General features: G+C 64.7%; 51 protein-coding genes and 3 pseudogenes (2 of these 54 only partly in view). 27 read left to right on the top strand and 27 right to left on the bottom strand.

From position 1 onward, the window contains the following. The 4 genes in view from ACVW1B_RS37955 to ACVW1B_RS37940 are tightly spaced (at most 16 nt apart) and all read right to left on the bottom strand, a layout consistent with a single transcriptional unit that may run on beyond the window. Positions 1 to 894, bottom strand: partial view of a 2-hydroxyacid dehydrogenase gene (locus ACVW1B_RS37955; protein ID WP_253605033.1) — the 5' portion only. 90 nt of this gene lie to the left of the window's left edge; 894 of the gene's 984 nt are visible here — the first part of the coding sequence; it begins with the start codon at positions 892 to 894; the stop codon falls past the left edge of the window. Next, positions 894 to 1,682 carry an ABC transporter permease gene (locus ACVW1B_RS37950; protein ID WP_253605035.1) on the bottom strand — a complete coding sequence of 263 codons (789 nt, stop codon included), beginning with the start codon at positions 1,680 to 1,682 and terminating at the stop codon, positions 894 to 896. Before ACVW1B_RS37950 ends, ACVW1B_RS37955 begins: the two co-directional genes overlap by 1 nt. Next, positions 1,679 to 2,482 (bottom strand): ABC transporter ATP-binding protein, encoded by an 804-nt coding sequence (locus tag ACVW1B_RS37945; protein ID WP_375166708.1) that lies wholly within the window; start codon positions 2,480 to 2,482, stop codon positions 1,679 to 1,681. The genes ACVW1B_RS37950 and ACVW1B_RS37945 overlap by 4 nt, the downstream gene beginning before the upstream one ends. Before the next feature lie 16 nt (positions 2,483 to 2,498). Continuing rightward, a complete protein-coding gene (locus ACVW1B_RS37940; RefSeq protein ID WP_253605039.1) occupies positions 2,499 to 3,530 on the bottom strand; it encodes an ABC transporter substrate-binding protein in 1,032 nt (343 codons plus the stop codon). 144 nt (positions 3,531 to 3,674) lie between these two features. Here ACVW1B_RS37940 and ACVW1B_RS37935 point away from each other — a divergent pair, with 144 nt between their 5' ends. Both ACVW1B_RS37935 and ACVW1B_RS37930 read left to right on the top strand, forming a co-directional pair. Next, positions 3,675 to 4,481: a creatininase family protein gene (locus tag ACVW1B_RS37935; RefSeq protein ID WP_253605047.1), complete on the top strand. Its 807-nt coding sequence runs from the start codon at positions 3,675 to 3,677 to the stop codon at positions 4,479 to 4,481. A gap of 144 nt (positions 4,482 to 4,625) precedes the next feature. Further along, a complete protein-coding gene (locus ACVW1B_RS37930; RefSeq protein WP_057020179.1) occupies positions 4,626 to 4,895 on the top strand; it encodes a hypothetical protein in 270 nt (89 codons plus the stop codon). Positions 4,896 to 5,011: 116 nt separating this feature from the next. On the opposite strand, the gene ACVW1B_RS37925 is transcribed toward ACVW1B_RS37930, so the two are convergent. Further along, positions 5,012 to 5,281, bottom strand: a complete 270-nt coding sequence (locus ACVW1B_RS37925) for a metal-sensing transcriptional repressor (RefSeq protein ID WP_253605054.1) — start codon at positions 5,279 to 5,281, stop codon at positions 5,012 to 5,014. Positions 5,282 to 5,620: 339 nt separating this feature from the next. Between ACVW1B_RS37925 and ACVW1B_RS37920 the strand changes: the two genes are divergently transcribed. The 5 genes from ACVW1B_RS37920 (at position 5,621) to ACVW1B_RS37900 (ending at position 12,157) form a co-directional block, all read left to right on the top strand. Then, positions 5,621 to 5,884, top strand: a complete 264-nt coding sequence (locus ACVW1B_RS37920) for a hypothetical protein (protein WP_253605056.1) — start codon at positions 5,621 to 5,623, stop codon at positions 5,882 to 5,884. A 408-nt stretch (positions 5,885 to 6,292) separates the two neighbouring features. Then, entirely contained in the window at positions 6,293 to 7,948 is a 1,656-nt protein-coding gene (locus ACVW1B_RS37915) for an Nramp family divalent metal transporter (RefSeq protein WP_253605057.1), read from the top strand. Next, the gene (locus ACVW1B_RS37910; RefSeq protein WP_253605058.1) at positions 7,945 to 8,181 is read left to right on the top strand and encodes a hypothetical protein; all 237 of its coding nucleotides are present in this window, start codon (positions 7,945 to 7,947) and stop codon (positions 8,179 to 8,181) included. The genes ACVW1B_RS37915 and ACVW1B_RS37910 overlap by 4 nt, the downstream gene beginning before the upstream one ends. Positions 8,182 to 8,491: 310 nt before the next feature. Continuing rightward, a complete protein-coding gene (locus ACVW1B_RS37905; RefSeq protein WP_253605059.1) occupies positions 8,492 to 10,480 on the top strand; it encodes a carbohydrate porin in 1,989 nt (662 codons plus the stop codon). A gap of 204 nt (positions 10,481 to 10,684) precedes the next feature. Next, positions 10,685 to 12,157, top strand: coding sequence for an FAD-dependent monooxygenase (locus ACVW1B_RS37900; protein WP_456822837.1), 1,473 nt, complete (start codon positions 10,685 to 10,687; stop codon positions 12,155 to 12,157). A 104-nt stretch (positions 12,158 to 12,261) separates the two neighbouring features. Here ACVW1B_RS37900 and ACVW1B_RS37895 read toward each other — a convergent pair whose 3' ends face one another. Then, complete coding sequence (locus ACVW1B_RS37895) at positions 12,262 to 13,887, bottom strand: FMN-binding glutamate synthase family protein (protein WP_253605062.1); 1,626 nt, start codon at positions 13,885 to 13,887, stop codon at positions 12,262 to 12,264. Positions 13,888 to 14,484: 597 nt separating this feature from the next. Beyond that, entirely contained in the window at positions 14,485 to 15,354 is an 870-nt protein-coding gene (locus ACVW1B_RS37890) for a patatin-like phospholipase family protein (protein ID WP_253605064.1), read from the bottom strand. Between the two features lie 281 nt (positions 15,355 to 15,635). Here ACVW1B_RS37890 and ACVW1B_RS37885 point away from each other — a divergent pair, with 281 nt between their 5' ends. Continuing rightward, complete coding sequence (locus ACVW1B_RS37885; protein WP_253605065.1) at positions 15,636 to 16,673, top strand: IS110 family RNA-guided transposase; 1,038 nt, start codon at positions 15,636 to 15,638, stop codon at positions 16,671 to 16,673. A gap of 297 nt (positions 16,674 to 16,970) precedes the next feature. On the opposite strand, the gene ACVW1B_RS37880 is transcribed toward ACVW1B_RS37885, so the two are convergent. Further along, the gene (locus ACVW1B_RS37880; protein WP_076832718.1) at positions 16,971 to 17,744 is read right to left on the bottom strand and encodes a ferredoxin--NADP reductase; all 774 of its coding nucleotides are present in this window, start codon (positions 17,742 to 17,744) and stop codon (positions 16,971 to 16,973) included. A 297-nt stretch (positions 17,745 to 18,041) separates the two neighbouring features. Here ACVW1B_RS37880 and ACVW1B_RS37875 point away from each other — a divergent pair, with 297 nt between their 5' ends. Further along, complete coding sequence (locus ACVW1B_RS37875; protein WP_456822836.1) at positions 18,042 to 18,977, top strand: ATP-grasp domain-containing protein; 936 nt, start codon at positions 18,042 to 18,044, stop codon at positions 18,975 to 18,977. A 58-nt stretch (positions 18,978 to 19,035) separates the two neighbouring features. On the opposite strand, the gene ACVW1B_RS37870 is transcribed toward ACVW1B_RS37875, so the two are convergent. Both ACVW1B_RS37870 and ACVW1B_RS37865 read right to left on the bottom strand, forming a co-directional pair. Continuing rightward, positions 19,036 to 19,236 carry a hypothetical protein gene (locus tag ACVW1B_RS37870; RefSeq protein WP_076832724.1) on the bottom strand — a complete coding sequence of 67 codons (201 nt, stop codon included), beginning with the start codon at positions 19,234 to 19,236 and terminating at the stop codon, positions 19,036 to 19,038. Between the two features lie 20 nt (positions 19,237 to 19,256). Further along, the gene (locus ACVW1B_RS37865) at positions 19,257 to 19,613 is read right to left on the bottom strand and encodes a response regulator (RefSeq protein ID WP_253605067.1); all 357 of its coding nucleotides are present in this window, start codon (positions 19,611 to 19,613) and stop codon (positions 19,257 to 19,259) included. 215 nt (positions 19,614 to 19,828) lie between these two features. Between ACVW1B_RS37865 and ACVW1B_RS37860 the strand changes: the two genes are divergently transcribed. Both ACVW1B_RS37860 and ACVW1B_RS37855 read left to right on the top strand, forming a co-directional pair. After that, a complete protein-coding gene (locus ACVW1B_RS37860; RefSeq protein WP_253605068.1) occupies positions 19,829 to 20,086 on the top strand; it encodes a hypothetical protein in 258 nt (85 codons plus the stop codon). 336 nt (positions 20,087 to 20,422) lie between these two features. Further along, the gene (locus tag ACVW1B_RS37855; protein ID WP_028337614.1) at positions 20,423 to 20,650 is read left to right on the top strand and encodes a hypothetical protein; all 228 of its coding nucleotides are present in this window, start codon (positions 20,423 to 20,425) and stop codon (positions 20,648 to 20,650) included. 57 nt (positions 20,651 to 20,707) lie between these two features. Here the strand turns inward: ACVW1B_RS37855 and ACVW1B_RS37850 are convergent, their stop codons facing one another. Continuing rightward, entirely contained in the window at positions 20,708 to 21,664 is a 957-nt protein-coding gene (locus ACVW1B_RS37850; RefSeq protein ID WP_253605069.1) for an amino acid ABC transporter substrate-binding protein, read from the bottom strand. 12 nt (positions 21,665 to 21,676) lie between these two features. After that, entirely contained in the window at positions 21,677 to 22,966 is a 1,290-nt protein-coding gene (locus tag ACVW1B_RS37845) for a dicarboxylate/amino acid:cation symporter (RefSeq protein ID WP_028336266.1), read from the bottom strand. 229 nt (positions 22,967 to 23,195) lie between these two features. On the opposite strand from ACVW1B_RS37845, the gene ACVW1B_RS37840 reads away from it, so the two are divergent. Continuing rightward, the gene (locus ACVW1B_RS37840) at positions 23,196 to 24,197 is read left to right on the top strand and encodes an NADP-dependent oxidoreductase (RefSeq protein ID WP_253605070.1); all 1,002 of its coding nucleotides are present in this window, start codon (positions 23,196 to 23,198) and stop codon (positions 24,195 to 24,197) included. Positions 24,198 to 24,393: 196 nt separating this feature from the next. On the opposite strand, the pseudogene ACVW1B_RS37835 reads toward ACVW1B_RS37840, so the two are convergent. Beyond that, a pseudogene (locus ACVW1B_RS37835) lies at positions 24,394 to 25,380 on the bottom strand (IS30 family transposase); the annotation flags it as partial. Positions 25,381 to 25,576: 196 nt separating this feature from the next. Here ACVW1B_RS37835 and ACVW1B_RS37830 point away from each other — a divergent pair. Beyond that, on the top strand, positions 25,577 to 26,614 hold the full coding sequence (locus ACVW1B_RS37830; RefSeq protein ID WP_253605065.1) for an IS110 family RNA-guided transposase: 1,038 nt from the start codon (positions 25,577 to 25,579) through the stop codon (positions 26,612 to 26,614). Positions 26,615 to 27,065: 451 nt separating this feature from the next. On the opposite strand, the gene ACVW1B_RS37825 is transcribed toward ACVW1B_RS37830, so the two are convergent. Both ACVW1B_RS37825 and ACVW1B_RS37820 read right to left on the bottom strand, forming a co-directional pair. Next, positions 27,066 to 28,169, bottom strand: coding sequence for an IS4 family transposase (locus tag ACVW1B_RS37825; protein ID WP_076824845.1), 1,104 nt, complete (start codon positions 28,167 to 28,169; stop codon positions 27,066 to 27,068). Positions 28,170 to 28,318: 149 nt separating this feature from the next. After that, positions 28,319 to 29,032, bottom strand: coding sequence for a hypothetical protein (locus ACVW1B_RS37820; protein WP_253605074.1), 714 nt, complete (start codon positions 29,030 to 29,032; stop codon positions 28,319 to 28,321). Between the two features lie 321 nt (positions 29,033 to 29,353). Here ACVW1B_RS37820 and ACVW1B_RS37815 point away from each other — a divergent pair, with 321 nt between their 5' ends. Both ACVW1B_RS37815 and ACVW1B_RS37810 read left to right on the top strand, forming a co-directional pair. Continuing rightward, positions 29,354 to 30,889 (top strand): aspartate ammonia-lyase, encoded by a 1,536-nt coding sequence (locus ACVW1B_RS37815; RefSeq protein ID WP_253605075.1) that lies wholly within the window; start codon positions 29,354 to 29,356, stop codon positions 30,887 to 30,889. A 243-nt stretch (positions 30,890 to 31,132) separates the two neighbouring features. Continuing rightward, positions 31,133 to 31,969 carry an IS5 family transposase gene (locus tag ACVW1B_RS37810; protein ID WP_253605076.1) on the top strand — a complete coding sequence of 279 codons (837 nt, stop codon included), beginning with the start codon at positions 31,133 to 31,135 and terminating at the stop codon, positions 31,967 to 31,969. 129 nt (positions 31,970 to 32,098) lie between these two features. Here the strand turns inward: ACVW1B_RS37810 and ACVW1B_RS37805 are convergent, their stop codons facing one another. Continuing rightward, a complete protein-coding gene (locus tag ACVW1B_RS37805; RefSeq protein WP_168858708.1) occupies positions 32,099 to 33,934 on the bottom strand; it encodes a c-type cytochrome in 1,836 nt (611 codons plus the stop codon). Positions 33,935 to 34,183: 249 nt separating this feature from the next. Here ACVW1B_RS37805 and ACVW1B_RS37800 point away from each other — a divergent pair, with 249 nt between their 5' ends. Further along, positions 34,184 to 34,864, top strand: a complete 681-nt coding sequence (locus ACVW1B_RS37800; RefSeq protein WP_253605077.1) for an alpha/beta hydrolase family protein — start codon at positions 34,184 to 34,186, stop codon at positions 34,862 to 34,864. Positions 34,865 to 35,022: 158 nt separating this feature from the next. After that, a complete protein-coding gene (locus tag ACVW1B_RS37795) occupies positions 35,023 to 35,754 on the top strand; it encodes an aspartate/glutamate racemase family protein (RefSeq protein ID WP_253605078.1) in 732 nt (243 codons plus the stop codon). A 99-nt stretch (positions 35,755 to 35,853) separates the two neighbouring features. On the opposite strand, the gene ACVW1B_RS37790 is transcribed toward ACVW1B_RS37795, so the two are convergent. Beyond that, entirely contained in the window at positions 35,854 to 36,633 is a 780-nt protein-coding gene (locus tag ACVW1B_RS37790; protein ID WP_253605079.1) for an SDR family oxidoreductase, read from the bottom strand. A 40-nt stretch (positions 36,634 to 36,673) separates the two neighbouring features. Next, the gene (locus ACVW1B_RS37785) at positions 36,674 to 37,648 is read right to left on the bottom strand and encodes a ketopantoate reductase family protein (RefSeq protein ID WP_253605081.1); all 975 of its coding nucleotides are present in this window, start codon (positions 37,646 to 37,648) and stop codon (positions 36,674 to 36,676) included. Between the two features lie 178 nt (positions 37,649 to 37,826). Between ACVW1B_RS37785 and ACVW1B_RS37780 the strand changes: the two genes are divergently transcribed. Continuing rightward, positions 37,827 to 38,624, top strand: coding sequence for an enoyl-CoA hydratase-related protein (locus ACVW1B_RS37780; protein ID WP_253605084.1), 798 nt, complete (start codon positions 37,827 to 37,829; stop codon positions 38,622 to 38,624). 2 nt (positions 38,625 to 38,626) lie between these two features. Here ACVW1B_RS37780 and ACVW1B_RS37775 read toward each other — a convergent pair whose 3' ends face one another. Beyond that, positions 38,627 to 38,890: a type VI secretion protein gene (locus ACVW1B_RS37775; RefSeq protein ID WP_233475876.1), complete on the bottom strand. Its 264-nt coding sequence runs from the start codon at positions 38,888 to 38,890 to the stop codon at positions 38,627 to 38,629. Positions 38,891 to 38,952: 62 nt separating this feature from the next. Continuing rightward, positions 38,953 to 39,837: a LysR family transcriptional regulator gene (locus tag ACVW1B_RS37770; protein ID WP_456822835.1), complete on the bottom strand. Its 885-nt coding sequence runs from the start codon at positions 39,835 to 39,837 to the stop codon at positions 38,953 to 38,955. A 114-nt stretch (positions 39,838 to 39,951) separates the two neighbouring features. On the opposite strand from ACVW1B_RS37770, the gene ACVW1B_RS37765 reads away from it, so the two are divergent. The 4 genes from ACVW1B_RS37765 (at position 39,952) to ACVW1B_RS37750 (ending at position 44,117) form a co-directional block, all read left to right on the top strand. Continuing rightward, positions 39,952 to 41,313 carry an FAD-dependent oxidoreductase gene (locus tag ACVW1B_RS37765; protein ID WP_253609823.1) on the top strand — a complete coding sequence of 454 codons (1,362 nt, stop codon included), beginning with the start codon at positions 39,952 to 39,954 and terminating at the stop codon, positions 41,311 to 41,313. A gap of 13 nt (positions 41,314 to 41,326) precedes the next feature. Beyond that, positions 41,327 to 42,331, top strand: a complete 1,005-nt coding sequence (locus ACVW1B_RS37760) for an ABC transporter substrate-binding protein (RefSeq protein ID WP_253605088.1) — start codon at positions 41,327 to 41,329, stop codon at positions 42,329 to 42,331. 192 nt (positions 42,332 to 42,523) lie between these two features. Then, positions 42,524 to 43,297 carry an ABC transporter ATP-binding protein gene (locus ACVW1B_RS37755; protein ID WP_253605090.1) on the top strand — a complete coding sequence of 258 codons (774 nt, stop codon included), beginning with the start codon at positions 42,524 to 42,526 and terminating at the stop codon, positions 43,295 to 43,297. Next, positions 43,290 to 44,117 (top strand): ABC transporter permease, encoded by an 828-nt coding sequence (locus ACVW1B_RS37750; RefSeq protein ID WP_253605092.1) that lies wholly within the window; start codon positions 43,290 to 43,292, stop codon positions 44,115 to 44,117. The genes ACVW1B_RS37755 and ACVW1B_RS37750 overlap by 8 nt, the downstream gene beginning before the upstream one ends. 129 nt (positions 44,118 to 44,246) lie before the next feature. On the opposite strand, the pseudogene ACVW1B_RS37745 reads toward ACVW1B_RS37750, so the two are convergent. Further along, positions 44,247 to 45,098, bottom strand: a pseudogene (locus tag ACVW1B_RS37745) (DDE-type integrase/transposase/recombinase); the annotation flags it as partial. A 225-nt stretch (positions 45,099 to 45,323) separates the two neighbouring features. Then, on the bottom strand, positions 45,324 to 46,364 hold the full coding sequence (gtdA, locus tag ACVW1B_RS37740; protein ID WP_038384747.1) for a gentisate 1,2-dioxygenase: 1,041 nt from the start codon (positions 46,362 to 46,364) through the stop codon (positions 45,324 to 45,326). A gap of 158 nt (positions 46,365 to 46,522) precedes the next feature. Between gtdA and maiA the strand changes: the two genes are divergently transcribed. From maiA to ACVW1B_RS37725, 3 genes are read left to right on the top strand one after another with little or no spacing between them, the layout of a single operon-like run. Continuing rightward, a complete protein-coding gene (maiA, locus tag ACVW1B_RS37735) occupies positions 46,523 to 47,155 on the top strand; it encodes a maleylacetoacetate isomerase (RefSeq protein WP_456822834.1) in 633 nt (210 codons plus the stop codon). Further along, positions 47,145 to 47,657 (top strand): MarR family winged helix-turn-helix transcriptional regulator, encoded by a 513-nt coding sequence (locus ACVW1B_RS37730; RefSeq protein WP_253605095.1) that lies wholly within the window; start codon positions 47,145 to 47,147, stop codon positions 47,655 to 47,657. Before maiA ends, ACVW1B_RS37730 begins: the two co-directional genes overlap by 11 nt. Next, positions 47,657 to 48,841, top strand: a complete 1,185-nt coding sequence (locus ACVW1B_RS37725; RefSeq protein ID WP_253605096.1) for a 3-hydroxybenzoate 6-monooxygenase — start codon at positions 47,657 to 47,659, stop codon at positions 48,839 to 48,841. Before ACVW1B_RS37730 ends, ACVW1B_RS37725 begins: the two co-directional genes overlap by 1 nt. A gap of 686 nt (positions 48,842 to 49,527) precedes the next feature. Here ACVW1B_RS37725 and ACVW1B_RS37720 read toward each other — a convergent pair. From ACVW1B_RS37720 to ACVW1B_RS37700, 5 genes are all read right to left on the bottom strand, one after another. Beyond that, entirely contained in the window at positions 49,528 to 51,138 is a 1,611-nt protein-coding gene (locus ACVW1B_RS37720) for a benzoate-CoA ligase family protein (protein ID WP_253605097.1), read from the bottom strand. Further along, positions 51,135 to 52,265: an FAD-dependent monooxygenase gene (locus ACVW1B_RS37715; RefSeq protein WP_253605098.1), complete on the bottom strand. Its 1,131-nt coding sequence runs from the start codon at positions 52,263 to 52,265 to the stop codon at positions 51,135 to 51,137. The genes ACVW1B_RS37720 and ACVW1B_RS37715 overlap by 4 nt, the downstream gene beginning before the upstream one ends. A gap of 115 nt (positions 52,266 to 52,380) precedes the next feature. Beyond that, a complete protein-coding gene (locus tag ACVW1B_RS37710) occupies positions 52,381 to 52,593 on the bottom strand; it encodes a hypothetical protein (protein ID WP_253588206.1) in 213 nt (70 codons plus the stop codon). Positions 52,594 to 52,702: 109 nt separating this feature from the next. Beyond that, a complete protein-coding gene (locus tag ACVW1B_RS37705; protein WP_028336261.1) occupies positions 52,703 to 52,924 on the bottom strand; it encodes a cysteine rich repeat-containing protein in 222 nt (73 codons plus the stop codon). A gap of 39 nt (positions 52,925 to 52,963) precedes the next feature. Next, the gene (locus ACVW1B_RS37700) at positions 52,964 to 53,746 is read right to left on the bottom strand and encodes a cysteine rich repeat-containing protein (protein ID WP_253605099.1); all 783 of its coding nucleotides are present in this window, start codon (positions 53,744 to 53,746) and stop codon (positions 52,964 to 52,966) included. Positions 53,747 to 53,996: 250 nt separating this feature from the next. Between ACVW1B_RS37700 and ACVW1B_RS37695 the strand changes: the two genes are divergently transcribed. Continuing rightward, positions 53,997 to 55,154, top strand: a complete 1,158-nt coding sequence (locus ACVW1B_RS37695; protein WP_253605100.1) for an efflux RND transporter periplasmic adaptor subunit — start codon at positions 53,997 to 53,999, stop codon at positions 55,152 to 55,154. 12 nt (positions 55,155 to 55,166) lie between these two features. Further along, positions 55,167 to 56,286: pseudogene (locus ACVW1B_RS37690) on the top strand (efflux RND transporter permease subunit); it runs 2,049 nt beyond the window's last position.

Below are 56,286 nucleotides of genomic sequence, written 5' to 3'. Positions count from 1 at the left end.
CATCGCGTTGCGCGTCACCACCGAGGCCGAGCCGATATGCGGCAGCAGCACGACGTTCTGCATCGCCTTCAATTCGTCGGGCACGTTCGGTTCGGCCGCGAACACGTCGAGACCGGCGGCCAGGATGGTGCCGGACTTCAGCGCCGCGACCAGCGCCGGCTCGTCAACCACCGAGCCGCGCGCGACATTGATCAGCACGCCGCGGGGACCGAGCGCCTTCAAGACGTCGGCATTGATCATCTTCGCCGTCGAGGCGCCGCCCGGCACGATGACGATCAAGGTGTCGACCGCCTTCGCCATCTCGATCAGATCGGGATAGTGCTTGTAGGAGACGTCCTTGGACGGATTGCGCGAGTGATAGGACACCGGCACCCGCGAGGCTTCAAGACGGCGTCCGATCGCCTGGCCGATCCGGCCCATGCCGACGATGCCGATCTTGCGGTCGCGCAGCGAGCCGACGCTGAGCGGATAGTTCTGGGTCTGCCACAGCCCGGAGCGCACGTAGCGGTCGGCCTTGACGAATTCGCGCAACGTCGCGATCAACAGGCCCATCGCGACATCGGCGACCTCCTCGGTCAGCACGTCGGGCGTATTGGTGACCACGATATTGTGATCGCGCGCATAGGCGGAATCGACGTGGTCGTAGCCGACGCCGAAGCTGCCGACGATCTCGAGCTTCGGAAACATCGCCAGCGCGGTCTTGTCGGTCGCCATCGTGTGATAGGTGACGGCGATGCCGCGGATCTTCGCCAGCGTATCGGGCGTCAGCCGCTCGAGGTCGCCGCGGCTCTCGGCACGGTGCAGCGCGTATTGATCGGGAAAGCCGTTTTCGAGGATTGGCCGGATCGGTCCATAGATCAACAGATCGATCTTTTCGGAAGAAATCGGGGCCATCAACTGTCCTTTCCTAACGCGCTTTCATGCCAACGCCGCAGCAACAAATGCGAAACTAGCGCCAGCAACCCATAAATGACAATCCCGGCCAGCGATAGCAGCAGAAGTGCCGCGAACATGCGGGGAATATTCAGCCGGTAGCCTGATTCAGCGATCCGGAAGGCGAGGCCCGAGCCGGCGCCGGCGCTGCCCGCCGCGATCTCCGCGACCACGGCGCCGATCAGCGACAGCCCGCCGGCGATGCGCAGACCGCCGAGGATATAGGGCAGCGCCGCGGGCAGCTTCAGGAACAGCAGCGTCTGCAGCTGTGAGGCGCCATAAAGTTGAAACAATCCGGCGAGGTTGCGATCCACCGAATTGAGGCCGAGCGTCGTGTTCGACAGCACCGGAAAGAACGCCACGATCCAGGCGCAGACGATCACCGCGGTCTGCTGCTGCAGATAGATCAGGAGCAGCGGCGCTATCGCGATGACGGGCGTAACCTGCAGCACCACCGCATAGGGAAACAGCGAATACTCCAGCCATTTCGACTGGTTGAACAATAGCGCCAGCACGATGCCGCCGATTGCTGCGGCAACGAAGCCTTCGAGCGTGGTCAGGAGCGTGACGCCGAGCGATTGCGACAGGATGGGCCAGTCCGCAACCAGCGTCTTCAGCACCAACAGCGGGCTCGGCAGCACGTAAGGTTGGATGCCATAGCCGCGGACGATGGCTTCCCAGAGCAGGACGCCAGCGGCGAACACCGCAAGCGGCAGCAGAAAACGGACGAGGTCCTGCGGAGATTTCATGCGCCCGCCTGCCCTGCATACGATGGCGCCAGCGCGCTGGAGACCTCGCGGCAGAACGCGGCGTATTCGGCCGAGGTGCGGAACTCCTCGCCGCGCGGTTCCGGCGAGGTGATGCGAAACTCCGCGCCGATCCGGCCCGGGCGCGCGGTCATCACGATCACGCGCTCGGAAAGATAGACCGACTCGAACACGGAGTGCGTCACGAAGATGACGGTCTTGTGCAGGGTGCGCCACAGCGACAGCAGGTCGTTGTTGAGGCGAAACCGCGTGATCTCGTCGAGCGCCGCGAACGGCTCGTCCATCAAGAGGACATCCGGATCGGTGACCAGCGCGCGCGCCAGCGACACCCGCATCTTCATGCCGCCGGACAGTTCGCGCGGATAGGCGTCGGCGAACTCCACAAGCCCGACCTGATCCAGCGCCGCATCGATGCGCGCATCGGCGTCGGTCGCAGGCAGCCGGGCAAGCTTCAGCGGCAGGCGGACATTGTCGCGCACGGTAGCCCACGGCATCAGGGTCGGCTCCTGAAATACGAAGCCGATGCGGTGGCTGCCGCGCTGCTCCGCGCCATGATGCGAGACCTCGACCGTGCCGGCGCTTGGCGTGGCGAGACCTGCAATGAGCCGCAGCGCGGTGGACTTGCCGCAACCGGAGGGCCCGAGTAGCGAGACGAACTCGCCGCGCCTCACGTCGAGGTCGAGCGGCCCGAGTGCCCTCACGCCGCTGTCATAGGTCTTGCTGACGCCGCGCAGGCGCACAGCCGACGCTGCATCAGATCCAGACAACGCAGGCTCCGCCATCGCCCGTCCGCACCCGTCAGTTCTTCGGCCGGAGCTCGGCGCCGACCGCCTTGTTGACGAAGCGCAGCGTGTAGCCCTGGCGATAGTCGATAGCGCTCTTGACCACGCCGGCGCGCACCATCTTGTCGAAGAAGCTCGCCATCCGCTCATCGGTCATGGCGCCGATGCCGTTCTTGATGGAATCGCCGGAATCGACGATGCCGTGCTCGCGCATCTTGGCGACGCAATAGGAGAGCAGCTCGTCGTTCATGTCGGGATTGAGCTTCTTGATCATCGCATTGCCGGCCGAGTTGTCACCGTAGACGTAGTGGTACCAGCCGACGATCGAGGCATCGACGAAGCGCTGCACGAGGTCAGGCTTCTTGTCGACCAGGTCGCGGCGGGTCTCAATCAGCGTCGAGTAGGAGTTGAAGCCGTAATCGGCGAGCAGCAGCACGTTCGGCTTGAAGCCGGCGGCTTTCTCGACCGCGAAGGGCTCCGAGGTGACGTAGCCCTGCATCGCGGTCTGCTTGTTCACGATGAAGGGCTGCGGGTTGAAGGTGTAGGGCTTCACCTTGTTCTCGTCGAAACCGTATTCGGACTTCAGCCACTGGAAGTAGCTGGTGATGCCCTCCTTCGAAATCAAAAGCGTGAGCGGCTTCAGATCCTCGATCTTTGCGACCTTGACCTCGGGATGGGTCAGGAAGACCTGGGGGTCCTTCTGGAACATGGCGGCGACAGCGACCAGCGGCACGTTGTTGGTGACGGCGTCGAAGGTCTGCAGCGAGTTCGCGCTCATGAAGAAGTCGAGCTTGCCCGCGATCAGCAGCATCCGGTTGTTCTCGTTGGGACCGCCCGGCACGATGGTGACGTCGAGGCCGTATTTCTTGTAGGTGCCGTCGGCGAGCGCCTGGAAGAAACCGCCATGCTCGCCCTCGGCGACCCAATTGGTGCCGAACGAGACTTTGTCGAGGGTCTGCGCCCGCGCCGGGGCAAGCGCCGCGGCGACGCAAAACGCGGCGGTCAGAAGGCTTGTGGTTAACGCTCGCAGCAAAAAGGCCGGGATCATGGTTGGACTCCGTCGATCATTATGGCCCATGATGGAAGGCGGGAAGACGTGGACCGCGCCCGGAGACGCGAACCCGTTATGATGTTAAACAAACTAGCCTGCAAATCCATCCCGTGAAACGCTTGTATTGAAACGACCGGCTTGATGACTTCTCAGCTTCCGCCCCGCGACTGGACCGCCATCCACTGGCCCGATATCGCCAGGGATACGGCCGCGCGCTGGATCGCGGTGCTGCCACTGGCCGCGACCGAGCAGCACGGGCCGCATCTGCCGCTCGGAACCGACGTCATGATCGGCGAGGCCTATCTTTCGCGGGTGCGAGAGTTGCTGCCCGCGACCACTCCCGCCACGTTCCTGCCGTTGCAGCCGGTCGGCATCTCAACCGAGCACATCGATTTTCCGGGTACCTTGACCTTGCCGACCAACGTGGCGCTGAAGAGCTGGATGGCACTCGGCGAGAGCGTGGCGCGCGCAGGCGTCAGGAAGCTCGTGATCGTGACCAGCCATGGCGGCAATTCCGCCGCGATGCAGCTGGTGGCGCAGGATCTGCGCACGCACCATCAGATGCTGGTGGTGACCACGAGCTGGTCGCGCTTCGGCGCGCCCGACGGGCTGTTCGACGCCGGCGAATTACGCCACGGCATCCATGGCGGCGCGGTCGAGACCTCGATCATGCTGGCGAAATATCCGCACGCCGTGCGCAAGGATGCGATCGCGGACTTCAAGCCGGCCAGCGTGCGGATCGAGAAGGATCATCGCTTTCTGTCGACGCAGCGGCCGGCGCCGTTCGCCTGGCAGGCGCAGGACCTCAATCCGAGCGGCGCGATCGGCGATGCGACCAAGGCCTCGGCCGAGAAGGGCGAGAAGCTGATCGAGCACGGCGCGCGCGCGTTCTGCGTGCTGCTCGCCGATGTCGACAGGTTCGATCCCGGCGTATTTCGCGGCAAATGACCGCGATTGCTTCGTCCTGACAAGCGCGACGAAACAATTCGCGAAACCATATTTCCGCCCCGATCTTCGAACCGGAACCGGACAGCCTCCGTCCAACGGGCATGCGGACCACACCGGCGCCGCCCACACAGGATGGAGTATTCCATGTCGATCAAGACCAAGTTCGCCGCCCTCGCCCTCACCGCGCTCGCCGTGACCGGCACCATCGCGTCCACGACGTCGCAGGCTGAAGCGAAGCCCTATGGCTGGGGCTGGGGCGTTGGCGCAGGTCTCGTCGGCGCCGCCGTTGTCGGCAGCGCAATCGCGGCCAGCGACGGCTATTACTACGGCGGTGGCTATCGGCGCTGCGGCTGGGTGCGCCAGTTCGACGCCTACGGCAATTACATCGGCCGCGTGCGCAGCTGCTCCTACTGATCGACGCAATTCCTAAGGTTGCGGATCCTGCGTTCGGCACGGGTCCTCATCCACCCCGTGTCGCAACCGACCCGTCCGGCGATCCCCCCGGGCGGGTCAATTCTTGAACGCAGCGATCACAGATACTTCGCGACCAGCCTGAAATCGCGCAGCACGGCTCGCCCTTTCGGCCCTGATGCCTTCAGCGTCTCCTCCAGGCTGTGACCGATGTGATCGTGGATCAGCGCCTTCTTGGCGCTCTCGATCGCGCTCTCCACCGCCTGCAATTGCTGGGCGATCTGCGCACAAGGCCGGCCCTGCTCGATCATCTCGACGATGGTGTCGAGATGGCCGTTGGCGCGCTTCAGGCGCCTGGTGATCGCAGCGTGCGGATGGTCGTCGGACATCTGGCTCTCCTATCCTCCGGGGAGGATAGCTATGATCCTCCCCGGAGGATAGCCGAATCGACTTGACAGGCCATTGTCGCGGGCGTAGTGCCCGATGGCGGGAACGTTCGTTCCGCCCCGGGGTTCTGGCCCCGGAGACAAGTCGATCCACGAGCCAGCACAGAAGGCACATGGGCAGTAGCAACTCAGGCGACAGTAGTCCGGCGATGCCGGGACTGGTGACGCCGCAACACAGCAAGACTGATCGCGCAGATCTCGCCTGCGTGGACGGGTGGTCGCGCCCAAGCTGACCACTGCTCCTCACCGGCCTGCCGCGACCAGCGGAAGTGGAGGTGAGCGATGTTCGAAAAGCTCGCAAAATTCCGGCAAGCAAGCCCGCGGCGCGTTGTCGAGCCGCGGCGCATGCCGCCGCCGGCCGCCATTCATTGCAATGACAACCTGCCGGGCTTTCGCCGCCTGGCGGGCCGCCGCCGGCGTCCAACCCCGGCCTGTCATTGGGTCCTGATCGACGGCCGCCTGGAAAGCCGTTGGATCGTCGACGACAGCGGCGGTGATCTCGATCAGCAGCGACGCGCCGCAGCGAAGCCACGGCTGTGCGCTTAGGCCGACCGTGAGGGCGGGCTTGATAACGACAGTGCTGGCCGCTCCCTCTCCCCGTTCTTGCGGGGAGAGGGTTGGGGTGAGGGGCCGTCTCCGCGCACACGGTAATAGCTGAGTTCGCGGAAGCTCCCCCTCACCCGGATCGCATCTGACGATGCGATCCGACCTCTCCCCGCACGCGGGGCGAGGTGAAGCGGCGCCCGCTGCTCGGTCGGAAGTAGTCGTCTTGGTTTAGGAGGCCGACATGGACGAAGGACCTAGTCGTCCCGTTGCGCGCCATCGCGGCGCGGCAGCGGGATCATTGAGCTGCATCAGATCTGGAAATGCCGCTGCTCACGGCAGCGGAGACGTGCGCGCCTGACGACGCCTGCGTCCCTCCCGCCGTGCCGAAAGGCGGCGAGGAGACGCGAAATGACCGAAAGCAAGACCACACAAACCGCCATTCTCGACAGCGCGCATGCCGGCGACATCCACGGCGCGCTCGGCAGCATCGCGCGCGACGACACCGCGCCGCGCGCGACCTTGCTGGCCCGGCTGAAGACGCTGCTGGCGATCGTCGGTCCCGGCCTGATCGTGATGGTCGGCGACAACGACGCCGGCGCGTTCGGCACCTACACCCAGGCCGGACAGAATTACGGCACCACGCTGCTGTGGACGCTTCTGCTGCTGATCCCGGTGCTCTACGTCAACCAGGAGATGGTGGTGCGGCTCGGCGCCGTCACCGGGGTTGGCCATGCGCGGCTGATTTTCGAGCGCTTCGGCAAGTTCTGGGGTGCCTTCAGCGTCATCGACCTCCTGGTATTGAACGCGCTGACCATCGTCACCGAGTTCATCGGCATCACGTTTGCACTTCACTTTCTCGGCGTCTCGCAGTTCTGGGGCGTGTTGGCCTCGGCTGTTATCGTGATGCTGGCGGTCTCGACCGGCGACTTCCGCCGCTTCGAACGCTTCGGAATCGTGTTGGTCGCAGGCAGCCTGCTGCTGGTACCCGTGATCCTGATGGTGCATCCGCCGGTCGGGCAGATCGCGGCGGACTTCTTCGTGCCGAAGATGCCGCAGGACGCCAAGCTCAGTGAGGTGATGCTGCTGATCGTCGCCATCGTCGGTACCACGGTGGCGCCGTGGCAATTGTTCTTCCAGCAGAGCTACATCGTCGACAAGCGGATCACGCCGCGTTTCATCCGCTATGAGCGGATGGATCTGTGCATCGGCATCGTGCTGGTGGTGGTCGGCGCCGTCGCGATGATCTCGTTCTGCGCGGCAGTGTTCGCAGGAAAGCCCGAATTCGGCAATTACACCGACGCGCTGGGGACCGCTGTGGGCCTCGAGACATATGCCGGCCGGCTGCCGGCGGTGCTGTTCGCCCTTGCGCTGCTCGATGCCTGCATCATCGGTGCTGCGGCAGTCTCCCTCGCGACCGCTTATGCGATCGGCGACGTGTTCGCGGTCAAGCACTCGCTGCACCGCAAGCCGTGGGACGCGAAGGGCTTCTACAGCGTCTATTGCGGCCTGATCGTGCTCGCGGCGGCGCTGGTGCTGACGCCGGGCACGCCGCTCGGACTATTGACCAACGCGGTGCAGACGCTGGCCGGCGTGCTGCTGCCGAGCGCGACCGTGTTCCTGCTGCTGCTGTGCAACGATCGCCACATCCTCGGGCCCTGGGTCAATTCGACCAAACTCAACCTGTTCACCGGCGCGGTGGTCGCGGGGCTGGTGATGCTGTCGGTGATCCTGACCGCCGCGGTGCTGTTCCCCGATCTCGGCGAGGCGTGGATCATCGGCATCCTCGTCGCCGGCAGCCTGCTCGCGTTGTTGGTGACGGCAGCCGTCAAGTTCTACGAGATGTCGTCGCGCCGTCACGCGTCGTTCCGCTTCAAGCGCAAGCCGCCGCGAGAGTCTTTTCATGTCGAGCGCGACAGCTGGCGGATGCCGCCGCTCGACCGGCTGCCGCCGGCGCGGCTCAGCCCGCTGAGCCGGATCTGGATGATCGTGCTGCGCGGCTATCTCGTCGTCGCCGCCGGCCTCGTGCTGCTGCGGATCGTGCAGCTCGCCACGGTGGGAGCGTGACCGCGCTCAGTCGCGGACGGCGATGGGGCGCGCTCGTGCTGCTCAGGCTGGCGAGCGCCATCCTGCGCGGCGCGGCCGCGCTCCACCGGAAACGCACAATCTCAAACGCCGGACTGCGGACGGCGCTGTCGATGGCGCGATGTATCGAACGGGCCGGCGCGCGGGTCGTGCTCGGCAGAGCATCGCAGCCGGCATTCAACACAAAGGACGAGGACAATGGGGGCATCGATTGAACGGTCGGGTCGCGACCGATTTGCCACGGACACGCGGCCGATCGCCGCCGATGTGGCCTGCCGCCTCGCGCTGTTACGTGACTGTCACGGTGGCGTGCAAATCGGAACGGTATTGGGCGCACCTCAGTTGCTATTGCGAATTATTTGCAATAAGCAACAGGGGATGCTAGGTGCTGATCTGGCTTTGGATGGGACGACACAGATCGGACCGGGGACGGCGGGCGATGATTTCAAATCTCGGGTGGCAAGCGGCCAGCAAATCTGCAGTGATGCCGGGCGAAACCGCCACTCGTTCGCGGAAAGCCGCGTCATGACCTGCGTCCGCCTCTTCCGGGTCCAGATCGCCGCCGGCGCAGCGCTCGGTGCGGCAACCTTCGGCGCGCCGGCGACCGCGGCCGATCTGGCGCTCAAATCCCCCGCCGCCAGGGCGGTCTACAGCTGGACCGGATTCTATGTCGGCGCCCATGTCGGTTATGGCGACGGCACGCTGGGTCCCGGCACCAATCCGATCCTGGAACAGGGCGTGTTCTTTCCGCCCACCATCACCGGCGGGATCGGCGGCTTCCAGGTTGGATACAACAAGGAATTCGCCAACCGCTTCGTGCTCGGCATCGAGGCGGATGCGACCTTCACCGGCCCGACCGACCTGCCGCGGCGGGTGCTCGGCCCCTTCAATTCGTCGATCGACTATGTCGGCACGCTGCGCGGCCGCGCCGGCTACTCTTTCGGCACCTGGATGCCTTACGTGACCGGCGGCTTCGCCTGGGGCCACAGCCAGGTCCGGGTCAACGATGCCGCGGGCGAGGTGATCTCGGAGCCCGGGCAGTACCAGACCGGCTGGACCGTCGGCGCCGGCGCCGAATTCGCGGTGAGCGGCAATTGGACCGCCAAGGTCGAATACGACTATGTCGACCTGTCGCGCCGCACGCTCGGCCTCAATGATTTCGGCCTGCCCGGCGTCAGCATCGACCCGCGCATCCATTTGCTGAAATTCGGCCTCAACTATCAGCTTGGCGACTCGCCATGGTCGGCAACGCCGACGCGCACCGCGCTGCCCGAATCGAGCGACTGGAGCGTGCACGGCCAGACGACGCTGCTGCCGCAGACCTATCCGTCCTTCCGCTCGCCCTATGCCGGCACCAACAGCCTTCCCGGCGCGGGGCAGTTGCAGCAGACCTGGACCACGACGGCGTTTCTCGGCGTGCGGCTCTGGGAAGGCGGCGAGTTCTACTTCAACCCGGAAACCGCGCAGGGCTTTGGCCTCAACGGCACGCTCGGCCTTGCCGGCTTCTCGAACGGCGAAGCCCAGAAGGCCGGCGCTCCGTTTCCGAAAATCCGGCCGCAGCGCTACTACTTCAAGCAGACCTTCGGCTTCGGCGGCGAGCAGGAAGACGTCGCCGACGGCCCGAACCAGATCGCCGGCAAGCGCGATATCGACCGCCTCACGCTCGTGGTCGGGCGCTTTGCGGTCGGCGATTTCTTCGACGGCAATTCCTACGCCAAGGACCCGCGCGCCGATTTCATGAACTGGGCGATGTGGGCGTCCGCCGCCTACGACTTCCCGGCCGACCTGCCCGGTTACACCCGCGGCGCCGTGGTCGAGCTCAACCGCAAGGATTGGGCGGTGCGCGCCGGCCTGTTCCAGGTGCCGAACGCACCGAACAGCGACGTTCTGGTGTTCAACACCGGCGGCGCGGTGGTCGAGTTCGAGGGCCGCTATTCGATCTTCGATCAGCCCGGCAAGCTGCGCGTCGGCGTGTTCGGCAACCGCGGCAACACCGGCAACTACGCCCAGGCGCTCGCGATCGAGGACGCCAATCCGGGGCTTGACATCAACGACGTGATGGCCGGCATCCGCAAGGACAATCTGAAATACGGCTTCTATCTGAACGGCGAGCAGCAGATCGCAAAGGATGTCGGCCTGTTCGGCCGCCTCAGCTGGAACGACGGCCGGACCGAAATCCTGTCGTTCACCGATGTCGATCGCAGCGTGTCGGGCGGCCTGTCGATCAAGGGCAGCAGGTGGGGACGGGCGAACGACACGATCGGCATCGGCGGCGCGATCAACGGGCTGTCATCAGCGCATCGCGACTACCTTGCCGCCGGCGGCCTCGGTCTGCTGATCGGCGACGGCGCGCTGAACTACAGCCCGGAGCGGATCTTCGAGACCTACTACGCCTATCAGGTGAACAAGAACCTGACGCTGACCGCGGACTATCAGTTCATCACCAACCCCGCCTACAACGCCGACCGCGGCCCGGTGCACATCTTCTCCGGCCGCATCCACGGCGAGTTCTGAACGCGCCATCTCCCAACGTCGTCCCGGCGAAAGCCGGGGTGACAGCAACTTTGCCGCGCCGTTCTTCTCAACGATGTCTCGGAGTTGGTTGGTTCGGGCAGCAAACGCCCTCTCCCCACTCAGATATATGTAGACCCCCCGGGCTTGCCGCAAGCCCGGGGTCATCCCGTAGAACGCGCGCCCAATCGAACGGAGGAGTGCGGGATGCGGAAACATGCTGTGGTGATTGCCGGCGGAGGTCCGACCGGGCTGATGCTGGCGGGCGAGTTGGCGCTGGCGGGAATAGATGTTGCGATTGTCGAGCGGCGCGCGGGGGAGGACCTGATCGGCGCGCGGGCCGGCGGCCTGCACGCGCGCACCATCGAGGTGCTCGATCAGCGCGGCATCGGCGACCGCTTCGTCGCGCTGGGAACGCGCCATCCGGCGGTGCTGTTCCACTCGCATCTGGTTCCGCTTGAGATCACCGACTTTCCGACCCGGCGCAATTTCACGCTGGGGCTGCGGCAGAACCATATCGAGCGCCTGCTCGGTGAATGGGTCGGCGAACTGGCGGTGCCGATTATCCGCGCGCGCGACGTGACCGGCTTCACGCAGGACGACGCCGGCGTCGACGTCGAACTGTCGGATGGCCAATTGCTCCGGGCACAGTATCTCGTCGGCTGCGACGGTGGCCGGAGCCTCGTCCGCAAAGCGGCAGGCATCGAATTCGCCGGATGGGATCCGACCACGAGCTGGCTGATCGCCGAGGCCGAGATGTCGGGCGAGCCGGAATGGGGCTTTCGCCAGCACGACACCGGCACCTCAGCGATCGGCAAGGCGGAAGATGGCGGGCGGGTGCGGCTGGTGCTGACCGAGCGGCAACTCGGCACCGACCGGGAGCCGACCTTGCGCGACGTCAGCGAGGCACTGGTCGCCGCGTACGGCACCGATTTCGGCATCCACAGTCCGGTCTGGATCTCGCGCTTCACCGACATGACCCGGCAGGCCGTGACCTACCGCAAACAGCGCGTGCTGCTGGCCGGCGATGCCGCCCATGTGCATCCACCGATGGGCGGCCAGGGCCTCAATATCGGCGTGCAGGACGCGGTGAACCTGGGCTGGAAGCTGGCCCAGGTGGTCAAGCAGATCGCGCCGGACAGCCTGCTCGACACCTACGAAGCCGAACGGCATCCGGTGGCGGCCCGCGTGCTGCGCAACACCATGGCGCATGTCGCGCTCAACCGCACCGATCCGCGGACCAGGGCGTTGAGCGAGATCGTCTCCGACCTGCTGCGCATGGACGAGCCGCGCAAATGCTTTGCCGCGATGATGTCCGGCCTCGATCTTCACTACGATCTTGGCGACGGCCATCCGCTGCTCGGACGCCGCATGCCCGATCTCGATCTGGCCACGGCCAACGGCCCGATGCATGTCTTCGCGCTGCTGCACCACGCGCGGCCGGTGCTGCTGAATTTCGGCGAGCCCGGCGGCATCGCCATCGCGGGATGGACCGACCGGGTTCAGCTCGTCGATGCCGCGAATCGCGGCGCATGGGAGCTTCCCGTGCACGGAACGGTTTCGGCCCCGACCGCGGTGCTGGTTCGGCCTGATGGCTACGTGGCGTGGGTTGGCGAGCGAACGCTGGCCGGCCTGAGCGAGGCGCTGACCAAATGGTTCGGCGCGTCCGCTGCTACGTAATGAGCGTAGCCCGGATGGAGCGGAGCGTAATCCGGGATCGGTCGATCCGCAGAGAGTGGTCCCGGATTGCGCTGCGATTCATCCGGGCTACGGATTTGCCGCCACTACCCCGCCGGCTGGAATGAATCCGCGCGCGCCATCGCCCAGGCGTCGCGGAAGCGGCGGTCCTGGGTGCCTTCGAGCAGTTCGCCGGGGCGCAGCGTCGGATAGAGCTCGGCGAAGGAAGAGACTTCGGTGGTCGAACTCCGCTGCGAGAAGTGGATCGGGCGCAGCTCCTTGGTGTGCTCGAGGCCGGCGGCGGCGAGCAGCTCGGTCAGCGCGTGCAGGGTCGAGTGGTGGTAGTTGTACACGCGGTCAATCTTGTCGGGCACATAGAGCGCGCGGTTGCGGATCGGGTCCTGCGAGGTGACGCCGGTCGGGCAGCGATCGGTGTGGCAGCTCAGGGACTGAATGCAGCCGAGCGCGAACATGAAGCCGCGCGCCGAATTGCACCAGTCGGCCCCGATCGCCATCGCGCGCGCCATGTCGAACGCGGTCGCGATCTTGCCGGAGGCACCGATCTTGATGCGATCGCGCGCGCCGATGCCGATCAGCGCGTTGTGGACGAAATTGACGCCCTCGCGCATCGGCATGCCGAGATGGTCCATGAACTCGAGCGGCGCGGCGCCGGTGCCGCCTTCATTGCCGTCGACCACGATGAAGTCGGGATAGAGGCCGCTCTCGTGCATCGCCTTGCAGATCGCCAGGAATTCCCAGGGATGGCCGATGCACATCTTGAAGCCGGCCGGCTTGCCGCCGGACAGCTGGCGCATCCGGGCGACGAATTCCATCATCTGCAGCGGCGTCGAGAACGCCTTGTGATAGGCCGGCGAGATGCAGTCCTCGCCCATCGGTACGCCCCGGATCTTGGAAATCTCCTCGGAAACCTTCGCCGCCGGCAGCACGCCGCCATGGCCGGGCTTGGCACCCTGGCTGATCTTGAGCTCGACCATCTTGATCTGGTCGTCGCCCGCGACGCTTGCGAAGAGATCCGGATTGAAGGTGCCGTCGCGGTTGCGGCAGCCGAAATAGCCGGAGCCGATCTCCCAGATGATGTCGCCGCCCATCTCGCGATGATAGGGGCTGACGCCGCCCTCACCGGTGTCGTGGGCGAAGCCGCCCTTCTTGGCGCCGGCATTGAGCGCCCGCACCGCGTTCGGGCTCAGCGCGCCAAAGCTCATCGCCGAGATGTTGAAGACCGAGGCCGAATACGGCTTGGTGCAGTCCGGGCCGCCGACGGTGATGCGGAATTTCTGGTCGGCCCTCGGCTTCGGCGCCACCGAGTGGTGCATCCACTCATAGCCCTCGCGATAGACGTCCTCCTGGGTGCCGAACGGCCGCTTGTCGAGCACCATCTTGGCACGCTGGTAAACCACCGCGCGGGTGTCGCGGGAGAACGGCATGCCGTCCTTCTCGCTCTCGAAGAAATATTGCCGCATCTCCGGGCGGATTTCCTCGAGCAGGAAGCGGACATGCGCCGAGATCGGGTAGTTGCGCAGCACCGCGTGGTTCTTCTGGGTGAGGTCGCGGATGCCGAGCAATGTCAGCGCGCCGAAGATGACCAGCGGGATCAGGACGATCTTGAAGACCTTGTGATCGAAAATTCCAACCAGCAGCAGGAGCACGGTGACGACGGCGCAGATCGTCAGCACGATGAAACGTGGCGAGAACGGAAGCAGCACTGTATCCATGAAATTCCTCCGGTCTGCCCAAATGACCTGTCGGCCGCGAGCCTAATCCAACTCGCGGAACAAGTGCACTACGGTTATACGGCCGAGCAGTCACAGATGTGACAACCACCCGAATGGGCGGGTGCGGATACCGGTCAAATTGAAACGAGATCGGCTTTTGCAGTGCAACGAAGGGGCTGCGGATCGGATGCGATAACCTGCCGTCGCGGGCGCACTACCAAAATATCGAAAACAACACCATGCAAAGGAGCCGGCTGCGGCCGGCGCTCGACACAGCGACTTGACACGTCGGGCAACTCACCGGCACAATTCCACTATTCCGAAATCGTGATGTGAGTCTGCGGCTCCTCCAACCTGTCGTCCCTGCCTAGTGCGCACTTGCGCACGGGAGCAGGGACCCATGACCACAAATGCCAATTGTTGGGCCACGCTGGAACGACGAGTCCCTTCAACAAGATCCGCCGCAGCGTATGGGTCGCTGCTTTCGCAGGGACGACAATGGAGATGGTTCTCGATTCGAGGCGTCGCACTACGCGGTGTCATCACCCGCGCATGTGAGTGCGCTTGCAGAGGAGATGAGGAGAGAGCACCGTTCGCCTAGTGCTCGTGCGGCTGCAATTCGTGCGGGATGTGACCCGGCTTCAGGCCGTCGCCGTCGAGCCAGGCGTTGGTGGTGTCGAGTGCCCGGGTAATGTGATCGGCAGTCCGCGAGAAATCGTAGGGCGAGCCGACCAGCGGGCAGAGCGGCGGCACCACGAAGTACTCGACATCGGGCCCGATGTTCTCGAGCTCGTTGACGAGTTGCCGCGCGATCAGGAGCGTCAGCGCGTGCAGCGCATTGGCGAGCGCGCCGACCGGCGGCGCCTGGTTGGCGCAGGCATGCCCGGTCGGCAGCACGATCAGGCGTTTGGCACCGTGCCTGACCGCGACGCGGACCGGCGTGTTGCTGGAGATCGCGCCATCGGCCAGGAAACGATCGCGGTAATGCACCGGCGTGAACGCGCCGGGGATCGCGGTCGACGCGACGATCGCCTCGGCGGTCGAACCTTCCGACAGCACCACGCTGTCGCCGCTGATGATGTCTGTGGTGACGATGTGGATCGGGATCCGCGCGTCCTCGAGATTGCGGAACGGGATGTAGTCGTCGATCAGCTTGCGGACGCCGTCATGCGGGATCAGGAAGTCGCGCCGCCACAGGAAGCTCACCAGCGTCCGCCACGTCACCGGAAACACGTCCTGCCGGTTGAGGCCGCGCCAGATCTCGGCCAGCCGTGCGACGCCCGGGACCGTCGGGTCGCCGGCATAGAACGCGCCGTTCAGTGCGCCGACGCTGGAGCCGACCACCATGTCGGCGACCACGCCATGCGCGGCCAGCGCCTGCAGCATGCCGACCTGGATCGCGCCAAAGCTGCCGCCGCCGGCAAACACAAAGGCGGTCTTCGGTGCATCCGGATCGGTGATGGACAAGGTGCTGCTCCCAGATCGCCGCTTTCGCGCAACGGCCGCGCGGCGTTGGGGGCGTTATAGCAGCGGGGGAATGGGAGACGCCACATACTCACGGGTCGTCCTGGCCTAGTGCGCAATTGCGCACGGGAGCCAGGACCCATTACCACAAATGCAAAAGGCTGGAGCCTGATGGGGCCCCAGCCTTCGACAAACAAAGAGCGGTGGTTGATGGTGTGGACGGCCCCCTACGGCATCAGTGTGCCAGAATGAGGTTGTCTAGATCTCATACAAGGGAGCCGTCCGTGAACCAGATTATCCGCATTGGGATTGATACGTCGAAGTATATTTTTGTGCTGCATGGGGTTGATGCGGCGGAGCAGGTGGTGCTGCGCAAGAAGCTGTCGCGCAAACAAGTGCTGGAGTTCTTCGCCAAATTGCCGCCGACTGTGATCGGGATGGAGGCCTGCGGGGCTTCGCAACATTGGGCGCGTCAGCTTTCCAAGCTCGGTCACGAGGTGAAGCTGATGGCACCGCAATTGGTCAAACCCTACGTGATGCGGAACAAGAATGACGGGCGGGATGCAGAAGGCCTGTGTGAAGCGATGAGCCGGCCGAGCATGCGCTTCGTGCCGGTGAAGACGGCCGAGCAGCAGGCCGCGCTGATGCTGATGGGTGTCCGCGACGGATTGATCGTCCGGCGCACCCAGCTGACCAATACGATACGCGGCCACGCGGCGGAGTATGGCCTGATCGCCCCCAAGGGACTGGACGCGATCGAACCACTGCTGGTGCGGATTGCGCAGGACGAGACGCTTCCGGTTCTGGCGCGCGAGCTGTTTGTGGTGCTGGGCCGGGAGCGCGTCAGGCTCGAGGGTGAGTTGGAGGCGGTTGAGGCCAAGCTGATGGCCTGGCACCGCGCCGATGCCACGGGCCGGCGCTTGGCTCAGATCCCCTCGGTCGGTCCGATCGTTGCAACCGCGCTGGTGATGAAGACACCTGATCCGCGCACGTTCCGTTCTGGTCGTCATTTTGCGGCCTGGCTGGGATTGACACCCAAGGACCACTCCACCGCTGGCAAGACCAGGCTTGGCAAGATCACGCGGGCTGGCGATGAGAACTTGCGCCGTCTGCTGGTGGTCGGGGCCACAGCGGTGATCCAGCAGGCCAGGCGGGGACGCGGTCATCACTCGCGCTGGCTGCTGGCCCTGATCAAGCGCAAGCCGCCGAAGCTTGCGGCCGTGGCGCTCGCCAACAAAGTGGCCCGTATCGCCTGGAAGCTGATGGCAACGGGCGAGAGTTACGAGGCGGCACGGATGAATCCCATGACAGCCGCCGCCTAATCGATTAGCCGGCGGGCTCGCTCGCCGGCCGACCGGAGCTGCAAGAGCAGATGGAGCGATCGATCGAGCAACGATGCGAGACAGTCCGCAGGACCCATCGGCTGCCAACAGGCCGCGTGGTTGTTTGGAACTCGCATCGCGCAAACCATCTTGGCCAGCGATCCATTCGATCGCACCCAACAGGCCGGACATATGGATGCAAGCGATCCGATCTCACCAAACAGCTCTTGTGCCACGGGGGCCGTCCACATATGGGTCCTGGCTTTCGCCAGGACGACAATCTTAATGCTCGAGGCCTTAACGCTCGACGAACGCCTTCTCGATCACGAAGTGACCGGGGGTGTTGCCGCTGCCTTCCTTGAAGCCGCGCGTCTCGAACAGCTGCTTCAGCTCTTCCAGCATCGCCGGGCTGCCGCACATCATGATGCGGTCGGTCTCGATGTCGAGCGGGCCCTGATGCAGGTCGCTGAACAGCTGGTTGGAGGTGATCAGATCGGTGATGCGGCCGCGGTTGCGGAACGGCTCGCGCGTCACGGTCGGATAGTATGAGAGCTTCTCGGACAGCAGCGGCCCGAACAGTTCGTCGTCGCGCAGCTTGGCGACCAGCTCCTCGCCATAGGCGAGCTCGGAGACCTGGCGGCAGCCATGCACCAGCAGGATCTGATCGTAGCGATCATAGACCTCGGGGTCCTTGATCAGGCTGGCGAACGGCGCGAGGCCGGTGCCGGTCGACAGCAGCATCAGCCGCTTGCCGGGAATCAGGTTGTCGGTGATCAGCGTGCCGGTCGCCTTGCGGCCGACCAGGATGGTGTCGCCCTCGCGGATCTTCTGCAGCTTGGAGGTGAGCGGGCCGTCCTGCACCTTGATCGAGAAGAACTCGAGCTCTTCCTCGTGATTGGCGCTCGCCATCGAATAGGCGCGCAGCAGCGGCCTGCCGTCGACCTCGAGGCCGATCATGGCAAACTGCCCGTTCTGGAAGCGGAAACCGGAATCGCGGGTCGCCCGGAAGCTGAAAAGCGTATCGGTCCAGTGCTGAACGGAAAGAACTTTCTCTCGATAGAACGCGCTCATGGGTTTTCGTTTTCTCGACTGACCAGAATTAGAATGGTTTGATTTCTAGACGGCTCGCGACGGCGCGGAAGTGGCCGAAATCACTGAAGATCTCGCGTGTCCATTGCGCCAATGCAGGAGATAGTCAAGATCAACTGGCGTGCAATTGCGATCTCAGAATGGCAGTCGTTCGATTTCGCGCAGAGGTTCAACGACGTCATCGTTAACACGTGGCGCTGCACGTAATTTACTTGCTGAGATCGGCATCGATCTGGCAATTAATTGCTACGAAAACCGCGGTGAAGGGAAAATGATCTCGTGGTCCTGATCAGCCAGCGAATCTTCCTGGAAACCATCAAAAAATATTGTTTGGCGCACGCGATTGCCGTCGAGGTGCGGTCCGGCGGCTGGCTGGTCACCATGACCAAGGGCAACGCGCGGCGGCTCGCGATCGGCTACGACGTCGGGCTGAACAGCGCGGTCGCGCATCAGGTCGCCGACGACAAATCGGCCTGCGCGGACGTGCTGGCATCAGCCGGCGTCCCCGTCATTCCGCATACGCTGTTTTTGGGCGCGAAGCTCAGCAAGCACATCCCGGGATCGGACTCGCTGGACGCGATGCAGCGTCTGCTCGAGCAGCATCCGCAGGGGCTCGTCGTCAAACCCAATGAGGGGACCTCCGGCGAGCTCGTGTTCCGCGTGACGACGCGGGCGCAATTGGAGACCGCGGTCGCGCGCGTCCTTGCCGCACATCCAAGTCTCGCCATCTCGCCCTATGTCGAGATCGTGGACGAGGTGCGCGTCGTGCTGCTCGATGCGCGCGCGCTGATCGTCTACGGCAAGGCGCGCCCGTCGGTGACTGGCGACGGCATCCAGTCGCTGCGCGCGCTGGCGCAGGCGAGCGCGACGGCCGAGCAACTCAAGACCATCACCGAGGATTTCGATGCCGCCGCGCTCGACGCCGTTCCGCCCGCCGGCGAACGGCTTCTGCTGAACTGGCGGCACAACCTCGATGCCGGCGCGGAGCCCGTGCTGCTCGCCGATGACGCAATGCGCGAGGCCTGCGTCGCGCTCGCGATCAAGGCCGCGCAAACCGTCGGCATCCGCTTCGCCTCGATCGACGTCGTGCGCACGGATGGCGCGTGGAAAATCCTCGAGGTGAACTCCGGGGTGAAGATGGAAGCGTTGGGGCGCCGGCATCCGGCGCTGGTCGAGGCAGCGTATTCGGCGGCGCTGGACGAAGTGTTCGCGTAGCGTTTCCCTGCCCGACGACGCGGGCTCGCCGGCGCGATCCTGCACTGTGAGCGCCCGATCAGTCTTGCGGGTGCTCCTTTTCATAGGCGGCGACGATCAATTCCGATTGCTCGATCTGTGCCGTGAGACGATCGATCTCGGCTTGCGTCTCTGGGAACACGTCAGCCCCCGCCGTATTTCCGGATTGCAATTCCGCGATCAGTTCCCGGTTCTTCGCAATCTGCTCCCGGTGCCAATCGATTTCGGGATCGTCTTGCATGGGCCACCCATCGGCGAGATCTACGACGCCAGCTCTCGCAGCAGCATGGGTGGATAAACCGGCTTCTCGAAAAACTTGACGCCCTCAGGCAGCGCGCTGTCCGGGGGCCGGCCCGAGATGACCATAACGCGCACGCCCGGGTCGCAATCGACGGCCAAGCGTGCAAGCTCGACGCCATCCATTTTGCCCGTGAGCTTGATGTCCGTGACCACCAGCGACGGATGACGCATCTTGATGGCCAGCGCTGCCGTCTCGGCGTCCTCGCACTGGATGACGTCGAAATGGCCTTCTTCCAACAACAGCGCAATCATGTCGCGCTGGATCGTGTCGTCTTCGACCACAATTGCTATTTGACGAATTGGTCTCGCGTAAGCCATGGCGACCTCCGAACGATCAACCAGAGTTAACGAACGAGGATGTTTATGGTTCTGGTTCCCGCTTCATGAGGGACTGCTCCGGCAGACCTTTGCAGGTTCCGTGCGGAACAACTTTGCAGGTTTCAGCGTCATTGATGGGCGACGAGCCGGACGAGCCGAATGGTTCGGGCCTGAGCAAGTGAATTCTTGCGAGATAGTGCCAGGAGGCAGAGCTCATGAAGAACGCGGTGCAGCCGGATCAGGATCCTTGCGAACCCTACGGGACTGACGTGACGGCCGGCGCGACAGGCTATGCGTCCTCTCGACGATGGATCGAGGATCAGGCGCTTAAACGACCCGCGCTCGCCAAGCAGCCCAGGATGCAGCACGAGACGACCGATCCGCTTCGCGCTCGCCTGCCGCACGACGTCATTTCCGAAATGGAAGCAGAGCTGAAGCAACAGGTCGATCGACTTGTCGCCGAACGACATTAGCTGGTGAAGCAACGAGCTCGCAGACTTCAACAGCCGAATCTTGCCTGCCGATGATGCTCCAGAGATCGCGGCGCGTGGACACTCGAAGGAAGATCCCGCCGGATCGACGGAGCTTTGATGGGAGCGATTCTTGGGCGCGCGGTTTTCCAGGTCATGGTTGTTTTGACAGCGGTCGGCATCGTTGCCCTCGCATGCATGGCGGTTCGCGGCGGCTGACGCGGGGGCGGCGGTGCAGCCGGCACCGAAGTTCTGGCCGTCATTTTAATCGATTCGGCGCCTTGCTCATCCTGCGCAAGGGAGTACGCTTCCGTGCATTGATTGATCCGGAAACAGATTATGCGCAAACTTCTTTTGAGCTTCGTCGCACTGGCGGCGTTCGCCGCCGCCTTCAATCCTCCGGCCGCCAACGCGGTGTTTTGGCGTGGCGTCACGGCCCCGACGAATATCGACATCCACGGCTACCCAATCATCAAGGAGCCGCCTCCGAGCACGTGCCAGTTGATCCACGTGAACGGATACTGGGTCCGGCAGTGCCTGGATTTGTCGCGCCGCTATTGGCGGTGAGCGAAGTCGCGCTGGAATTCAGACCTCTCCCGCGAGGGGAGAGGCCGAAATTCGCGGCTAGTTCGACCCGCCCGGTGAATCGTCGAGCGCCTTGAAGGCCTCTTCGAGCTGCGGTGACAGCGCGACGTTCAGCTTCTCGCCGGTCGGCAGCCGGGCGACGAACCATTTGTTGTAGAGCGGGACGATGTCGCGGTTCGAGGCCAGCCTGCGGAACGCACGCTCGACCACGTCCTTCATCTGCGGCTCGCCCTTGCGGTACATGATGCCGTAGGGATCGTAGGACAGGTAGTCGCCGGTGACGCGGAATTTGTCCTGCGACTTGTGCCGCGCGATCAGGCCGTAGAGCAGGATGTCGTCGGTCGCGAACGCATCCGCCTTGCCGTCCACCAGCATCTGGTAGGACTGCTCGTGGTCCGGTGCGGTGACGATGTTGAGGCCGAGCTTTTGCTTGGCGTCGACATTGTGCATCGCCTGCTCGTTGGTGGTGCCCTTGGTTACTACCACCGTCTTGCCCTTCAGGTCGGCAACCTGGGTGACGCCGGAGGCCTTCGGCACCATCAGCTTGGTACCGGCCACGAACATCAGCGGCGAGAATGCGACCTGCCTGCCGCGCTCGGCATTCGCCGTGGTCGAGCCGCATTCCAGGTCGATCTTCTTGTCGACGACCGCCGGAATGCGGTCGTCGGAGGTGACCTTGACGTAGTCGACCTTGAGATTGGCGTCGTCGACCTCGGTCCCGATCTCCTCGACGATCGCATCGCACAGCTCGAGGCTGTAGCCGATCGGCCGGTTGGAGTGATCGAGGAACGAGAACGGCGGCGAACTTTCGCGATAGCCGATCCGCACCGTGTGCGTGGCCTTGATGTTGGCGAGCGTGGGGCTGAGCCCCTCGCCCGCCGGCTGTGCGGACGCCGGTGCGGCGAACAGGCTTGCCGCCAGCAGACAAGCTGACAGCAGGCGTGTCGACAGGAGAGGCGCCTCAGCCCGTATCGGCCTCCAGCGGGCGCGATGCATGCATCCCTCCCCTCAATGGCCGGCCATCACGGCGCCCGGCACCGCATCCTGCGGCACCGCGTCGTCGGGCCCGAGCTCGTGCTCGGCCTTCAGCTCGCCCTCCCACTTCGCGACCACGGCGGTCGCCAGCGAGTTGCCGATCACGTTGGTGGCGCTGCGGCCCATGTCGAGGAAGGTGTCGATGCCCATGATCATCAGCAGGCCCGCCTCGGGGATGTTGAACTGCGCCAGCGTCGAGGCGATCACCACCAGCGAGGCGCGCGGCACGCCGGCAACGCCCTTCGAGGTGATCATCAGCGTCGCCAGCATCGCGAGCTGCGTGCCGACCGACATCTCGATGTGGTAGGTCTGCGCGATGAAGATGCTCGCGAAGGTGCAGTACATCATCGTGCCGTCGAGATTGAAGGAATAGCCGAGCGGCAGCACGAAGGCCGAGATGCGCGAGGAGGCGCCGAACCTGTTCAGCCCCTCCAGCGTCTTCGGATAGGCCGCCTCCGACGAGGCGGTCGAGAACGCGATCATCAGCGGCTCGCGGATCAGCCGCAAGAGATGGCTGTAGCGTGGCCCGATCACGATGAACCCGACGACGACCAGGATGCCCCACAGGATCAGGAGCGAGAGATAGAAGCCGCCCATGAAGACGATGAGCTTCCAGAGCACGCCGAGGCCGTTCTTCGAGACGGTCGCCATGATCGCGGCCCACACCGCGAGCGGCGCGAACAGCATCACATAGCCGGTGACCTTGAGCATGATGTGCGCGAGGTCGTCGATCAGGCTCATGATCGGCTTGGCCCGTTCAGGCATCGCACCGAGCGCAACCGCGAAGAACACCGCGAACACGACGATCTGCAGGATCTCGTTCTGCGCCATCGCGTCCGCGATCGAGGTCGGGATCAGATGGGTGAGGAATTTTTCGATCGAGAACGCCGACACCGGCAGTCCGGTCGACTGCGCCTTGTCGGGCAGCGTGCCGGGGAAGTTGGCGCCGGGCTGCAGCAGGTTGACCATCACGAGGCCGAGCAGCAGCGAGACGAAGGAGGCGGAGACGAACCAGCCCATGGTCTTGGCAAAGATGCGGCCGAGCTTGGCGCCGCTTCCCATATGGGCGATGCCGCCGACGAGGGTCGCGAAAACCAGCGGCGCGATGATCATCTTGATCAGACGCAGGAACAGCATCGCGATCAGGTTGACGTCTGCTGCGATCTCGGCACGGCTGTCAGGAAAGTAGTTGAAGACAATCGTCCCCATCGCGATGCCAAGGACCATCGCAATCAGGATATACTGCGTAAACCTGCTGGACATTCTCTTACCCCCGTCAGTTCCCGGCGGAGGGCAAGTGTGGCAGATTTGCGCAGCTACGCAACACGCTTCGCGTCCAGCGCGACTTTGCCGAAACGTTCCCGTTGTGGAATGCCAGCGCGCGGACTAGCGTTCATGCAGCGCACAATCTGTGCAAGGCGCTGCGTGCGTCGCAGTCAATTGCATGCGAAACGACCAACGCCAAGGGAAGGCAAAGGGGGAGACACCGCCAATGAACGACACCGTCAATCGCCAGATCCTGCTTGTTGAAAAGCCGACCGGCAAGCTTGGCCCCGAGCATTTTCGTCTGACCACGGGGACGATCCCCACGCCGAAGGACGGCGAGGCGCTGGTGCGGACGCGCTACATCTCGCTCGATGCCGCCAACCGCGCCTGGATGCACGGCGCCACGTACCGCGCTGCGGTGGAAGCCAACACCGTGATGGCCGGCGGCAGCATCGCCGAGGTGATCTCGTCGAAGGATTCTAGCCTGAAGCCCGGCGATATCGTGTTCGGCGACACCGGCTGGCAGGATTATGCCGCCGTGCCCGCCAAGCATCTGGCGAAGATGCCGAAGCTCGAGCCGATGACGCATCTGCTCAGCGTCTACGGCGTTGCCGGCCTGACCGCCTATTTCGGCCTGCTCCATGTCGGCAAGCCCAGGGAAGGCGAGACCGTGGTGGTGTCGGCGGCCGCGGGCTCGGTCGGCTCGATCGTCGGCCAGATCGCCGGGATCAAGGGCTGCCGCGTCGTCGGCATCGCCGGCGGCAAGGACAAGTGCCATTGGCTGACCAGCGAGCTCGGCTTCGACGCCGCGGTCGACTACAAGGACGGCGCCACCTACAAGGCGCTGCGCGCGGCCGCGCCCAAGGGCATCGACGTCTATTTCGACAATGTCGGCGGCGACATTCTGGAAGCCTGCCTGGCGCAGATGAACAATCGCGGCCGCATCGCCTGCTGCGGCGCGATCTCGCAATATGACGGCGTCCCCTCCGCGCACGGCCCGCGCGGCGTGCCCGGCCTGATCGTGGTGAAGCGGCTGATCATGCAGGGCTTCATCGTGATGGACTACATGGACCAGCGCGACGCCGCACTCGCCGACCTGCAGTCCTGGGTCGCCTCGGGCAAACTCAAGGTGCAGGAGGACGTCATCAACGGGATAGAGAACACGCCGCAGGCGCTGATCGGCCTGCTCGCCGGCGAAAACCGCGGCAAGCGCATGGTGAAGGTGTAGGCGGGGAACATCTCCGAACCCGTCATCCCCGCGCAAAGGCTTCGCCTTTGTCGCTGGAGGAGCGCGTAGCGCGTCTCGAAGGATGTACGGCTCGGCTGGTGGCCGTCGACCCTTCGAGACGGCCGCTTCGCGGCCTCCTCAGGGTGACGGGGATGCAGCGCAATCTCTCCCCTCGTCGTCCCGGCGAAAGCCGGGAGGTGGATTCACATTCGAAGTGCAACACTTGAGCAAAGGACTCGGCAGGCGTGCGGTAGTCAAGGCATTTGCGCGGGGTGTTGTTGTAGGCGGCGATGAACTGGCGGAACCTGGCGGTCGAGAGGGTTACGAGATCCGTCTTGCGGGGAATAAAGCGGCGCATCCTGCCGATGGCGTTCTCGATGCCACCCTTCTGCCAGGGGGCATGGGGATCGCAGAAGAAGGTCGCGATCGAGAGGCGGTGCAGCGCCAGGTGACCGGCGAACTCGGTGCCGTTGTCGAAGGTAACGCTCTGGCGCAGCTCTTGTGGAAGGGGCGCGAAGAAGCCCACGAGATGGCGGGCGACACCGCGCGCGACCTTGCTGGCAAGGCGGATGCCGAGCAGCAGCCGCGAGGTGCGCTCGTGCACGGTCAGCACGGCCTGACCGTATTTCGAGAACATCATCAGGTCGGCCTCCCAGTGTCCGGGCACGCTGCGGTCGGCCGCTTCGAGCGGCCGATTTGCCAAGGATACACGGCCTTCGATGAAGCTTGCGGGGCTGCCGCCCCGCTTGCCGCGGCAGCCGCGCTTGCTCTTGGCGCGCGGCAGATAGCGCCGCCAGTTGAAGTCCGTGGTGCGCCTGAGTTGGCCATAGATGAAGCGGTAGATGGTCTCGTGGGAGATCACCTTGCGCCCGCACTCGCGGGCCAGCCGGCCAGCGACCTGCTCGGGCGACCAGCCGCGGCGAAGGCGTTGCAACACCGCGCGGCGCAGGCCGGGCTCCCGTTCGAGGCGTCCGCCCGTCCAGCGCCGCGCTCGCATCTGGTGCTGGGCATAGCTCGGCTTGTAGCCGACCTGGCTCCCCCGATTGCGCCTCAGTTCCCGCGAGATCGTTGATGGCGAGCGATCCAGAGCTGCCGCGATTTGCCGGACCGAGCTGCCATTGGCCGATAGGCAGGCAATCTCGCATCGGTCGTCCAGAGAGAGCTGCTTGTAAGTCCGCCCCATGGCAACACCTCCTCAAGGAAGTGTTGCACTTCGTTTGTGAACTCAGGGGACCCATTACCCCAAGTCTCGATTGTTGAGCGACACCGGGCCGCGATCCCGCTCATCACCGAAGACGGTGGTTGATGGTGTGGACGGCCCCCTACGGCATCAGTGTGCCAGAATGAGGTTGTCTAGATCTCATACAAGGGAGCCGTCCGTGAACCAGATTATCCGCATTGGGATTGATACGTCGAAGTATATTTTTGTGCTGCATGGGGTTGATGCGGCGGAGCAGGTGGTGCTGCGCAAGAAGCTGTCGCGCAAACAAGTGCTGGAGTTCTTCGCCAAATTGCCGCCGACTGTGATCGGGATGGAGGCCTGCGGGGCTTCGCAACATTGGGCGCGTCAGCTTTCCAAGCTCGGTCACGAGGTGAAGCTGATGGCACCGCAATTGGTCAAACCCTACGTGATGCGGAACAAGAATGACGGGCGGGATGCAGAAGGCCTGTGTGAAGCGATGAGCCGGCCGAGCATGCGCTTCGTGCCGGTGAAGACGGCCGAGCAGCAGGCCGCGCTGATGCTGATGGGTGTCCGCGACGGATTGATCGTCCGGCGCACCCAGCTGACCAATACGATACGCGGCCACGCGGCGGAGTATGGCCTGATCGCCCCCAAGGGACTGGACGCGATCGAACCCCTGCTGGTGCGGATTGCGCAGGACGAGACGCTTCCGGTTCTGGCGCGCGAGCTGTTTGTGGTGCTGGGCCGGGAGCGCGTCAGGCTCGAGGGTGAGTTGGAGGCGGTTGAGGCCAAGCTGATGGCCTGGCACCGCGCCGATGCCACGGGCCGGCGCTTGGCTCAGATCCCCTCGGTCGGTCCGATCGTTGCAACCGCGCTGGTGATGAAGACACCTGATCCGCGCACGTTCCGTTCTGGTCGTCATTTTGCGGCCTGGCTGGGATTGACACCCAAGGACCACTCCACCGCTGGCAAGACCAGGCTTGGCAAGATCACGCGGGCTGGCGATGAGAACTTGCGCCGTCTGCTGGTGGTCGGGGCCACAGCGGTGATCCAGCAGGCCAGGCGGGGACGCGGTCATCACTCGCGCTGGCTGCTGGCCCTGATCAAGCGCAAGCCGCCGAAGCTTGCGGCCGTGGCGCTCGCCAACAAAGTGGCCCGTATCGCCTGGAAGCTGATGGCAACGGGCGAGAGTTACGAGGCGGCACGGATGAATCCCATGACAGCCGCCGCCTAATCGATTAGCCGGCGGGCTCGCTCGCCGGCCGACCGGAGCTGCAAGAGCAGATGGAGCGATCGATCGAGCAACGATGCGAGACAGTCCGCAGGACCCATCGGCTGCCAACAGGCCGCGTGGTTGTTTGGAACTCGCATCGCGCAAACCATCTTGGCCAGCGATCCATTCGATCGCACCCAACAGGCCGGACATATGGATGCAAGCGATCCGATCTCACCAAACAGCTCTTGTGCCACGGGGGCCGTCCACATATGGGTCCTGGCTTTCGCCCATAGGCGCTAAGATAGTTTGATCATAGTCTGATAGTGGCGCTTATGTCTGGGTGGCTCGCGTAGATGTCGCCGGAGAGCGTGACTGGCTCTGCAGAGTAGAGCGATTGCGGGCTGTGGAATGATCGCTTGCCGTAGCGAAGCTACGAGCTGGCGCAGCAGACGCCACGTCACTGGGTGGGTCAGGCGGCGTCGGCCAAGCGGGGAGAGTCTTCGAGTTCGTCGACGAGCGGCTCGAGCAATAGAATGATCAGCAGATGAGCGAGGATATGGGGTCTGGCGGACCGCTCGTCGGTTCCGGGAGGTCCCTTCAGGCCAATCAGGCTTTTCAGCCGCTTGAAGCCGAGCTCAATGCGCCATCGCAGCCGATAGAGGGCGAGGATATCTGCAGTCGTGAAGTCCTCTGGCCTGAGTGAGGTCACCAGGATCACCCAATCTGCGGCGTCAAGTGTTTGCCTGGAGAGCTGATGACCTCCCTTTTGTGCAGTCCGGCGCGCCTTGCGTCGCGCAGCCGCAGCAGCTTGCGCCGGCTTCTTCGCGGCAACCAGACGCACTGCGAGCGGCGGCGCACCTGACTTGCGCTTTATCCAAATCGGCCGATCGATCAGGCCACGCGCCGAGGCGTTGCGCAGTTCGGCAGTGAGGTCAACAAGATTACCTTCGGCATCGAGCCAGCGCGCGCTCTTCCAGCCGGCCCGGATCACGAAGTCCGCATCGGCATCGACGAGATGCGCCATGCGCTCCGGTTGCAGATAGGCGCGATCGGCAAGACGGATCTCACCGGCAACCGCCGGTATCCGATCCAGCGTCTCGCCCGCTCGCTGATCGGTCAGTTCGAAGTGACCAAAGCGCTCCTGCGGAAGATCGAACGCGCTATGGATACGCCACACTGCGTTCTTGTTCCTGCCGCTCGTCCCAGCCTTGGGGACCGTCGTGGCGTCAACAATACGGATCAGACGACCGCGGCTCGCCTTCGGCGCCGCGGCGGCAAGCGCCTGCTCGACCAAGATTGCCAGCCAATCTCCGCACTGACGTAAGCGATACAACAGAGCCACGTTGGAGATATCGACAAGCCCAACCGACGTGGCCCATGCCGCCGTCAACCGCAGCCCTTTCTCACCAAGGCAATAAGCCAAGATCAGGCGCAGCAAGTCGACCGCATTGCTGATCTCCCGCGGACGGACAAACGCCTTCGTCTTGCGCGCGCTAATGTTCAGAGCCTCGGCTCCGCCAAGTCGGGCGACAACGCGCGCCCAATCTTTGTTCACAAGCGATTCGTGTGCCATTCCATCTTGGAATCACAAGCGAATCCAAGGCGCAAATCCTATTTTAGCGCCTATGGGCGAAAGCCAGGACGACGGCGGTGGATGCCGAGCCTCCCATCGGGTAGCTCGCAATGATGGAGGAGGCCGCAGCGGAGCTTCGCGCGCCCGCTCTACGTCCGGAATTGGCGCCGATAGAGTCCGGACTCGCGGGCCATCCTGTTGGTCAGTTCCTGGGCGCGCGATGTTTCATCCGGCGTCATCGCCGCGGTCTGCGCGACCCAGTTTTCGCGCTTCACCGGGAAGCACTGCGCAACCGGCGTGCCCTTGGGCAATACGCCGTTGAAACTGGTGTCGTGCCAGCGTGCCGGGAAATGAACCCAGCTGTCGTGAAACAGATCGCAATCGACCATGCCGGTCAGCGTGGTGAACGGCAGGTCGAACCGGTTGACCGGGTGCGTGAAGAACAGCGAGTAGCCCGGCGGCGCCTCGATGGTCCACAGATTGACGAACTTGATGACGAAGCGGTCGGGCTCGAACAGCGGCGAGCCGACCACCTGGCTTTCGTCGTGGAAGCCGACCGGCGAGCGCGGGAATTCGAGCGCGCCGCCGGCCGGAAGCTCGTTGTCCCAGGTGATCGCGCCATTCTCGACCTTGAGATCGCAGATCAGCGGCAACAGGAAACCCGATGTCATCGCATCGACGAATGGCGGGCAGCGCTTGACGGTATCCTCTTCGCGATTGCTCATCGTATTGAAGGCCTGCGTCGGCATCGCTTTGAGCCATCCGGGAAGCCCCAACGACGCAGGCATCGGCGGCGGAATCTTGCCCTCGAGCTCCGCGGGGCAGCGGAATTTGATGGTGATCGCTTCGTTATTGTTGGACACGGCTTTGGTCCTTGGTTCGTTCAGTGTCGGCGGCGCCCTTGCGCCAGTCGATGCTCGTCTAGCACGCGACGACGGGGCGGAGAAAGCAGCCGCATCGGTCGCGAAGCGAGCCGCGATATCGAGCTATAAGTTGTTATTATCATGACGGATAAGGCAAAGCCCTTAATCTCCCGGTTCGGCGCGCGCCAATGCTGCTTTTCCGCGTCCCTCCGCTCACCGGTGTGCAAGACTCTGCCGATAGGCATTGGCTTTCGACGCCCGCCGGGCGCATCATCGCCGGCGTCGCTGACGACAAGATCTGCGAGAGGTAACGGAGGTACCATGGCCGAATCGAAGGTTGAGACCGCCAACACTGCAGCTGCCGCGTCCCCCTCCGGCGAGAGCGGCGGCCCCAGCCACCTCGCGGTCGCGACCGTCCGCACCGTGCCGATCGAGCAGGCGCAGTCCCGCACCGAGCACGATCTGCTCGGCGAGGACGACGTGCCGGCCAATGCGCTGTGGGGCATTCACACCAAGCGCGCGGTGATGAACTTTCCGATCACCGGCGTGCCGGTCGGGCACTTCCCGGAATTCGTCCGCGCGCTGGCGCTGGTGAAGCAGGCCGCAGCGCGCGCCAACAAGCGGCTCGGCTATCTCGCACCCGAGAAGGCGGATGCGATCGAGGCGGCCTGCACCCAGATTGCGACCGAAAAGGTCTATGCCGAATCCTTCGTCGTCGACGCGATCCAGGGCGGTGCCGGCACGTCGACCAACATGAACGCCAATGAGGTGATCGCCAACGTCGCGCTGCGGCTGATGGGGCGCAAGCCGGGTGACTATCACGCGCTGCATCCGAACGACGACGTCAACATGGCGCAGTCGACCAACGACGCCTATCCGACCGCGCTGCGGCTCGCGGTGATCTTCGCCACCCAGCCGCTGGTGCGCGCACTGGACGATCTCGCCTACTCCCTCAAGGGCAAGGCGGTGGAGTTCGCCGACGTGTTGAAGATGGGGCGCACCCAGCTTCAGGATGCGGTGCCGATGACGCTCGGCCAGGAATTCGACGCCTTCCACGTGACCGTGAAGGAGGATGTCGCGCGCCTGAACGAGATTTCCGCGCTGTTCCGCGAGGTCAATCTCGGCGCCACCGCGATCGGCACCGGCATCAATGCCGATCCGCGCTATGCGGCGCTCGCAGTCGAGGAATTGTCGCGGCTGTCCGGCCAGCCGATGGTGCTGGCCTCCAACCTGATCGAGGCGACGTCCGATCTCGGCGCCTTCGTGCTGTTCTCCGGCGTGCTCAAGCGCGTCGCGGTCAAGCTCTCAAAGATCTGCAACGACCTGCGGCTGTTGTCGTCCGGACCGCGCACCGGCATCGGCGAAATCCGCCTGCCCGCGGTGCAGGCCGGCTCGTCGATCATGCCCGGCAAGGTCAATCCCGTCATTCCCGAGGTGGTCAACCAGGTGGCTTTCCTGGTGATCGGGCACGACCTCACGGTCACGATGTGCGCCGAAGGCGGCCAGTTGCAGCTCAACGCGTTCGAGCCGACCATCGGCTATTGCGTCTTGAGCTCGCTGCGCATGCTGACGGCGGCGGTCGATACGCTGACCAAGCGCTGTGTCGACGGCATCGAGGCCGATCGCGAGCGCTGCCGCAACCTGGTGCAGGGCTCGATCGGCCTGATCACGGCGCTGGCGCCGTCGCTCGGCTACGAGGCCTCATCGCGCGTGGCGCGCCGTGCGCTCAAGGAGAACCGCTCGGTCGCCGACATCGTGCTGGAGGAAAAACTGCTGACCGAAGCGCAGCTCAACCAGCTCCTCGAGCTCGAGGCCATGACCCGCCCGGCGCGCCGGCAGCCGGTGCCGAGGAGTTGAAGGACAGCCGCTGCATCGGCAGTCGGCTCCCTCTCCCGCTTGCGGGTAGGGCAATCGCATATGACCTTCAGCGGCTACGGAGGTAACTCGGCCTCGTGGTTCGAGACGCGCCGCAAGCGGCGCTCCTCACCATGAGTGCCGCAAAACAAGACCCGTCATCCTGAGAGCCTGACTGAAAAATGAGTGAGTGATCTCAGTGGGGTGTGATTCCATCGGATTTGCAGAGATTCGAGGGAGAGCACGATGCCCTGGACCAAGATCACTCGGGAGCAATATCGGCGGGACGATCTGCGTTATGCAAGCGATATGACCGATGCGGAGTGGGCGCTGATCAGACGCCTGTTGCCGCGAGCGAACCGGCGCGGCCGGCCGCGTAAGACGGAGCTGCGTCGTGTGATCGAAGCGATCCTCTATATCGTTTCGACCGGCTGCCAGTGGCGGGCGTTGCCGCAGGAGTTCCCGCCCTATTCGACGGTGCAGGGCTATTTTTATAGATGGCGGGATACAGGCCGGTGGCAGAGGATTGTCAGCGTGCTTGTCCGACGGGCGCGAAAAAAGCTTGGACGGACACCGAAGCCGACGGCAGCCGTGATCGACAGTCAAAGTGCGCCGACCACCCAAGCTGGCGGACCGCGCGGCTACGATGCAGGCAAGCGCATCTACGGCCGCAAGCGGCATATCGTGACGGATACCAATGGCCTCCTCCTCGGGGTTCATGTTCATCCGGCCAACGTTCAGGACTGCCATGGCGCCGTACCGCTGCTGAAGAACGTGCGGATGAACTTCCCCCGGCTGCGCCACGTCTTTGCCGACCGGATCTACCGCGGAAATCAACTCCTCGACGCGCTCTCAGACTGCGGTCCATGGACTGTCGAGATCGTCGAGCGGCCTCAAGGCGTCAAAGGCTTCCAGCTTCTGCCGAGGCGGTGGGTGGTTGAACGCACATTCGCTTGGTTCGGCAGATGCCGCCGCCTCGCCAAGGACTTCGAGGCGACGGTGGCAACCGAAGCTGCCTGGCTGCTGATTGCACACATCAGGCTCCTGACCCGCAGACTTGCCGCTGCTGGTAAGGTTGGGTGACTTATGAGTCAGACTCTGAGGAGCCGCGCAGCGGCGTCTCGAAGGATGGCCGCGAGGACGCTGCCCGACAGATTTTTCTATATGCGATTCCCCCGCAAGCGGGAGAGGGGGCGCAGTCCCTTCGGGGGCCTACAGCGTCTTGATGAACTCGATCAGGGCGCGGCGTTCATCTTCCTTCAGCTCCGGCCCGATCACGCCGGTGCGCTTCTCGTTGGAGAATTCGTGTCCGGAATTGCCGTTGCCGCGCTTGGTGGTGTCGAGCAGGAAGGCGTTCCTGATCTTGTCCTTCCAGACGTAGCCGAGATCCTTGGGATCATACTCCCGGCCGCCGAGATAGAAGGTCGCGGGACGGTCCTTCACCGGCGACAGCAGTGCGTAGATGGTCGGGACCGAGCCGTTGTGCAGATACGGCGGGGTCGCCCAGATGCCGTTGAGCGGCCGGACCTTGTAGGCGAGCGGCGCCTGGATCTCGTTCGGCCGGTAGCCGTTGATGCGCTTGCGATCTTCCGGCGGGGTCTTGTTCTGGTCGTACCAATAGTCGACGGTCTTCTCGACGAGATCGCCGAGCGCAGGACCGAAACTGCTGTCCTTGATGTTCAGATTGGCCGGCGTCTCGACGGTGCGGTGCGCGAGGCCCTCGGCTTGCGCGCTGTCGGTACCGATATGGCTGATCGGAATCATCTCGACATCGAGCAGCGGCTGGCCGGCCTCGTTCCTGGTCCAGCGCCTCTTGTCCTTGAACAGCGCAAAGGCTTCGCTCGCGGGCAGCGCCTTGCTGTCGATCGCCGGGCCGTGACAGCCCTGGCAATGCGTCTTGTAGAGCTCGCCGCCCTTCTTCGCGAGGTCCATGTTGATTGGCGGCAGGATGTTCTCCGGCCATTTCGGCGAAGCAAGTCCGCCAAAACCCTTGTCCTCGCTGGGCGGCTCGCCGGCGATCATCCGCTCCATCTCGTGCAGCACGTCGATCCGCGCGCTCGATTTGTAAAGCCCCTTGGACTCGTCGAGCAGGTTGAGCTCGGCGCTGACGCCGAGCGCCTCGCCGGCGTTGCGTACCATCGGCTGCATGATCGAGCCGTCATATTGCACCCAGCTGAACCACGGTGCGTTCCAGATTCGCGGGAAATGCACCGGCGCCGAATGCGAGGCGTAGTTGTTCGGGTTGTTCAGGTCGATCGAGAACACCTGGTTGCCGATCCGGTTCAGCGCGTCGAGCCGCGCATAGCCTTCCTCGACGCTGTTGGCGGCGACCTTGTTCTCCAGCGAATTGATGTTGGCGTATTGCTTCAGCACGAGGTCGAGCTGGCCGCGCAGCGCCATGCGTTCGTCGAGGCTGGCATCCTTGCCGAGGATCTCGTCGGCAAAGCGCGAGAAGCGGCCCGGCCAGAACCGCGTCAGCAGCAGTGAGACGCCGACGCTCTTCTGGAATTCGAACAGATTGGTGTTGGCCGGCCCACCGTCGATCACGATCTCGGTGCCGCGATAGCTGAAGCTGCCGGTGTGGCAGGCGGCGCAGGTCAGGCCGACGCCGGTCATATCCGCCTTGCTGTGCGGATTGCGCCACGGCGCGCCGTTGGCATCGGCCATCGGGCCGCCCTGCGAAAAGCCGATCGGCAGCGCATCGGGTTTGCCCGGAATCACCGTGTCGGGAATAAAGCCGAAGCGGCCGAGATAATTGGTCTCGCTGAGTCGCGGCGCCGCGGTGAACAGCGGCCAGACCGTCGGCTGCTCCAGCGCCATGAACCATTCATGGGGAATGCCGAAGGTCCGTGTGCCCTGGTCGGCGTGATAGAACCAGCGCAGCCGCTCCGCGCTGACATTCTGATCCAGCCACACCGTCTTTGCCGGCGGCTGGTAGTCGACGACCTTGACGCGGAAACCGCTCGCCACCGTCTCGATATCGTCCTTGAAATAGAGCACGCCGGCGACAATCAACAGTCCGATGACGAATATCGTCTTGCGAGGCATGCCCCGTTCCCCCAGTTCGCGGTACCCGCGCGTGATATGGATCAGATGTTAAAATTCGCCGAAAAACGAATTCGCGTTAAGCGTGTGATACTATGTGCGCCATCCTACAGTGGCGGCGCTTGGTCTAACAGCGGAAATGTTGATTGGCTGTGAGCCAGTTCACTTGCGGCGTTCCCTCCGCGGCGGCATTTGCGCGCATCGAGGCCTGCGGCTAGAAACAACGGCGCAACAATTCCTCGAGATGTCATCTTGAACACGTCAGGCGCGCAGCCGCTCACGATCACGGTCTCGAACCACGGCACGGTGTCCGCGTTGCTGTTGCGGCCGGCGCAGGCCCGTAGCGCCTATGTGTTTGCCCATGGCGCCGGCGCCGGCATGACGCATCCCTCGATGGCCGCGATTGCGGAGGGCCTGGCGGAGCGCGGCATCGCGACATTGCGCTATCAGTTTTCCTACATGGAGAAGGGCAGCAAGCGGCCCGATCCGCCCGCCGTCGCGCAGGCAACGGTGCGCGCCGCGGTGGCGGAGGCCGCGCGTCATTGCGGCGAACTGCCGCTGTTCGCCGGCGGCAAGTCGTTCGGCGGACGCATGACCTCGCAGGCACAGGCCAAGGCGCCGCTCGCCGGCGTGCGCGGGCTGGTGTTTCTCGGCTTTCCGCTGCATCCCGCCGGCAAGCCGTCGAGTGAGCGGGCCAGGCATCTCGCCGAGGTCGAGGTCCCGATGCTGTTCCTGCAGGGCACGCGCGATGCGCTGGCCGAACTCGACCTGCTCGAGCCCGTGGTGAAGGGGTTGGGTCATCGCGCGACGCTGGATCTGGTGCAGGAGGCCGACCACTCCTTCCATGTCCTCAAGCGCTCCGGCCGCAACGACCGCGAGGTGATGGCCGAGGTGCTCGATGCCTTCGCGGGCTGGGTGGCGAAGCATTCATAGGTGTGTAGCCCGGATGAGCGAAGCGACATCCGGGGTCTGCATGCCGCGGGCGAGATCGGTCCCGGATATTGCGGAGCCTGTCATCGGGCGCGCGTTCGCGCGACCCGTTGGCTCATCCGGGCTACGCTTGGCCGCGAAAGGGATGTTATTCTCCACCCATGACCAGGATCCTGATCGTCAATCCCAACACCACCGCGTCGATGACCGCGACCATCGCGACCGCCGCGCGGGCGGTGGCCGCACCGGGCACCGAGATCGTCGCCGTCACATCTGCGATGGGACCGGCCTCGATCGAAGGCTTCTATGACGAGGCCTTCGCCGTGCCCGGGCTGATCGAGGCGCTGCTGAAGACGCCCGACGTCGGTGCCGGCATCGTCGCATGCTTCGACGACACCGGGCTGGATGCCGCGCGGTCGGCTGCGCGCTATCCGGTGGTCGGCATCTGCGAGGCGGCGCTGGTCACCGCCGGACAGATCGCCAAGCGCATCGGCATCGTCACCACGCTGCCGCGCTCGATCGTGCCGCTGGAGGAACTGGTGCGCCGTTACGGCTTTGCCGACCGCGCGGTGGTCACCGCCTGCGACGTCGCGGTGCTCGATCTCGAGAAGCCGGGCTCGGGCGCCAAGGCCAAGCTGGGGGCCGAGATCGCGCGGGCACTGGACAAGGGCGCGGACGCCATCGTGCTCGGCTGCGCCGGCATGGCCGATCTTGCCCATGAGCTGTCGGTGCAATTCGGCGTGCCCGTGGTCGACGGCGTGGCCGCCGCGGTGAAGCAGGCGGAAGCGCTTGCCGGCCTCAAGCTGACGACGTCGCGCCGCGGTGCTTACGCGTCGCCCGCGGCGAAAAAATACCACGGTATGCTCGAAGGATTCGCGCCTGACCAAAAGTAGTGACTGCGTCATTGCGAGGAGCATAGCGACGAAGCAATCCATTTCTCGGCAAGTGGCGATATGGATTGCTTCGCTTCGCTCGCAATGACGGCGAGATCGTTATGACGCCACCCCGCCATAGATCCGGTCGCGCAGGCGGCGCATGCCGGACAGCCAGCGCTCGCGATTGGTGGCCTTGCGCTGCATGTATTCCTGCACCTGCGGATGCGACAGAATCAGGAAACGTTCTTCCGCCATCGCCTCGATCACCATCCGCGCCACCTCGCCCGGCTGCAGCACGCCGTCGACGCGCGCGGCGCTCGGGCCCGGCGTCGTCATGCCCGTCTGCACCGATTGCGGACAGAGCACGGAGACGCGGATGCCGCGATCGCCATACTGGATGGCGAGATGCTCGGCGAGCGCGACCGCGGCATTCTTGGTCACGCCGTAAGGCATCGAGTTCAGCGAGGCTAATAGCCCCGCGGCGGATGCGGTGTTGATGAGATAGCCGGAGCCGCGCGCGAGCATGCCGGGCACCAGCGCGCGCGCCGCGTACACGTGGCTCATCACATGCACGCGCCAACTCACGTCCCAGTCGGCATCGGACGCGGTCTCTTGTCCCTTGCGCGAGAGCCCGGCATTGGAGAAGAACACGTCGACCGGACCATATTTGTCCTCGGCGGCGGCGATCAACGCCTTGATGTCCTCCTCGAGCCCGACATCGGCGGTAACGGCAAGACCGTCGATATCGCCGGCGACGCTCGCGAGCCGATCGCGCGAGGTCTTGAGATCGGCGACCACGACGCCGCGAGCACCGGCGTCCGCATAGGCCCGCGCCACCGACTCGCCGATCCCGCTCGCGCCGCCGGTGACGACGCAGACCTTGTCCTTGACTTGCATGGTTCGATGTCCCTGCTTGTTATCGTGGTGGGTCGGATTGTCAGCCCTGATACAGGCCCTTGTCACGCGCCTTCTGGATCGCGAGCGCGGCCATCAGGTCGAGCATTGGGGTCGAAATGGCGGCCGCGCGGGCGAATGCCGCCGGTGCGCGCACCAGCACATCGATCTCGATGCCGCGCCCGAGTTCGTAGTCCTGCAGGATCGACGGCTTGTGGTCCGGCGCCGGCCCTGAGCGGGTGACGCGCTTGACCTCGGGAATATAGTGTGTCGCCACTGCATTGGCCTCGTCGAGCAGGCGCGGGATCACGTCCTGCACGTCAGGATCGTCGCGGACGCCACGCGCGGTCAGCCCGGTCAACAGGCACAGCACCGACATCGACATGTTGGTTAACAGCTTTGACCAGATCGTCTCGCGGATCTGCTCGACCTCGGGCGATTCGATCGCGGCGTCGTTGAGCGCCGCGCGCAGGCGGGCGATGCGCTCGCCCTGCCGGTCGTCGCATTCGCCGATCAAGAGACGGTTGCGGTCCGGCGACAGGTTCGCGACGACCCCTGGCGCGATCACCTCGTTGGAGGAAAAGATCACGCCGCCGATGATCCGCTCCTTCGGGACGGCGCTGCGCAAATGCCCGCCGGGATCGAGGAAGCCGAGATCGGGGATCGCGGGATGCTGCGGCGGCAGGCCGAGATCGTACCACCAGGGAATGCCGTTCTGCGCGAACACGATTGATGTGTCGCGCTGAAGCAGCGGCGGGAGCTCGGCTGCGAGCGCGCCGATGCCGGTCGCCTTCAGTGTGCTGATGACGATGTCCTGCGGCCCCAGATCGGCAGGATCGGCTGAGGCCTTCACCTTCGCGGTGACGCTGCTATCGCCGACCTTCAGCGTCAGTCCGCTGGCCCTGACCGCGTCGAGATGCGGCCCGCGCATCACGCAGGCCACATCGTGACCGGCGCGCGCGAGCCGGACCGCGAAGTGGCTGCCGACGGCGCCCGCGCCGAAAATGCAAATACGCATGAGTGGAACAATTCTCCGCAACGTGCCCCGTCAGTTTCCACAAGCGCGGGGCATCGCGCAACCCGTCATGCGCGTGGCGCGGTCGTGCGCGCCCGAAAGTGATGGATCAAGGCATCCGCTCTCGCCATAGTGCACGGCTAGTACAAGGCAACAGCAATGCCGAACAGGGAGCAACGTCATGTCGGCCAGCCCAGTCCTGTGGAGCCTCGATGCGCGCGGGGTCGCGACCGTCACGCTGAATCGTCCCGAGGTCAACAATGCTTATGACGGCGCGCTGATTGCGGGCGTGCTGGCCGCGATCGACGATCTCTCGACCAAGCCGGTGCGCGTCGTCGTGCTGAACGGCAACGGCAAGCATTTCCAAGCCGGCGCCGACCTGAAATGGATCAACGGCGTGCGGCCGAAATCGTTCGAGGAGAACGAGGCGGCGTCGCGCGCCACCTTCGAGGCGGTGCAGCGTCTCAACACGCTGCCGGTCCCGACCGTCGCGCTGGTGCAGGGCGGCTGCTTCGGCGGCGGCACCGGCGTGATCTCGGCCTGCGACATCGTGATCGCGGCCGACAATGCGCTGTTCTCGATCACCGAGGTGCGCTGGGGCCTGACCGCGGCGATCATCATCCCGCAGCTCTGCGACGCGATCGGCGTCCGCCAGGTGCGCCGCTATGCGCTGACCGGCGAACGGTTCGGCGCCGAGGATGCCCGCCGCATCGGCCTTGTCCATGAGGTGGTGCCGCTGGCCGATCTCGACAGCGCCGGCGCCAAGGTCGTCGAGCAGCTGCTCGGCAACGCGCCGGATGCGATGGCCGAGACCAAGAAGCTCGCGATGGAAAGCTCGTTCGGCGGCATGGCGGTGGACGATGCGGCCTACAAGCGCCTCGTCCAGCTGCATTCAGCCAAGCGGCAGACCGCGGAAGCTGCCGAGGGGCTTGCATCCTTCGCCGAGAAGCGCGCGGGCCGGTGGGGCGGCGCCACGTAAGCTCAGCAGCCGCGGCAGATGCCGCGCATGCTGCGATAGACCTCTTCGTCGTCGCGGCGCATCTGCTGCAGCTGATCGAACGTCTTCGATTCGCTCGACCGCGTCACCGGCGGCTCGGGCTTGCGCTTCGCCGCAAGTTCCTGCTCTTGCCGATGGTAGCAGGCCTCGCGCTCCGCCTTGGCCTCAATGAAGCGGCAGGTCTCGATCGCGGCCGCGGGCCCAGCGACGATGATGAGACCAAACGACATTGAGATCAGGAGTTTCAAGCGGGCGATCCTTTCGCGTCCTTGTCTCAGCTCGGCATGCGACCGGCAAGGCCGGCGTCGCATCACAGCGGCTGCGACAGCGATTTTTTCAATGTCTTCAGCAGCGCCTGCACCGCGGCGGCATCGATGCGGCGCTCGGGAACGGCGGCCTTGACCCACAATTCGGGGATCGGAAAGTCGGTGAGTACCGGTTGCAACGCGCCGGCGCGCAGCGCGTCCGCGACCAGATAATGCGAGAGCAGCGCAATGCCGTTGCCGGCGATCGCGCTTTGCGTCAGCACGCGGCCTTCGTTCGAAGAGAGAATCGGGCGGACCTGGATATTGATGCGGCCGCGCGGGCCCTCGAATGGCCATTCCGGTCCGGTCGGCAGGAAGCTGAGGCAGCGATGATCGACCAGGTCGCGCGGATGCTTCGGCGTGCCGTGCTTCTTCAGATAGGCCGGCGAGGCGCATACGAGACGCGGCAGCCGGCACAAGGGCTCGTCGACCACGCCGCCGAAGGAATGCGGGAAGGCGCCGATCGCGATATCAAAACCTTCGGTCACCGGATCGACCGGGCGGTCGATCATCACGATCTCGAGCTTCACGCTTCCGTTCTGCTTCTGGAAGATCGTGAAGGCATCGGCGAGCCGCGCAACCGTCAGCGAGGTCGGCGCCTTGACCCGCAGATGATCGGAGAGGTCGCGCTGCTTCTCGCCCATCCGCGACAAGAGATCGCCGACATCGGCAACCACGCCGCGGGCGCGATGCACATATTGCTGCCCGGCCTCGGTCAGCCGCAACTGGCGGGTCGAGCGGTGGAACAGCGCGGTGCCGATGCGCTCCTCGAGCTGGGTGACGCGTTTGGCGACGACGGATGTCGCGATATTGAGCTTGCGCGCCGCGGCGGAAAAGCTGCCGGCATCGGCGGTGGCGAGGAAGGCTTCGAGATTGACCAGCGTATCCATCTGCCTTGCTCGCCTTTCTCGATTCGCGAAAGCTGATTACATAATTTGGTAGATTGTACTGCAATCCGCATCAATTCATAGTTGGCCCAATCAACTTTGTTCAGGGCGGAAATGATGCGAGCGAGCACGATCGAAGAACCTGCGCGGCAGGTCCCGGTCTATGGCGAATACGACGTGGTGGTGCTGGGCGGCGGACCGGCCGGCATCGCGGCAGCGGTCGGCGCGGCACGTACCGGACGGCGGACGCTCCTGATCGAGCGTTACGGATTTCTCGGCGGCATGGGCACCGCGGCCGGCGTGACCAACTTCTGCGGACTGCACGCCAACATCTTCGGCGAGATGCACCGCGTGGTGCAGGGCATCGCCTCCGACCTCCTGGCGCGGATCGACCGGCTCGGCGGGCTGAACGCGCCGCATCTGATCCTCGGCAAGATCCTTGCGCAGGCCTACGACACCGCGGCCTACAAGATCGCGGCCGACGATCTGCTCGCACATCACAAGGTCGACATTCTGTTCCACGCGCTCGGCGCCGGCGTCGTCATGGATGGTTCGCATATCCGTGCGCTGATGGTGGAAACCAAGGCCGGCCGTCAGGCCGTGCGCGCCAGCATCTTCATCGATTGCTCCGGTGACGGCGATCTCGCGGTGTGGGCCGGTGCGCCCCATGAAGTCGGCGATAATGCCGGCGGCATGCTCTACCCCTCGATGATGTTCCGCCTCAACGGCATCGATCCGGCGAAGGCCGGCGATGCCTGGCGCACCATCCCGGCGCTGATGGCTGAGGCCGAGGCCGCCGGCACCCACACATTCCCGCGCAAGTCGGCGATCGTGCGGCCGCAGAAATCGCAGATCGAATGGCGGGTGAATTTCACCCAGGTGACGCGAAGCGATGGCGGCGCCATTTCCGGTATCAATCCTGACGACATGACGCGCGGCGAGATCGAGGGCCGCCGCCAGGCGGTCGAAGCGTTCAGGTTCCTGCGCACGGTGCCCGGCTTCGAGAATTCCTACATCGTCGATCTGCCGCCACAGCTCGGCATCCGCGAGACGCGGCGCGTGATCGGCGGCTACATGCTGTCAGGCGAGGACGTGCTGGGCTGCGCCTCGTTCGAGGATTCGATCGGCGTCAATGGTTGGCCGAAGGAATCCCATGTGCCGGGTGATGTGATCTTCGAGTTTCCGCCGATCCCGGAGAGCCGCGGCTATAACGAGTTGCCGTACCGCATGCTGGTACCGGAGGGCGTCGACAATCTCCTGGTCGCCGGCCGCTGCGCCTCGATGACCCATGAGGGGCAATCGGCGGCGCGCGTCTCCGGTGCCTGCTTTGTGATGGGCGAGGCGGCGGGAACCGCAGCCGCACTCGCGCTGTCGGGCAATACGATTCCGCGCGACATTTCCGTCGAAAAGTTGCAACAACAGCTTGGCAAACAGGGCGCGTTCATCGGCCGCGATCAGGCCGTGCCCGAGGGATTGTAAGCGGAGGACGGCAATGAAGCGTTGGGCGCGGCTCGCACTCGCGGGTCTCCTGGTGTGGGCCGCGAGCGGCCTCGCGCGGGCCGATGATCTCCTGAAGGCGAAGATCGGCGTCTTGCGCCTGTCGTCCTCGGCGCCGGTGTTCATTGCGCAGGACAAGGGCTATTTCCGCGACGCCGGCCTCGACGTCGAGCTCAAATTCTTCGACGCGGCGCAGCCGATCGCGGTCGCGACCGCGTCGGGCGATGTCGATTTCGGCATCACCGCCGTCACCGCGGGGCTCTATAATCTCGCCGGCAAGGGCACGCTGAAGGTGATCGGCGGCATGAGCCGCGAGAAGGCCGGCTATCCCCTGATCGGCTACTTCGCCAGCAACAACGCCTATGCCGCCGGCCTCAGGACGCCGAAGGATCTGGCGGGCAAGCGCGTCGCGGTGACCCAGGTCGGCTCCAGCTTCCATTATTCGCTCGGCCTGCTCGCCGACAAATACGGCTTCAAGCTGTCAGAGGTGAAGGTGGTGCCGCTGCAGTCGCTGTCGAACGCGGCCGCGGCGCTGAAGGGCGAAACCGTCGACGCCGCGCTGCTGCCGGTCTCGACCGCGCGGACGCTGATGGATTCCAACGGCGCGAAATTGCTCGGCTGGGTCGGTGACGAGACGCCGTGGCAGTTAGGCGCTATCTTCGCATCGCCGAAGGCGCTGACCAACGCACCGCTGGTGACCAGGCTGCTCACCGCGCTCACCCGTGCCGACCACGAATATCACGACGTGATCCTGACTGCGATCAAGGACGGCGTGGCGCCGATCAACGACAAGACCAGGCCGCTGCTCGAGATCATCGCCAAATACACCAACCTGCCGGTCGCGCAGGTGGTCGGCAATTGCGCCTATATCGATCCCGACGGCAAGCTCGACGTGAAGAACCTCGACAACCAGATCAAATGGCTGCAGGGGCAGGGCTTTGTGGACAAGGGCTTTGACGCCAATGCGATCATCGCCAAGGATTACGTGAAGGCGGATTGATGTGGGACCGCGTGCACAACTCTATCCCCGTCACCCTGAGGAGCGCGCACTTGCGCGCGTCTCGAAGGGTCGACGGCCGAGCTGCTACATCCGGGCCGTCGACCCTTCGAGACGCCGCTGCGCGGCTCCTCCAGCGACAAAGGCGAAGCCTTTGCGCGGGGGTGACGGGTCTGGCAGTGAGTTCATGACGCCATGGACCTGATCGCCGACCATATCAGCCATCGCTTCGGCGCACTCGACGTGCTCGACGATGTCTCCTTCACGGTCCGCGCCGGCGAGATCGTCGCGATCGTCGGTCCGTCCGGCTGCGGCAAGAGCACCCTGCTGTCGATCCTTGGCGGCCTGCTGCGGCCGAGCAAAGGTGCCGCCGAGCTGCGCGGCGCGGCGCCGGCTGATAGCCTCAATCCGCTGACCTTCGTGTTCCAGGATTTTGCGCTGCTGCCGTGGAATACGGTCGAGGACAACGTCGCGTTTCCGCTGCTGCATACGGGTTTGAGTGCCGGCGAGCGCCGCGCCGTGATCGACGACGCGCTGCGCCGCACCGGGCTGTTGGATTTTCGCGCCGCTTATCCGAAGCAACTGTCCGGCGGCATGCGCCAGCGCGTCGGCATTGCGCGGGCACTCGCGGTTCGCCCCGCGATCCTGCTGATGGACGAGCCGCTGTCGGCGCTGGATTCGCAGACCCGCGAGCTCCTGATGGAGGATTTCGTGCGCCTGCTCGCCGACGGTGCGATGGGCGCGGTCTATGTCACGCATAATCTCGAGGAAGCGGTGCGGCTCGCTGACCGCGTCGTGGTGCTGTCGCGCCGCCCTGGCCGGATCCGGGAAATCGTGACCATCCCGATGACCCGCGCCGAGCGCGGCACGACGGATGCGCGCGGGCCGATGGCTGCGCTGCAAAGTGAGCTGTGGTCGCTGATCCGCAACGAGGCGATCGATGCCGAGCGCGAGGTCCAGCATGCTTGACCGGGCGCCGCAGCAACCGAAAGACCAATCGGCGGAGGCGACGCGCCCGGTCGCGTTTCGCGGTGCCGGCTTTATCCCCGGTGGGAGCCGCCATGCCGGCTGGATCGCGCTCGCGCTCGTGATCGCGCTCTGGCAGCTCGCCGGCAGCGCAGGCTGGGTCAATCCGCTGTTCCTGCCGGCGCCGTCGGCGATCGCGGTCGCGATCTATAAGCTCGCGATGTCGGGCGCGCTGTGGCAGCACCTGTCGTGGTCCATTATGCGGATCGGTACCGGCTGGATCATCGGCACGGCCGCCGGAGTCGTGGTCGGCTTCGCGATCGGGCTGTCGACCATGGCGCGCGGCGTCGGCATCACCTTCATCTCGGCGCTGTTTCCGATTCCGAAGATCGCGCTGCTGCCGTTGCTCATTCTGTGGCTCGGGATCGGCGAGGAGCCGAAGATCGCGACCATTGCGCTTGGCGTGTTCTTCTCGACCGCGATCTCGGTCTATAGCGGCGTCGATGCGGTGCCGCGCAACCTGATCCGGATGGCGCAAAGCTTCAACGTGCCGTTCCACGCCATCGTGCGCCGCGTGATCTGGCCGGGCGCGCTGCCCTCGATCCTCGCCGGCTTCCGCATCACCGCGTCGGTGGCGCTGCTGCTCGTGGTCAGCGCCGAGATGATCGGCGCGCAATACGGCATCGGCGCCTTCGTGCTGCAGGCCGGCAATCTGATGCAGACCGATCAGCTGCTCGCCGGCGTCGTGATCCTGTCGCTGTTCGGGCTTGCGGTGGGGAAGCTGATCAATTTGCTCGAGACGAGGTTGTTGCACTGGCGGTGAGAGCACGCTGCGGGCCACAACCCCCGCTGTCGTCCCTGCGAAAGTGTTCGGTCCCGTGTGATTGGCGAGGGCCTGGATTGGCGCCAGGTAGCCGAGGCATTTGAGGCGGGTCCGATTGTAGTCGTGGACGAACTTGGCGATGAAGGCGTCGCGGTCGGCGTGGTTGACAAAGGTACGGCGCGCGCTGCCCCGTTTGTGTTCGCGGCCGATGGCTTCAGCGATGCGCCGGTTGAAGCGTTCGACGAGGCCGTTGGTTTGCGGGTGGTAGGGCTTGGTCAGGCGATGCTCGATTGCGCGCTGCTTGCAGAGCCGATCAAAGGGGTGGTCGCCGGAAGGCTTCCCGACCGGTTTGTTCTTCTTGTCGACGGCGAAGCGGTCGGTGAACTCGGCTCCGTTGTCGGTCAGGATGGTGTGAACACCGTGCGGAAAGTCGGCCAGGAAGCGTTCGAGGAAGCCGGTCGCGGTCGTTCCGTCTCGCCTGGAATGGATCTCGACGAAGACGTATCGGGTGGCGCGATCGATCGCGACAAAGGCATAACTGGTGCGGCGTTGCAGCGCGGGCAGATACTTCACGTCGATATGAATGAAGCCGATGCTGGCGCTTTCGAAGACGCCGGCCCTGGGCTTGTCAGGCTTGGCAAGCCGGCTGATGCCGTTGCGCTGCAGGCAGCGGTGGATCGCGCTGCGGGACAGCTTGGCATTGATGCACCGCTGCATCACCTCGACGATATCGTCCAGCGGCAGCTGCAGCGATGTCCGCAGCTCACACACTGCCCGTTCCTCAAGGGCGGACAGGCTGGTCGTGAGGTGCTTCGGCCGATGCGAGCGATCCTCGACCGTGCTGCGACCGCGCCAGCGATAGATTGTGGTCTCGCTGACCCCCAGCTCGGCCGCCAATTGGGCGACCGACTTCCTGCTGCGCTGGATGTAGGCACGCGTCTTCGGTGTCGTCGTGGCGTTCGCATGCAGGCTCAGTTCCATGACGCGAAGCGCTCCATGATAAAAGCCACGCCTCGTTCTACACCGATTCCATCCAACCAATCAGCAGGGACCAAACACGAAAGCAGGGACCCATAACCACGGGGCGTGGTTGTTAAAACAGGCTGGGGCCGCAGCTTCTTTAACCAACCGAGGGCGGTGGTTATGGGTCCCGGCTTTCGCCGGGACGACGTGAGGCGGGCGCTGCGTGCCTTGCGCAGACGATCGTTACGCGTTGCCCCTGTCCTCGCGGAACAGGTCGAGCTTCTGCTGCACCGGGCGGTCGGAGAACGAGAACAGCACGGAGTCGGCATCGGCCTCGTGGGTGACCCAGTGCCAGCTCGGCACCACGAACAGGTCGCGCGGTCCCCACTCGAAGGTCTGGTCGCCGACCCTTGTGCGGCCTTTGCCCTCGATCGCGGCGAACACGGTCGCATCGGTTGCGCGATAGCGCGCGGTCTTGAAACCCTTTGGCAGCAGCTGGATGAAGGTGCCGATGGTCGGCATCGCGAAATCGCCGGTCTCGGGGTTGGAGAATTTCAGCTTCAGGCCGTGACAGGCGTCCCACTCGTCGCTGACCTTGGCCTTCTCCAGCGCCTCGCGGGTGTATTCATAGGGATAGTTGAAGATCGGCGAGGTCTTCGAGGTTCGCTTCTGGTCGATCGGCAGCAGATTGTGGCCGTAGCGCGCGAAGCTCGCGCCGGCCGGCTTGGAGATCGACTGCTGGTCCTCCTTGGCGCCTTCGGCAAACGAGCAGTCGAAGAACTGCACCATCGGGATGTCGAGCCCGTCGAGCCAGAACATCGGCTCATTGGTTTCGTTGGAATGGTCGTGCCAGGTCATCGACGGCGTGATGACGAAGTCGCCCGGCGACATCGCGGTGCGCTCGCCGTCGACGGCGGTGAAGGCGCCCTTGCCCTCGAGCACGAAGCGCAGCGCCGATTGGGCATGGCGATGGGCGGGGGCGATGTCGCCCGGCACCACCATCTGCACGCCGGCGAACAGCGAGGTCGTGATCTTGGACTGGCCGCGCAGGCCGGGATTTTCCAGCACCAGCACGCGGCGCTCGGCTTCCTTGGCCGTGATCAGCTTGCCGGCCTCGTTCATGTAGTCGCGGATCTGGTCGAACTTCCACAAGTGAGGACGGCAGGCGCTTTTCGGCTCCGGCGTGATCAGATCGTTCATCACGTTCCACAGCGCCGAGAGGTTCTGGCCGTCGATCTTCTTGTAGAATGCCTCGCGCTCCGGGGTCTTCTGCACGGCTTCCATGGCAAGCCTCCCATCATTCTTGTCGGTGCAATTTAATTGACAGTATACTGACAATATGGCTAGCGTCAATGAAGCAAGCCATGGCGTTTTCGATCGAAGTGGATACCGGTTCGCGCAAAGAAAACGCGTCAAACCAGAATAATGCAAGGGAGGTTCCGATGAAGCTGCATGGCTATTTCCGGAGCAGCGCGTCCTACCGGGTCCGGATCGCCCTCAATCTGAAGGGGCTCACCTCAGAGCATCTGCCGCATCATCTGCGCAAGGGCGAGCAGTGCGCGCCGGCCTATCTCGCGATCAATCCGCAGGGGCTGGTGCCGACCCTGGAAAGCGATGCCGGCGCGATCCTCACCCAGTCGCTCGCGATCATCGAATGGCTCGACGAGACCAATCCCAACCCGCCGCTCTTGCCGAAAGATCCGCTGCGGCGCGCAAAGGTGCGGGCGTTTGCGCAGGCGATCGCCTGTGACACGCATCCGGTGCAGAATTTGAAGGTGCTGGCGCGGCTGCGTCAGCTCGGCCTGCCCGAGGAGCAGGTGACGGAATGGGCGGCTTGGGCCAATCGCGAGGGACTGTCGGCCTGCGAGACCCTGATCGGGGCGGAGTCCGGCCCGTTCTGCTTTGGCGATGCGCCGACGTTGGCCGATCTCTGCCTGGTGCCGCAGCTCGCCAATGCGCGGCGCTTCGGCGTCGACGTTTCGGCCTATCCGCGCCTGCTCAAGGCCGAGGCCGCGGCAAAGCAAATCAAGGCGTTCGCCGACGCCGCCCCGGACAAGCAACCCGATGCCGAATAACAAACCAGCGCCCGTCACGATGGACGCGGTCTATACCGCGCCCGGCTACCTGTTCCGGCGGATGCAGCAGATCGCGGTCGCACTGTTCATCGAGGAGTGCAGGGCGTTCGACCTGACGCCGGTGCAATATGCCGCGCTGGTCACGATCTCGACCCATCCCGGCATCGATGCCACGAGGCTCTCGGCGGTGATCGCGTTCGACCGTTCCACGCTCGGCAATGTGATCGAACGGCTGCAGGCCAAGGAGTTCATCGTGCGCAAGCCGGCGCCCGAGGACAAGCGGGTCAAGCTGCTCTATCTTACCAAGGCCGGCGCGGCGGTGTTGAGCGAAATCATGCCCTCGGTCGACAAGGCGCAGGCGCGGATGCTGCAGCCGCTGAAGCCGGCCGACCGCAAGACGCTGCTGGCGCTGTTGACCCAGCTCGTCGACCTCAACAACGAGGCGTCGCGGGTGCCGCTGCGCGCCGAGGACGCGCTCGAACATCTCGGGAGGTCGGGCTGATGGCGGAGACGAGACCTGTCCTGATCGCGGGTGGCGGCATTGGCGGCCTTGCCGTGGCGCTGGGCCTCGCGCAAAAAGGCATCCGCTCGATCCTGCTGGAGAAGGCCGCCGCGCTCGGCGAGATCGGCGCCGGCATCCAACTCGGCCCGAACGCGTTCCACGCCTTCGACTATCTCGGTGTCGGCGAGGCCGCGCGCAACATGGCCGTCTATATCGATCAGCTCCGGCTGATGGATGCGCTGACCGCCGACGAGATCACCCATATCGATCTCGGCGACGCCTTTCGCGCGCGGTTCGGCAATCCCTATGCCGTGGTACATCGCGGCGATCTGCATGGCGTATTCCTGCGCGCGTGCCAGAATCACGAGCTGATTGAACTGCGCGTGTCCAGCGAGGTGGCAGGCTACGAGCAGGATGGTTCGTCGGTGACGGCAAAGCTCGCCGATGGCGAGCGGATCACCGGCCGGCTTCTGATCGGCGCCGATGGCTTGTGGTCGAATATCCGCAAGCAGGTGACGTCGGACGGCCCGCCGCGCGTCTCCGGCCACACCACCTATCGCTCGGTGATCCCGACCGAGCAGATGCCGGAGGATTTGCGCTGGAATGCGGCGACGCTGTGGGCCGGCCCGAAATGCCACATCGTGCATTATCCGCTGTCGGGCTGGAAAGTGTTCAACCTCGTCGTCACCTATCACAACAATGCGCCGGAGCCGGTCGCCGGCAAGCCGGTTTCCGAAGCCGAGGTGATGAAGGGTTTTACCCACGTCCATGAACGGGCGCAGAACATCATCCGCCACGGCACCAACTGGAAGCTCTGGGTGTTGTGCGACCGCGATCCGAACGAGCAGTGGATCGACGGCCGCGTGGTGCTGCTCGGCGACGCCGCGCATCCGATGCTGCAATATTTCGCGCAGGGTGCCTGCCAGGCGATGGAGGACGCGGTCTGCCTGTCGCACATGCTGGCCAGTCACAATGACCAGGCAGCGGCGCTCGAAGCCTACAGCGCGCAGCGCTTCCCGCGCACCGCGCGCGTACAACTGATGTCACGCGCGATCGGCGAACACGTCTACCATCCCGCAGGCGAGCACGCCCGCATCCGCAACGCGATCATGAGCGCGAAGTCGCAGGATCAGTGGTGTGATGACATCGCCTGGCTGTATGGCGGGACGGGGCTGGGCGGCTAGCTACTTACTCTTCGTCCCGGACGAGCGAAGCGCGATCCGGGACCCATAACCACCGAAGGCTGTTGTTATGGCAGGCTGGGGCCCCAGCATTCGCGCCACAAGCATTTGTGGTTATGGGTCCCGGCCTTCGCCGGGACGACATCGAATGTGTGGCGGGATGGCGGGGCAGCTAATGCTCGTCGTCCCGGACAAGCGAAGCGCGATCCGGGACCCATAACCACCGAAGGCTGTTGTTAGGGCAGGCTGGGGCCCCAGCCTTCGTGCCACACACATTTGTGGTTATGGGTCCCGGCCTCCGCCGGGACGACACTGAATGTGTAGCTGGATGGCGGGCAGCTAGCTACGTACTCGTCGTCCCGGACAAGCGAAGCGCGATCCGGGACCCATAACCACCGAAGGCTGTTGTGATGGCAGGCTGGGGCCCCAGCCTTTGCGCCGCAAATATTTGTGGTTATGGGTCCCGGCCTTCGCCGGGACGACGTTGAATGTGTGGCTGTATGGCGGGGCAGCTAATGCTCGTCGTCCTGGACAAGCGAAGCGCGATCCGGGATCCATAACCACCGATGGCTGTTGTTGTGGGCAGGCTGGGGCTCCAGCCCTCGCGCCACAAGCATTTGTGGTTATGGGTCCCTGCTTTCGCCGGGACGACATTGAATTTGCGGTGGCCGCGTCCATCAACCAACGCCCTACATCCGCATCACCGCCTGCCGGTCGATCTTGCCGGTGCCGGTCTTCGGCAGCTCGTCGATGAATTTGACCTCGCGCGGATATTTGTACGGCAACAGCTTTGTCTTGACGTAATCCTGCAGCCGCCGCGTCGCTTCGGCCGTGTCGAAGCCAGCCTTGTTCATGACCACCACGGCGCGCAGCGTCATGCGCCGGTCCGGCAATTCGGCGGCGTAGACGGCGCATTCGCGGACGTCGGGGTGATCGGCGAGGCAGAGCTCGACTTCCAGCGGATAGACCCACTGGCCGGAGATCTTGATCAGATCGTCGGCGCGGCCGCGGAAGAAGTGGAAGCCGTCGCTGTCGCGCATGAAGCGGTCGCCGGTGTAGATCCAGCCGTCCTCGCGCACGGTCTCGGCGGTCTTGTCCGGCCGGTTCCAGTACAGCGGGGTCGCGGAATCGCCGCGTACCCACAGGATGCCTTCCTCATTGTCGCCGACCTCGCGGCCGTCGCTGTCGCGCAGCATGATCTCGTAGCCGGGCACGCGCAGACCGGCGGCGCCGAGCTTCTTTTGCTCCGCGCGGTTGCTGAGATAGACGTGCAGCACTTCGGTCGAGCCGAGGCCTTCGATGATCTCGAGCCCGGTGAGCCGCTTCCAGCCGTTGAAGACGTCGGCTGACAGCACTTCGGCGGCCGAGACCGCCATCCGCAGCGAGGAGAAATCGGCGGTGTCGGCGCCTTCGGCCTTGGTCAGCGAGATGTAGAGCGTCGGCAGGCCGAAGAACACGGTCGGACGATATTGCCCGATCGCCGAGAAGATCGCGGCCGGCTTCGGCTGGCCCGGCAGCAGCAGCGTCGCGGCGCCCACGGAAAATGGAAACGTGATCGAATTGCCGAAACCATAGGCGAAGAAGATCTTCGGCACCGAGAAGCAGATGTCGCCGGGCTTTAGGTTCAGCACATTGCGGGCAAAGGCGCGCTCGCTATAGGCCATGTCGTGCTGCAGATGCACGATGCCCTTGGGACGGCCGGTCGAGCCCGACGAATACATCCAGAACGCCATCTCGTTGCGGTGGGTGTCGGCCGCGTCGAGCTCGATCGGAAATCCTTGCAGCCAGTCGCCGGCGTTGCGCGCCTCGGCGACGGCGTGATCACCGGCGGCGCCGTTGACCACGACCAGCGTGCGTAGCGGCGTGTCCTTGCAGGCTTCCGGGCTGAAGCGCGCACAGAATTCCGCATCGGTGACCGCGACCTGTGCGCCGGCGTCGGACAGGTAGAATTGCAGCAGCTCGGGCGTCGTCAGCGTGTTGATCAAGAGCGGCACGAAGCCGGCACGCACCGCGCCGAAGAATGCCGCGGGATAGGCCGGGGTGTCGTCGAGAAACAGCAGGATGCGGTCGCCGCGCTGCAGTCCAAGCGACCGGAAGGCGTGGCCCCAGCGTGCGGCCTCAGCGCAGAGCTCGCGATAGGTCCGCGTGCCGGCCGGGCCGGTCAGCGCCAGGCGCTCGGCATTCCCGTTGCCGAGATTGTCGAACAGGATGCAGCTCGCATTGTAGCGCTCGGGGATCGTAAAGCCGATCTCGCGCGCACCGGGATTGTCCAGCGGAACCTGGTCGGCGATCCCAGTCATGATTGTCCCTTTGCGGCTGCGTAGCGGGCCATGAAGGCGGGCGACATCGCGCGCAGCCGCGCGTCGTCGATCCGGCCGGAACGGGTGATGTAGCTGTAGGCGAAATCCATCAGGTCGAGCGTCATGTGCGCGGGGAAGTGCTCGTACCAATCGGCGCTGGTCCGCGCCGCGGTGACGAGCTTCTTCACGATCGGCTTGCGCTCGCTCTCGTAGCGGGCAAGCGCGGCGGCGATGCCGCTTTCGGTCTCCAGCGCCTTGGTCAGCGCGATCGCATCCTCGATCGCAAGCCGCGTGCCCGAGCCGATCGAGAAATGCGCCGAATGCAGCGCATCGCCGATCAGCACCATGTTGCCGTGCGACCAGCGCTCGTTCCAGATCCACGGGAAATTGCGCCACACCGATTTGTTCGAGATCAGCCGGTGGCCGTCCAGCGTCGCGGCGAATACGTCTTCGCAAATCGCCTGCGATTGCTCGATGCTCTTGTCGGCGAAGCCGTAGGCCGCCCAGGTCGCCGCATCGCACTCGACCAGGAAAGTGCTCATGTCCTTCGCATAGCGATAGTGATGGGCGTTGAAGCTGCCGCGCTCGGTCGCCACAAAGGTCTGCGACAGCGTCGCGAAGGTTTTCGTGGTGCCGTACCAGGCGAATTTGTTGGTCGAATGCGAGACCGACGCACCGAACGCGGCCTCGAAGTCGCGGCGGACCATCGAGTTCAGCCCGTCGGCGGCAACGATCAGGTCGTAATCCCTGAGCTCGTCGACCGATTGCACCACGGTGTCGAAGCGCGGCGTGACACCCGTGCTGCGGACGCGCTCCTGCAGGATCGTCAGCAGCGCCAGCCGGCCGATCGAGGAGAACCCGACGCCGTCGATCTCGACGCTCTCGCCGCGCAGATTGAGGGTGATGTTCTTCCAGCTCTCCATCCGCGGGGCGATGGCGTCGACCGTCTCGGGGTCGTCGGCGCGCAGGAAGTCCAGCGCCTGTTCGGAGAACACCACGCCGAAGCCCCAGGTCGCGCCGGCCGCGTTCTGCTCGAACAGATCGATCTCGGCGTCGGGATGACGCTTCTTCCAGAGATAGGCGAAATAGAGCCCGCCGGGCCCTCCGCCGATCACGGCGATCCGCAACGTCTGCCTCCCAGATTGACAGTGTACTTACAATTTGGGTCCAGACTAATCGTCCTCCGGCGGGAACGCCAGAGGGAAATTGCGCGCGGCGACTAGCCGCGTGGCGCCGAAGGGTTCAGTAGCAGCGGCGGGCCTTGACCCCGTCGACCCATACCCAGCGGCAGCCGGCGGCGACGGGTTTGCGGGCGACGACCGCGCCGTTGGGGCCGGCGCAGCCGGCGCGATAGACGCCGCGCGCGCAAACGACCGCATTGGCGTCGGAGGACTCAAAGGTCATCGTCGCGGCAAAGGACAGCAGGGCCGCGGCGATCAGCAATATTGAACGCATGAAAATTCCCTCTCCCGGGTGAGGTATGCTTGGCCTGTAGGTGGCAACAAGGTGCTACGGCTCCGTGCCCGCAAATCGCCGGGCACCTGTCGTCTCACCGCCGGCGCGGCTATTTCTTTTCCGCTTCCGCCAGCACCTTCTTGCAGGCGGGCGCCAGCTTGTCGCTCTGCTTGGCGAGACAGGCGATGATGCGGCCGCCGCCGGGCGTCACGCTTTTGCAGAACTTCTCGTAGTCGCCCATGCAGGCGTCGCGTTGCGCTGTGGTCAGCTCCTGGGCGTAGACAGCGGTTGCGCCGCAAAGCAGCGCGGCGGTCAGGACAATACGCAGCATTGTTCGCTCCCTTCTCCAGTCTCTAGCGTGACGACAGGATTATCGCGCTGCGAACGGCGCCAGCACGTCGCGGCACGCCGGCGACAGCGAGCCGGCATTGGTCGCGAGGCACTGCACGATCCGCCCGCCGCCCGGTTGGACGCCGCCACAGATCGAGCGGACGTCGGCGCCGCAGGCCGAGCGCAGCACGAGCAGCTCTTCGCGCGGCCGCAGCGGCCGCAACGCGATCACGGCCGGTGCAGCCGCCGGGGCTGCCGTCGTCGCTGCAGCGCCCGGCGCGGCGGCACCGCCACCAGCGACGGCGACGGCCTTCTCGCAGGCCGGCGAAAGCTTGCCCTTGTTCTTTTCGAGACACTGCAGCGCCGCCGCGCCGCCGGTCGGCACGCCCGCGCAAACCTTGGGATAATCGGAGCGGCATGCGCTGCGGATCGCGGAGATCTGCGTGTTGGACGGCGTCCCGGCCGCCTTCGGTGCGGCGGCTTCGGTGGCGGGCTTGGCCGCTGCCGCGGGAGCAGCTTCGGTCTTGGCCGCCGCGGGCGCGGAGTCTGCCTTCGGTGCGGCGGCCGGCGCTTCGACGGCCTTCACCGCGCTGGCGCAGCCCGCGCCGAGGCTTGCCATGTTCTTCTGCAGGCATTGCAGTGAGGCTTCGCCGCCCGGCGGTACGCTGGAGCAGTGGGCGATGTAGTCGTTGCGGCATTGCGACTTGATGGCGTCGCGCTGCGCCTGGGTCGGCGCCTGCGACAAGGCCGGTGCGGTGCTCATGAATGCTGCAAGCGCAAGACATGCGGACAGCTTCGTTGCTCGTGTCAACGCATTGATCATCTGAATTAATCCTCTGGTCGCGCCGGATGTCTCCGGCTCAACTGAACTGAGTTCTGAAAAAGTCTTGTTGTAGCAACCTCGGCGAGCGGCATCATTTTCGCTTTCGAGTTCCGCTGCAAGCGGATTGTTGCTATGGATGAAGCAGGCGGATTTTTTGCCCGTCACGAGATCTTTATAATTTAGTCATTTGAATCGAGGCTCGGACATGAGGCATGCGCGCGCGTCGGCACATTTCGGTCGGAGCAGTTTTGTGCGGCTGCGAAATGCACCGCTTGCGCGCATCGTGTTCGTCGTATCCGCCTTCGCCAGTTTAAGTGCCTGCGAGCAAAACAGTTTTGTTGCACCGCCGCCGCCCAAGGTCGAGGTTGCGCCGCCGGTGCAGCGCGCCATCACACGTTATCTGGACGCAACCGGAAACACCGCGCCGATCCAGACCGTCGATCTGGTCGCGCGCGTGCAGGGCTTCCTGCAGGCGATCAACTATCAGGACGGCTCCTTCGTGAAGGCGGGGACCACGCTGTTCACGATCGAGCCGGAGACCTACAAGCTGAAGCTGGAACAGGCGCAGGCCGCAGAGGTCGGCGCGCAGGCGACGCTGAAGCAGGCCGAGCTCGACTTCAAGCGGCAGACCGACCTGGTGCAGCGGCAGGCGGTCTCGCAGGCGACCCTTGATACCTCGACGTCCACCCGGGACAACGCCCAGGCCAGCCTGCAGCAGGCCCAGGTCAACACCAGGATCGCGGCGGTCAACTACGGCTACACCAACGTGGCCGCGCCGTTCGACGGCATCGTCAGCAATCACCTGGTCTCGATCGGCGAGCTGGTCGGCGTGACGTCGCCGACGCAGCTTGCCACCATCGTGCAGCTCGATCCGATCTATGTGAATTTCAACGTCAACGAACAGGACGTGCAGCGCGTGCGGGATGAAGCGCGCCGTCGTGGTCTGTCGGTCAACGAGCTCAGGCAGTTGCCGGTCGAGGTCGGCCTGCAGACCGAGACCGGCTATCCGCACAAGGGCAAGCTTGATTACATCTCGCCGACCCTCAACCAGTCGACCGGCACGCTCGCGGTCCGCGGCGTGTTCGCAAATCCGGACCGCACTTTGCTGCCCGGCTTCTATGTCCGCGTTCGCGTGCCGTTCGACAAGCAGGACAACGCGCTGCTGGTGCCCGACGTCGCGATCGGCAGCGACCAGGCCGGCCGCTACGTGCTGGTCGTCAATGCCGAGAATGTGGTCGAGCAGCGCAAGGTGACGACCGGTCCGCTCGATGAGGGGCTGCGCGTCATCGAGAGCGGCCTGAAGCCGGATGACCGCATCGTGACCGCCGGATTGCTGCGCGCGATCCCCGGGCAGAAGGTCGATCCGCAGGTGCAGAAGGCCGACGCGGCGCCGACAGCCGCCAAATAGGACGCACGCGCCATGATCTCGAAATTCTTCATCGAGCGCCCGGTCCTTTCCAACGTCATCGCGATCCTGATGATCCTGATCGGCGGCGTGGCGTTGTACAACCTCGCGGTCGCGCAATATCCCGACGTGGTGCCGCCGACGGTGCAGGTGACGACGCGCTATCCCGGCGCCTCGGCCAAAACGGTGGTCGACACCGTGGCGCTGCCGATCGAGCAGCAGGTCAACGGCGTCGAGGACATGCTGTACATGCAGTCCTACAGCGGCGCCGACGGCACCTATACGCTGACGGTGACCTTCAAGATCGGCACCGATCTCAATTTCGCGCAGGTGCTGGTGCAGAACCGTGTCTCCAGCGCGCTGTCGCAGCTGCCGACCTCGGTGCAGAACCAGGGCGTCACGGTCCAGAAGCGGTCGACCTCGATCCTGCTGTTCGTGACGCTGACCTCGCCGAACAAAACCTATGACAGCCTGTTCCTGTCGAACTACGCCACCATCAACATCCGGGACGAGCTGTCGCGCCTGCCGGGTGTCGGCAACGTCACGGTGTTCGGCGCCGGGCAATATTCGATGCGGGTCTGGCTCGATCCGAACAAGCTGCAGGTGCGCGGGCTGGTGCCGCAGGACGTCATCCAGGCGATCCAGCAGCAGAGCCAGCAGGTCACCGCCGGCCAGGTCGGCGCGCCGCCGACGCCGGCGGGCCAGGCGTTCCAGTACACGCTGAACGTCAACGGCCGGCTCGACGACAAGAGCCAGTTCGAGGACATCATCGTCAAGACAGGCAATGTCGGCGACGTCACCCGGGTCCGCGACGTCGGCTGGGTCGAGCTCGGCGCGCAGACCTACAGCCAGATCTTCTCGCTGAACCAGAAGCCCGCGACCGGCATCGGCGTGTTCCAGTCGCCGGGCGCCAATGCCTTGCAGGTCGAGAAGGCCGTCGAGAAGAAGATGGCGGAGCTCGCCAGGCAGTTCCCGCAGGACATCAAATACGACACGCCGTTCGACACCACCAAATTCGTCAACGCCTCGATCCAGGAGGTCTACAAGACCCTGTTCGAGGCCGGCCTGCTGGTGCTGGTCGTGATCCTGGTCTTCCTGCAGGACTGGCGGGCGATGCTGGTGCCGGCAACCACCG

It is taken from the genome of Bradyrhizobium sp. USDA 4502, assembly GCF_054063355.1.
The sequence above is the reverse complement of the archived record's forward strand: the minus strand, read 5'-3'. Positions and strand labels throughout refer to the sequence as shown.

Bases quoted from the DNA above. Each gene is read 5' to 3' on its own strand.
- ACVW1B_RS37940 (WP_253605039.1), bottom strand. From the start codon at position 3,530: ATGATCCCGGCCTTTTTGCTGCGAGCGTTAACCACAAGCCTTCTGACC.
- ACVW1B_RS37710 (WP_253588206.1), bottom strand. From the start codon at position 52,593: ATGCGTTCAATATTGCTGATCGCCGCGGCCCTGCTGTCCTTTGCCGCG.
- ACVW1B_RS37860 (WP_253605068.1), top strand. From the start codon at position 19,829: ATGAAGAACGCGGTGCAGCCGGATCAGGATCCTTGCGAACCCTACGGG.
- ACVW1B_RS37790 (WP_253605079.1), bottom strand. From the start codon at position 36,633: ATGCAAGTCAAGGACAAGGTCTGCGTCGTCACCGGCGGCGCGAGCGGG.
- ACVW1B_RS37840 (WP_253605070.1), top strand. From the start codon at position 23,196: ATGAACGACACCGTCAATCGCCAGATCCTGCTTGTTGAAAAGCCGACC.
- ACVW1B_RS37720 (WP_253605097.1), bottom strand. From the start codon at position 51,138: ATGACTGGGATCGCCGACCAGGTTCCGCTGGACAATCCCGGTGCGCGC.
- ACVW1B_RS37920 (WP_253605056.1), top strand. From the start codon at position 5,621: ATGTTCGAAAAGCTCGCAAAATTCCGGCAAGCAAGCCCGCGGCGCGTT.
- gtdA (WP_038384747.1), bottom strand. From the start codon at position 46,364: ATGGAAGCCGTGCAGAAGACCCCGGAGCGCGAGGCATTCTACAAGAAG.
- ACVW1B_RS37915 (WP_253605057.1), top strand. From the start codon at position 6,293: ATGACCGAAAGCAAGACCACACAAACCGCCATTCTCGACAGCGCGCAT.
- ACVW1B_RS37935 (WP_253605047.1), top strand. From the start codon at position 3,675: ATGACTTCTCAGCTTCCGCCCCGCGACTGGACCGCCATCCACTGGCCC.
- ACVW1B_RS37865 (WP_253605067.1), bottom strand. From the start codon at position 19,613: ATGGCTTACGCGAGACCAATTCGTCAAATAGCAATTGTGGTCGAAGAC.
- ACVW1B_RS37815 (WP_253605075.1), top strand. From the start codon at position 29,354: ATGGCCGAATCGAAGGTTGAGACCGCCAACACTGCAGCTGCCGCGTCC.
- ACVW1B_RS37770 (WP_456822835.1), bottom strand. From the start codon at position 39,837: ATGGATACGCTGGTCAATCTCGAAGCCTTCCTCGCCACCGCCGATGCC.
- ACVW1B_RS37930 (WP_057020179.1), top strand. From the start codon at position 4,626: ATGTCGATCAAGACCAAGTTCGCCGCCCTCGCCCTCACCGCGCTCGCC.
- ACVW1B_RS37855 (WP_028337614.1), top strand. From the start codon at position 20,423: ATGCGCAAACTTCTTTTGAGCTTCGTCGCACTGGCGGCGTTCGCCGCC.
- ACVW1B_RS37805 (WP_168858708.1), bottom strand. From the start codon at position 33,934: ATGCCTCGCAAGACGATATTCGTCATCGGACTGTTGATTGTCGCCGGC.
- ACVW1B_RS37845 (WP_028336266.1), bottom strand. From the start codon at position 22,966: ATGTCCAGCAGGTTTACGCAGTATATCCTGATTGCGATGGTCCTTGGC.
- ACVW1B_RS37725 (WP_253605096.1), top strand. From the start codon at position 47,657: ATGGCGGAGACGAGACCTGTCCTGATCGCGGGTGGCGGCATTGGCGGC.
- ACVW1B_RS37900 (WP_456822837.1), top strand. From the start codon at position 10,685: ATGCGGAAACATGCTGTGGTGATTGCCGGCGGAGGTCCGACCGGGCTG.
- ACVW1B_RS37905 (WP_253605059.1), top strand. From the start codon at position 8,492: ATGACCTGCGTCCGCCTCTTCCGGGTCCAGATCGCCGCCGGCGCAGCG.
- ACVW1B_RS37895 (WP_253605062.1), bottom strand. From the start codon at position 13,887: ATGGATACAGTGCTGCTTCCGTTCTCGCCACGTTTCATCGTGCTGACG.
- ACVW1B_RS37810 (WP_253605076.1), top strand. From the start codon at position 31,133: ATGCCCTGGACCAAGATCACTCGGGAGCAATATCGGCGGGACGATCTG.
- ACVW1B_RS37950 (WP_253605035.1), bottom strand. From the start codon at position 1,682: ATGAAATCTCCGCAGGACCTCGTCCGTTTTCTGCTGCCGCTTGCGGTG.
- ACVW1B_RS37760 (WP_253605088.1), top strand. From the start codon at position 41,327: ATGAAGCGTTGGGCGCGGCTCGCACTCGCGGGTCTCCTGGTGTGGGCC.
- ACVW1B_RS37870 (WP_076832724.1), bottom strand. From the start codon at position 19,236: ATGCAAGACGATCCCGAAATCGATTGGCACCGGGAGCAGATTGCGAAG.
- ACVW1B_RS37755 (WP_253605090.1), top strand. From the start codon at position 42,524: ATGGACCTGATCGCCGACCATATCAGCCATCGCTTCGGCGCACTCGAC.
- ACVW1B_RS37750 (WP_253605092.1), top strand. From the start codon at position 43,290: ATGCTTGACCGGGCGCCGCAGCAACCGAAAGACCAATCGGCGGAGGCG.
- maiA (WP_456822834.1), top strand. From the start codon at position 46,523: ATGAAGCTGCATGGCTATTTCCGGAGCAGCGCGTCCTACCGGGTCCGG.
- ACVW1B_RS37705 (WP_028336261.1), bottom strand. From the start codon at position 52,924: ATGCTGCGTATTGTCCTGACCGCCGCGCTGCTTTGCGGCGCAACCGCT.
- ACVW1B_RS37850 (WP_253605069.1), bottom strand. From the start codon at position 21,664: ATGCATCGCGCCCGCTGGAGGCCGATACGGGCTGAGGCGCCTCTCCTG.
- ACVW1B_RS37730 (WP_253605095.1), top strand. From the start codon at position 47,145: ATGCCGAATAACAAACCAGCGCCCGTCACGATGGACGCGGTCTATACC.
- ACVW1B_RS37785 (WP_253605081.1), bottom strand. From the start codon at position 37,648: ATGCGTATTTGCATTTTCGGCGCGGGCGCCGTCGGCAGCCACTTCGCG.
- ACVW1B_RS37780 (WP_253605084.1), top strand. From the start codon at position 37,827: ATGTCGGCCAGCCCAGTCCTGTGGAGCCTCGATGCGCGCGGGGTCGCG.
- ACVW1B_RS37795 (WP_253605078.1), top strand. From the start codon at position 35,023: ATGACCAGGATCCTGATCGTCAATCCCAACACCACCGCGTCGATGACC.
- ACVW1B_RS37765 (WP_253609823.1), top strand. From the start codon at position 39,952: ATGCGAGCGAGCACGATCGAAGAACCTGCGCGGCAGGTCCCGGTCTAT.
- ACVW1B_RS37700 (WP_253605099.1), bottom strand. From the start codon at position 53,746: ATGATCAATGCGTTGACACGAGCAACGAAGCTGTCCGCATGTCTTGCG.
- ACVW1B_RS37945 (WP_375166708.1), bottom strand. From the start codon at position 2,482: ATGGCGGAGCCTGCGTTGTCTGGATCTGATGCAGCGTCGGCTGTGCGC.
- ACVW1B_RS37925 (WP_253605054.1), bottom strand. From the start codon at position 5,281: ATGTCCGACGACCATCCGCACGCTGCGATCACCAGGCGCCTGAAGCGC.
- ACVW1B_RS37880 (WP_076832718.1), bottom strand. From the start codon at position 17,744: ATGAGCGCGTTCTATCGAGAGAAAGTTCTTTCCGTTCAGCACTGGACC.
- ACVW1B_RS37825 (WP_076824845.1), bottom strand. From the start codon at position 28,169: ATGGCACACGAATCGCTTGTGAACAAAGATTGGGCGCGCGTTGTCGCC.